This is a genomic window from Streptomyces sp. NPDC001890, from assembly GCF_042891445.1.
Classification (GTDB): Bacteria; Actinomycetota; Actinomycetes; order Streptomycetales; family Streptomycetaceae; genus Streptomyces.
The window spans coordinates 1-57,671 of sequence record NZ_JBIATE010000034.1 but is presented as its reverse complement, the minus strand read 5'-3'; the positions used below and the strand labels follow the sequence as shown (position 1 = coordinate 57,671).

Here is a 57,671-nt window from a genome sequence, read left to right as displayed (position 1 = left end):
CCAGCGGATGTCCGCGACGACGACGCAGGTCTCGTCGTGTTCCAGCGCCTGCTCCAGCGCGGTCAGGGCGGTCTCGGGGTCCATGGCCCCGGCCCCGATGCGCTCGAAGCGCTCTTCCGCGTCCCCCTCACCGAGGCCGGCGCCGGCCCAACGCCCCCAGGCTATGGACGTGGCGGGCAGGCCGAGGGAACGGCGTTGCTGGGCGAGTGCGTCGAGGAAGGCGTTGCCCGGGGCGTAATTGCCCTGGCCGGGGGCGCCGACCGTGCCGCTGAGGGAGGAGAAGAGTACGAAGGCGGACAGGTCCAGGTCGCGGGTGAGCTCGTGCAGGTTGCGGGCGCCTTGGACCTTGGCCCGCAGCGCGTACGCGATCCGGGCCGTGGTCAGCGAGTCGATGAGGCCGTCGTCGAGCGCCGCTGCCGCGTGCACGACGGCGGTGAGCGGGGTGTCGGCCGGAATGGACGCGAGGAGTTCGGCGACGGCGGCGCGGTCGTGGGCCTCGCAGGCGACGATACGCACCCGGCAGCCCATGGCTTCGAGTTCGGCGAGGAGGGCATCGGCGCCCGGCGCGTCCGCTCCTCGGCGGCTGGTGAGGATGAGTTGCTCGGCACCGCTGCGGGCCAGCCGGCGCGCGACGTGTCCGCCGAGGGCTCCGGTGCCGCCGGTGACCAGGACGGTCCCGCCCGGGATCCACTGCCGCTCGGTGGGTGAGCCGTCGAGCGGGGCGCGTACGAGCCGGCGGGCGAAGGCGCCGGTGGCCCGGATAGCGATCTGGTCCTCGTCCTCGGTGCGGGCCAGGATTCGGCGCAGCTGCGCGCCGCCGCGGCGGTCGAGTTCCTCGGGCAGGTCGACGAGTCCGCCCCAGCGCTGCGGGTATTCCGTACCGAGGACTCCGCCGAAGCCCCAGGCCATGGCCTGGACGGCACTGACGACGGGTTCGGAGGGCCGGGCCGCCACGGCACCACGGGTGGCGATCCACAGGGGTGCGTCGAGGCCCGTGTCGTCGAGTGCCTGGACGAGGGCGACGGAAGCGGCGATGCCTGCGGGGACCCCTGGGGCCTGGGGGTGGTCGCTCTCGTCGAGCGGCAGCAGGGAGAGTATGCGGTCGATCCCGGACCGCTGATCGGGGTCGGCGAGTACGTCGCGGAGCTGCTGCGCGATTTCCTCGCGGGCCTGTCCGGCCGGCAGTTGGAGGGTGACGGTCCGGTCGGCGCCGAGGGCGAGCAGGCATGCCTCGGCAAGCGGAGCGCTCGCCGCCTGTTCCGGCACGACGAGCAGCGAGACGCCGGGCAGCGCCGGTACGGCGGAGGCGGAGCCGGCGATGCGCTGCCAGGTCGTGCGGTACCGCCATGAGTCCACGGTGTCGGACGCGTGGCGGCGGCGCCGCCAGTCGGAGAGCGCGGGGAGGACCTCGCTGAAGGGCGCGTCCGGGCCGACGGCCAGTGCCTGCGCGAGTGCTTCCACGTCGCCTTGGGCCACGGCGTCCCAGAACGCGGAGTCCATGGCGGGACCGTCGGTGGCCGTGCGGGGACGGGAAGAGGAGTTGAGCCAGAAGCGCTGCCGCTGGAAGGCGTAGGTGGGCAGGTCGATGCGTTGGGCGCCGGTGTTCGCGTAGAACGCCGACCAGTCGACAGAGGCGCCTCGGACGTGGAGCTCGGCGAGGGCGGTGGTCAGCGCTTCGGGTTCGGCGCGGTCCTTGCGCAGGGCCGGTACGAAACCTGCCTGGTCGTCGGTGACGCAGGACTGACCCATCGCGGAGAGGACGCCGCCGGGACCGAGCTCCAGGTAAGTCGTGACGCCCTGAGCCTCCAACTGACGTACGCCGTCAAGGAAGCGGACGGCCTGGCGGACATGGTCCACCCAGTAGCCGGCCGTCAGCAGCTCCTCACCGGCCAGCTCCCCCGTGAGGTTGGAGACGATCGGGAGCTTCGGGGCCTGGAAGGTCAGGCCCTCCGCGACTGTCCTGAACTCGGCGAGCATGGGTTCCATGCGCGGCGAGTGGAAGGCGTGACTGACCCGCAGCCGCTTCGTCTTCGCGAAACCGGACGCGATCGCGAGTACGGCGTCCTCGTCACCGGAAATCACCACGGAGTCCGGACCGTTCAACGCGGCGATCGACACACCGTCGACCAGCAACGGCAGAACCTCCGCCTCCGTCGCCTGGACGGCCACCATGACCCCGCCCGTCGGGAGCGCCTGCATCAGGCGGCCCCGGGCGGCGACCAGCGCCGCCGCGTCCTCCAACGACCACACACCCGCCACGTGGGCGGCGGCCAGCTCACCGATCGAGTGCCCGAGCAGGTAGTCCGGGGTCACCCCCCAGTGCTCCAGCAGCCGGAACAGCGCGACCTCGATCGCGAACAACCCGGCCTGGGTGTACACGGTCTGGTCGATCAGCTCCGAGCCGTCGAACACCACATCCCTGACCGGCTCGTCCAAGTGCCGGTCCAGCTCCGCGCACACCGCGTCGAACGCGTCCGCGAACACCGGGAACGCCTCGTACAGCTCACGCCCCATCCCGGCCCGCTGCGAACCCTGACCCGAGAACAGGAAGGCGGAACGACCGCCCTGGACCGATCCGCGCACCACGCCCGGTGCCGAGCGGCCCTCGGCCAGCGCCTCCAGGGTGTGCAGGAAGCCCTCGCGGTCGCCCGCGACGGCGGCGGCGCCGTGGTCGAAGCGGGTCCGGGTGAGTGCCAGGGACCAGCCCAGGTCGGTGGGGGCGAGCGCGGGGTTGTCGCGTACCAGGTCGAGAAGGCGGCTTGCCTGGCCGGCCAGGGCCTGCGGGGTCTTGGCCGACAGGATCCACGGGACGGCCGGGAGGGTGCGTCGCGGGGTGACCGATTCCGGAGCCGCTGCCGGCTCGGGCTGTTCCAGGATGACGTGGGCGTTCGTACCGCTGACTCCGAAGGAGGAAACTCCCGCGCGGCGCGGGCGATCACCGGTGTCCGGCCAGTCGCGGGCCTCGGTCAGCAGTTCCACCGCGCCCGCCGACCAGTCCACCCGTGTGGAAGGCGTTTCGGCGTGCAGGGTGCGCGGCAGCACGCCGTGGCGCATGGCCAGGACCATCTTGATGATTCCGCCGACGCCTGCCGCTGCCTGTGCGTGGCCGATGTTCGACTTCAGGGAGCCCAGCAGCAGAGGCCGGTCCGCAGGACGGTCCTGGCCGTACGTGTCGATGACGGCCTGGGCCTCGATGGGGTCGCCGAGGGTGGTGCCGGTGCCGTGGGCCTCGACGGCGTCGACTTCGGCCGCGGGAACACGGGCGTTGGCGAGGGCCTGGCGGATGACGCGTTCCTGCGCGGGGCCGTTGGGTGCGGTGAGGCCGTTGGACGCGCCGTCCTGGTTGACGGCGGTGCCGCGAATCACGCCGAGTACGCGGTGGCCGTTGCGGCGGGCGTCGGAGAGCCGCTCGACCAGGAGCATGCCCACGCCCTCGGACCAGCCGGTGCCGTCCGCGCCGTCCGAGAAGGACTTGCAGCGGCCGTCGGACGACAGGCCGCCCTGGCGCTGGAAGTCGACGAAGGCGCTGGGGGTGGCCATGACGGTGGCGCCGCCCGCCAGGGCGAGCGTGCACTCGCCGGAGCGCAGGGACTGGACGGCGAAGTGGAGGGCGACCAGGGAGGAGGAGCAGGCGGTGTCGACGGTGACGGCGGGGCCTTCGAGGCCGAAGGTGTAGGCGACACGGCCGGAGGCGACGCTGCCGATGTTCCCGATGCCGAGCAGGCCGGCCACGCCGTCGGGGATGTCGGCGTCGGCCAGCTGGGCGGCGTAGTCGTGGTACATGAGACCGGCGAAGACACCGGTCCGGCTGCCGCGCAGGGAGGTCGGGTCGATGCCCGCCCGCTCGATGGCCTCCCAGGAGGTTTCCAGCAGGAGGCGCTGCTGGGGGTTCATGGCCAGCGCCTCGCGCGGCGAGATCTTGAACGGGTCCGGGTCGAAGTCGCCCGCGTCGTAGAGGAATCCGCCCGCGCTCATCCCGGGGGCCACGGGCTGGACGCCCTGGGGGTCGTACAGGTTCTCGGTGTCCCAGCCACGGTCGGTGGGAAAGCCTCCGCCCGCGTCAGTGCCGGTGGCGACGAGCTGCCACAGGTCGTCGGGGTCGGCAACACCGCCGGGGTACCGGCAGCTCATGCCGACGATCGCGATGGGCTCGCGGTCCTTCGCCTCGGCCCGGCGCAGTCGCTCGCCGGTCTCGTGCAGGTCAGCCGTGACTCGCTTCAAGTATGAGCGGAGCTTGTCTTCGTTCGCCATCAGAGCGTCACCTGTCCGGGTACCGACGAGCTGGGAGTTCATGGATCAACACCCGTGGGGCCGACGGGTGTTGAGGGAGTGGGGCGGGGACGGCGAAAGCGGGCGGAGAGCAGCCTGTCCGGCCACGCCGCCCGCCCGTCCCGGTGTCTTGTGTCGTTACGTGTGACGCAGCGTCCGTCGTTGCGTTTGCCGCTGTATTCGTCGCTGCGTCGTCGCTGCGTTGTTGCTAAGCCGTCGCTACGTCGTCGCTACGCCGTTGCTACGTCGCGCCGACCGCGACGGGGGCCAGTCGGCCGGAGATCGTCCTGAGCATCGCCGGCTGATGGTCGGTGAGGAAGAAGTGCCCGCCGGTGTAGGTGTGCATCTGGAAGTCGGCGGAGGTGTGGGTGGACCAGGCGCGTGCCTCGTCCAGAGTGACCTTGGGGTCGTTGTCACCGGTGAAGACGGTGATGGGGCAGGACAGGGCGGGCCCCGGCTCGTACACGTACGTCTCGGCGGCCCGGTAGTCGTTGCGGATGGCCGGCAGGGCCATCCGCAGGACCTCCTCGCTGCCCAGGACGCGGTCGTCGGTGCCGCTGAGTTCGCGCAGTTCGGTGAGGATTCCCTCGTCGTCGCGCAGGTGCACGGACTCGTCGCGGGAGCGCGACGGGGCGCGGCGGCCGGAGGCGAAGAGGTGGACGGGGGCGGCGTCGCGCTCCTCCATCAGACGGGCCATCTCGAAGCCGAGGGTGGCGCCGAGGCTGTGGCCGAAGAGGGCGATCGGCTGTCCGCCGGGCCGCGGGTCGAGAACCTCGACGATCTGGCGGGCGAGCTCACCGATGGTCTCCACGCACTTCTCCTGGCGGCGGTCCTGCCGTCCCGGATACTGGATCGCCACGACGTCCAGTTCGGAAGAAAGGGCTCGCGACACCGGGAAGAAGAAAGAAGCCGAACCGCCGGCGTGCGGCAGGCAGACGAGTCTGGTCTTCCGGCCGGGCATTTCGTGGAAATTGCGGATCCACAGCCCGCGGTCTATCTCCGGGACAGCCATATGAGAGATCGGTCCTTTCCGCTTTTCCCGCCACTTGATGACGACGGTAGGAGGCGAGGGCCGCTCCCCCAACCCCTCCAGTCCTTGGTATTCCCCCTATATTCGGGATTCCGGTAGGGGTCGGGGCCGTTCGCGGGGTCCGCTTTGCGGGTGTCAGGTGAGAGCGGGCTCGGGAAGGCGGGCGCCCTGACGGAACAGTTCGCCGCGCACGTTTTCGGTGCTCAGCGCGATGCCGTCACGGGCGACGAGCGCGGCGGCGATGCCGGCTGCCTGTCCGGTGGCGAAGGCCGTGCCCATGACCCGCAGGGATCCGCCCGCCATGCGGTCCCCGTCCACGTTCCGGCCCGCCGCGAACAGGTTGTCGGTGTCGGTGCTCCACAGGGCGCGGAGGGGGATCTCGAAGTATCCGTCGTCGTCGATGAAGAGCCACTGGGAGGGGACGCCGGGGGCCGGGTGGTACTCGATGGGCCAGGCGCCGACGGCGATGGCGTCGTCGAAGTGGGCGCCGCCGAGGACTTCGTCGACGCTCAGCCGGTAGCGGCCGGCGATGTGGCGGGACTCGCGGGTGCCGATCTCGGGCCCGGTGCTGACGATGTAGGCGTTCTCGCAGCCAGGGAGCGTGCGTATGACGTCGAGGTAGGCACGGGCCTGGACCCGGGCGCTGGCCTCGGCCCGGCTGACTTCGGCGGAGTCCCGGGCGTCGTAGCCCTCGTCGACGATGTACGCGATGACGTCGCCGGACAACGGCAGCCGGGCCACCAGTCCGTTGGCGGAGACCAGCGGGCCGATGCCGCGTTCGCGGGCCGCGTGGACTGCGGCGGAGACGCGGGCGCGGGTGACGTCCGCGTGCGGCGGGATTCCACCGAAGCGGACACCCAAGGAGCCGTTCTGAACCATGCCGTCATTGCCGTAGCGGACGGCGGAGCCGGCGAAGGAGGCGAGATCGGCCTCGCCGGTGGCGTCGACGAAGGCCTCGGCGGTGACCTCCGTGATGCCGCGGTGGTCGGCGATACGGACGGATGTGACGCGTCGGTCCTCGCGGCGGGCCTCGGCGACGTGGCTGTACAGACGCACGTCGACACCGGCCTCGGCGCACAGTCTGTCGAGGGCGCGTTTGACGGCCTCGGGGTCGAACACCACGCACACGCCGTTGAAGCGCTGCGGGTCGGTGACGGCGCCTTCGGCGCGCAGCGCCGCCAGGACCTCCTCGGCGATGCCGAAGACCACTTGGCGGGGCGGGTCCTCACGGGTGTAGATCCCGCAGTACGTGAGGACGTTGCGCAGGGTGGCCGCGCCGCCCAGGCACGGTCCGCGCTCCACGAGCAGGGTGCGGGCACCCGCTCTGGCAGCGGCGACCGCCGCTGCGACACCGGCGGACCCGCCGCCGGCCACGATCACGTCGTACTTCTCTGCCATGTCCTTGTCCCTGCCCTCTGAATCGGTCGGTGGTGGTGGTTCCTGTACGGGGTGCTGGGGTGCGGGGGTACGGGGGTACGGGGGTACGGGGGTGCGGGGGTGCGGGGGTACGGGGGTACGGGGGGTGCTGGGGTGCGCAGAAGGGCGCTGGAGGTGCGGGGGGTGCTGGGGGTGCTGGGGGTGCGGGAAGTCAGGCGGTCCGGCGCTTTGGTGAGGCCCCTTCCGGGATTCCGTCCTGGATTCCGTCCGGCATTCCGTCCGGGGCCGGGCGGGGGCCCGGTACGGCGCGCAGGCCGGTGCACGGGGCGTCGGTCCAGCCGCGGGCCCCGGTGACCACGCCGATCTGGAACCGGCTCCTGACGCCGGTGCGGGTGAGCAGGTCGGACATGGTGCGGCGGACGGTCCGGAGGGATACGCCGAGTCTGCGGGCGGCCATCTCGTCGGTGAGTCCCTCGCAGAGCAGCTCCAGCAGCGCGTGTTCCTGGTCGCTGAGCCCGTTCTCGCGCCGTTGCGGCTGTGCGCCGCCGGGCAGCGCCGCGGCCCATTCGCGTTCGAACAAGGCGTACAGGGCAGTCACCAGTACCGGGGAAGTCACGAGGTCGGCGGCGCCGGACGTGCCCGTCTCGTCGTCAAGGGTGCTCTGTACGACGGCGACGGAGCGGTCGACGACGGTCAGGGGTACGGGCACGGTCGCGGCAGTCCGGATCTCGGCGCCGAAGTCGGCGAGCCGACGGCCGTATGCGCTGCGGGTCGCGCTGTTGCGGGCGCCGGTGAGGTGCAGGGCGCGGATACGGACGCCACGGGCCAGGGCTCGTTCGGCGGTGTCGGGTTCGCCCTGCAGGACGTGCTGGAGTCCGGAGGTGCCGGGCAGTACGCAGGCGATCTCCCCGGCGGCCTGGCGGAACAGCCGGCCGAGGCCGAGCCGTATCTCCTCAGGGCCTCGGAGGCGGGTGACTCCGGCGTCGGCGGTCCCGGTGCGGCGGGGTTCGTTGGCTGCCAGCAGCGACATGACGGCGGCACGGCTCTCGTGCGCCTCGTGGGCGCGGCGGGCGAGGTCGGCCTCCTGACGGGCGAGGAGGGCGCCCAGTCCGAGCTCGGGTGCGACGACGGTCCAGACGGCGGGGCTGCCGGGCAGGCGGCGGACCAGGGAGAGTTCGGCGAGACGGCCGAGCGCCTCGTCGACGCTGTCCTCCTCCTGGCCGAGGCAGGCGGCTAGTTCGGCCGCCCGCCGGCCGTTCCGTTCCAGGAGCGCGCGGTACACGGGCTGCATTCGGGCGTCTATCCCCAAGGTTTCCACCAGAAGATCCCCTTCCAGCCTTTTCCGGCGTCCGGGATTCCGATCCGAACGGCATACGAATTAACGATAGTTACCCTCATGAGATCAGGAGAGGGTGCCCCCTACTCAAATCCCTGGCCCCCTATAGGGGGGAATCAGGGGTGCCTGGAACGGGGTACGCGAAGAAGAATCGAAATCGAGACGAGAGGTGTTCCCATGCCAAATATCATCGCTATCTCCGCCGATACGGCGAAGGGCCCCGTCCGACTCGAAGGAGGGCCTGTCGACCTTTCCGGGACCGTAAATCTGGCCGACTACAACAACGAGGTGATCTTCTCCGACGAGAAGATCAAGATCCGCTATGGCAACGGGTACGAGCACTACACGCCCCTCGACGCCGCAGTCGAAGCCGGCACCGGGATCGGGCCGGGCCCCAAGACCTTCCAGTGGGTCGGCCGCACCAAGATCGCCGAGTAGCCCACCACGCACGTCGGCCCCCTTCGGGCCTGCCCCGCCGGGACGGCGGGGCAGGCCCTTTGTCGTTCTCCCCTGTCGCTCTGCCGCTCTGCCGTCCAGCAGTTGTGTCGTTCGGCAGTCGCGTCGCTCAGCCGCGTCGCTCAGCAGTCGCGTCGCTCAGCAGTTGCGTCGTTCAGGAGGCGCTGAAGCGCTGGTCGATCAGCGCGAACAGCTCGTCGTCCGTCGCGGAGTCCAGCTCCTCACGCATGTCTACCGAGTCGGCCCCGTCGGCCCCGTCGGCTCCGTGGGGCCCATCGGGTACGTCGGAGTTCTCCGCCACGGCGGCGAGCGCCTCCCGGGCCTCGCGCCACTGCGATGCCAGGGCCTTCAGACGGTCCGCCACCTCGTCCATCGCCTCGCCGTCGGGGGCCAGTTCCCGAACCCGTTCGGGGGTGAGCGCGGCGAACACCGCCTCCAGCCGCTGCAGTTCCGCACCGGGATCGGCCGGAGCCGGAGTGGGGCCGGCACCGGCACCGGCACCGGACGGAGCCGCCAGGCCGAGGACGTGGGCGGCCAGGGCTTCGGCCGTCGGGTAGTTGAAGATCAGCGTCGGGGGCAGCCGCAGGCCCGTCGCGGCACCGAGCCGGTTCCTGAGCTCGACGGCCGTCAGGGAGTCGAAGCCCAGTTCGCTGAAGGTCTGCTGCGGTTTGATCCGGTACCCGGGCGCGTGGCCGAGCACCGCGGCGGCCTCCATGGTGACGACTTCCAGCATGGCGCCCCGGCGTTCCTCCGGGTCGAGCGCCTCCAGGTGGGTCCACAGCGACTCCTCCGACGCGGACCCGCCCGATTCGTTCGCGGCCCGTCGCGGTGCGACACGTACGAGCGACCGCATCAGGTGCGGGACGACGCCACTGTCCGAGGCCGCACGGCGCCATTCGGGCAGGTCGAGCAGGACAGGGACGACGGCGGGCTCACCGGACGCAACCGCGGTGTCGAACAGTTCCAGCCCCTCGGCCGAAGACATCGGCACCATTCCGGACCGCCTGAGCCGTCGTACGTCGGCCTCGCTCATCCTCCCGAACATGCCACCCTCGGCCCACGGCCCCCAGGCGAGGGAGGTGGCAGGCAGCCCTCGGGCCCGGCGGTACTGCGCCAGCGCGTCCAGATAGGTGTTCGCCGCCGCGTAGTTGGCCTGGCCAGGCTGCCCGACCACGCCGGAGACCGAGGAGAACAGGACGAAGAAGGAGAGATCCAGGTCAGCGGTCAGTTCGTGCAACTGCCAGGCCGCGTCGGCCTTCGGGCGGAACACACCCGAGAGGCGCTCCCCGGTCAGCGAGCCGAACACCCCGTCGTCGAGGACGCCCGCGGTGTGCACGACACCAGCGAGCCGGCCCGTGGCACGTATTCCGCCGACGAGCGTGGCAAGGGCCTGCCCGTCCGCCACATCGCACGCCTCGAAACGGGCCGAGGCGCCGAGGGCTTCCAGTTCGGCGACGAGTTCGGTGGCACCCGGTGCCTGCGCGCCGCGCCGGCTCACCAGGACGAGATCCCGCGCACCCCAGGATCCGGCGAGGTGCCGGGCCATCAGGCCGCCGAGCGTGCCGGAGGCACCGGTGACGAGGACCGTGCCCTCGACATCCGGGCGCCCGGCGGCAGCGTCATCCGTCCCGGTGGGGGCCGTCCGGATCAGGCGGGCGGCGTGGAGCTGTCGGCCGCGCACGGCGAGCTGCGGCTCTCCGACGGCGACGAGCGCGCCCGGATCCAGATCCTGATCGTTGCCGTGAGCATGGCCGTGGTCGTGGTCCAGGTGCGTATCGATGAGAACGATGCGGCCAGGGTGCTCGGACTGGGCGGAACGTACGAGGCCCCACACAGCGGCGGCACCGAGGTCCCGCACCTCCTCGCCCTCGATCGCAACAGCACCACGAGTGGCCACGACCACCCGCTCGTCCTCGGGGCGCTCCTCGGACAGCCACACCTGCAACCGTTCCAAGGCCCGCGTCACCCGGTGGTGTACGTCGGCCACGACGTCCACTCCATCGGCCGGGCCCGGCACCTCGATGACATCGGCCTCCGCGGCCGCGCCGGCGACCGGCCGAGCCGCGTCCAGCGGGCTCCAGCCGATCCGGTACAGGGACCGGGCACCCTCGCCGGAACCGTGGGTCCGTTCCACCAGCTGTTCACGCGTCACGGGCCGCAGCGCCAACGAGCCGATGGAGGCCACGGCAGCACCCGTACCGTCCGCGAGCACGATCGAGGCGCCCGAACCTTCCGGGTCCGCCGGATCAACGGTCCGAGTGATCCGCACCCGCAGCCGCTCGGCACCCACCGCGTGCAGCCGTACTTCGCTCCAGGCGAAGGGCAGCCCGGCACTGGTGCCCAGGCCCATGGGATGCAGGGCGGCGTCCATGAGCGCGGGATGAAGCCCGAAGCCGTCAGCGGCGCCGCGCAGCGCCTCCGGCAGTGCCACCTCGGCAAAGACCTCGTCGCCGCGCCGCCAGACGGCGCGCAGGCCGCGGAAGGCCGGCCCGTACTCCAGGCCGAGTCCGGCGAGCTCCTCGTAGACGGCATCGACCTCGACCGCGACGGCCTCGGTGGGAGGCCAGTCCGCGAGCGTCTCGGCGTCCGCTGCCGAGGCGTCTGCCAGCACACCCGAGGCATGCGAAACCCAGGTGCCACCGATGTCGGCGGCGGCACGCGAGTGGACGCGGACGACACGCCGCCCATCCTCCGCCGGGGCCTCCACCGCGATCTGCACGACTACGGCGCCCTGTTCGGGCAGGACCAGCGGAGCCTGCAGGGTCAGCTCCTCCAGCACTGCGGCACCCACCCGCTCGCCCGCATGAAGGGCCCACTCGACCAGGGCGGTACCCGGGACGAGCCGCGTGCCCATGACGACGTGATCGGCAAGCCAGGGGTGCGAGGTGACAGCAAGGCGCCCCGTGAAGAGGGCCGAGCCGGCACCGGCCATCTCGGTCATTGCACCGAGCAGCGGGTGTCCGGCCGATTCGAGGCCGAGATCGCCAGGGTCCCCCGCCGAACCGCCTGAGGACACCAGCCAGTAGTGCTGGTACTGGAAGGCGTAGGTGGGCAGGTCGGTGCGCCGGGCGCCTGTGTTCGCGTAGTAGGCCGTCCAGTCGACGGCCTTGCCTCGGACGTGGAGTTCGGCCACGGCTGCGACGAGCGCTTCGGTCTCGGTGCGGTTCTTGCGCAGGGCCGGTACGAAACCTGCCTGGTCGTCGGTGACGCAGGACTGGCCCATCGCGGAGAGGACACCGCCAGGGCCGAGTTCCAGGTACGTCGTGACGCCCTGGGTTTCGAGGTGGCGTACCCCGTCGAGGAATCGGACCGCCTGGCGGACATGGTCCACCCAGTAGCCGGCCGTCAGCAGCTCCTCACCGGCGAGTTCGCCGCTCAGGTTGGAAACGATCGGCAGCCTCGGTGCGTGGAAGGTCAGGCCCTCCGCGATGGTCTTGAACTCGGCGAGCATGGGCTCCATGCGCGGCGAGTGGAACGCGTGACTGACCCGGAGCCGCTTCGTCTTCCCGAAACCGGACGCGATCGCGAGTACGGCGTCCTCGTCACCGGAGATGACGACGGAGTCCGGGCCGTTCAGCGCGGCGATCGACACACCGTCGACCAGCAACGGCAGGATCTCCGCCTCGGTCGCCTGGACGGCCACCATGACCCCGCCCGTCGGGAGCGCCTGCATCAGACGCCCACGCGCCGCGACCAGCGCCGCCGCGTCCTCCAGCGACCACACACCCGCCACATGCGCGGCGGCCAGCTCACCGATCGAGTGCCCGAGCAGGTAGTCCGGGGTCACCCCCCAGTGCTCCAGCAGCCGGAACAGCGCCACCTCAACAGCGAACAACCCCGCCTGCGTGTACACGGTCTGGTCGATCAGCTCCGACCCACCGAACACCACATCCCCGACCGGCTCGTCCAGATGCCGGTCCAACTCAGCGCACACCGCGTCGAACGCGTCCGCGTACACCGGGAACGCCTCATACAGCTCACGCCCCATCCCGGCCCGCTGCGAACCCTGACCCGAGAACAAGAACGCCGAACGGCCACCCCGCACAGCACCACGCACCACACCCGGCACCGACCGGCCCTCGGCCACCGCCCGCAGCAGCGCCTCACGGTCCTCGCCGACCACCACCGCACGGTGCTCGAACGCCGTACGCGTCACAGCCAGCGAGAAACCCACATCCAGCACCGGAGCAGCGCCGCCCACCAGACCGAGCAACCGCTCCGCCTGACCCGCCAACGCCTCCTCCGACCTCGCCGACAGCACCCACGGCACCACCGGCAACACAGACTCATCAACCGGCATCTCCACCGATGCCGGCTCTTCCTGCGCCTGCTCCAGAATCACGTGCGCGTTCGTCCCGCTGATCCCGAACGACGACACACCCGCCCGACGCGGACGCTCGCCCACCTCCGGCCACTCCCGCGCCTCCGCCAGCAACTCCACCGCACCCGCCGACCAGTCCACCTTCGACGAAGGCGCATCGACGTGCAGCGTCTGCGGCAACACACCATGACGCATCGCCAGAACCATCTTGATCACACCCGCGACACCCGCCGCAGCCTGCGTATGACCAATGTTCGACTTCAACGACCCCAACCACAACGGCCGACCCTCCGGGCGACCCTGCCCATACGTGGCCAACAACGCCTGCGCCTCGATCGGATCACCCAGCTTCGTACCCGTACCGTGCGCCTCGACCGCATCGACCTGATCGCCCGAGAGCCGAGCACTGGCCAGGGCCTGGCGGATGACACGCTGCTGCGACGGACCGTTCGGAGCCGTCAGACCGTTCGACGCACCGTCCTGGTTCACGGCGGAACCGGCGACGACCGCCAGCACCTGGTGGCCGTTACGGCGGGCGTCGGAGAGCCGCTCGACCAGGAGCATGCCGACGCCCTCGGACCAGCCGGTGCCGTCCGCGTCGTCCGAGAACGGCTTGCACCGGCCGTCGGCGGCCAGGCCCCCCTGGCGGCTGAACTCTATGAACGAGCCGGGCCCCGCCATGACGGTCACACCGCCCGCCAGTGCCAGGTCGCACTCCCCCGCCCGTAGTGCCTGGGCCGCCAGGTGCAGGGCGACCAGCGACGACGAACAGGCCGTGTCCACCGTCACCGCCGGGCCCTCCAGGCCCAGGACATAGGAGACGCGGCCGGAGGCGACGCTGCCTGCCGTGCCGGTGCACACGTATCCCTCGGCCGCACCGAGGGCGGCACCGGTGTCACTGGCGTAGTCGTGGTTCATGAGGCCGACGTAGACGCCGGTCCGGGTACCGCGCAATGAGCGCGGAGGGATGCCCGCGCGCTCCAGGGTCTCCCAGGAGGTCTCCAGGACAAGGCGCTGCTGCGGGTCCATCGCGAGGGCCTCGCGCGGCTTGATGCCGAAGAAGTGGGCATCGAACTCGGCGGCGTCGTGCAGGAATCCGCTGTCGCGGACGTACATCGTGCCCGGGTGTTCCGGGTCGGGGTGGTAGAGGGCGGTCAGGTCCCAGCCCCGGTCCTCGGGGAAGGGCGTGATGCCGTGGCCGCCGTCGGCGACCATCTGCCAGAGGTCGTCCGGTGATGCGATGCCGCCGGGGAGCCGGCAGGCCATGGCGACGATCGCGATCGGCTCGTCAGCAGCATCGGACGCAGCGGAAGGTGCGGAAGTAGCGGAAGTTACGGAGGTGGCGGGAGCAACGGTGGTGTTGGTGCTGATCAGGAGTGCGTGGAGGTGGCGGGCGACGGCTTCCGGTGTGGGGTGGTCGAAGGCCAGGGTGGCCGGGAGGACGAGGCCGGTGGCGGCCGTGAGACGGCTGCGGAGCCGGACGGCCGCCTGGGAGGTGAAGCCGAGGTCCTTGAACGCCCGGTCCGGCTCGATCTCGTGTGCCGTGGGCAGTTGGGCGACCTCGGCGGCTTGGGTACGGACGAGTTCGAGGAGGCTCCGCAGCTGTTCATCCTCGCTGTGGCCCGCGAGCTCGTCGCGCAGTCGCCGTACGGTTGCGGGTTCGGGTGCTGCGGGCTGCGGCGCGGGCTCGGCCGTCGCGGTGGCATCGGGGTCCGCGACGAGGCAGTGTTCGTCGTCGAGCAGCAGTGCGGCGTCGAACGCGGCCGTGCGTGCGCGGCCCGTGAGGCCGGCTCCGGTCGTCAGGGCGAGAGCGGGCAGGCCGCGTGCGTGGCGCTGGGCTGCGAGGGCGCGCGCGAACGCCTCGGCGGCGGGACCCGTGCCCGGCGGGGCGATCAGCAGCAGGCGGGCGGGCCCGGCGATGTGCTGGAGCGGCAGGGTGGTGTCGACGGCCGCGCGCAGCCCGGCGGGAAGGGTGTGCACCACGAGGGAGAGGGCGTGCGGGATCAGGGTGGCGAAAGCGGCCGGGTCTGCGTGATCGACGGCGGCGGGGTCGACGGCGATGGCGGTGATCTCGGCTTCCGTGTCCGCCAGTTCGGCGCTCAGGGCCGTCGCCGCGTGCTCCTCGGTGGTGTACGGCAGCACGACGCGCCGTACACCGTGGGCGTTGACGAGGTGACGGACGAGGTGACGGACGAGGTCGGCCCTGGCCGGGTCCCCGGCACCGGTGACCAGGACCGTGCCCCGGGGGTCGAGTGGGCTGTCGGAGGATGCCCCGGACCCGATGTGGGCGATGTCGCGCAGCCCGGGGACGAGAATCCGGCCGTGGCGGACGGCGCCCTCACCGACGCCGCTGTCGACGGCGTCGAGGAGAACGAGCAGGTCCTGCTCCTCGGGTGCGAGCAGGTCCTGGCCCTCGGCGACGGGCGCTTCCAGGTCGATGCGGGTGCAGCGGCCGGGGTGGCTGTCGTCAAGGGTGCGCAGGGCACCGCGTGCCGCTGCCTGGGCCGGGTCCCGGAGCGGGTCGCCGGGACCGGTGGACACCGCGCCGTGGGTGACCACGACGAGTCGGGCGGCCTGGAGGGCGCCGCACGCGAGGAGTTCGTCGACCGCCCCGGTCAACTCGTCCACGACGGCGACCGGATCCGGGTGAGCCAAGGCGACCGGGTCGGTGTGCGCGAGGGGCAGGAGCAGGACCCGGTCGGGCGGCGCGGCACCGGCGGCCAGATCGGCGATGAGCGAGGCCGCATCGGGATGGGTACGTACGGTGGCCCCCGCGTTCCGCAGCGCGGACACCAGGCCGGGTACGGATGCCGGCCCGGGTACGGACGCCGGCTCGTCGCCACGCCCTCCGAGCACCGCCCAGCTCCCCTGCGCTGCGGTCCGGCTGCCGCCGGACGTGGCCGGGAGGGGGGACCACCGAGGGCGGTGGAGGATGTGGTCAGCGGTGGACGCGGCCAACAGGCGGGCGGGGTGGTCGAGCAGGGCGTGGCGGGTGATCTTGCCCGAGGCGGTACGGGGGATCCGGGCGACGGCGTGGAACTCGTGCGGGGCCTTGAAGTACGAGAGGTGGGTCCGGCAGGCGGCGAGGAGTTCGGCGGGGGCGGGCAGTCCTTCGGGGCCGGGCACGAGGAAGGCCACCGGTACTTCGCCGAGGACGGTGTCCGGCTTCCCGGTGACGGCGACGTCGGCGACGCCGGGCAGGGCGCGCAGGACGTCCTCGACCTCCGTGGGGTGGATGTTCTCCCCACCGCGGATGATGAGTTCCTTCAGTCGGCCGCTGATGGTGATGTGGCCCGACGGGGCGCGGCGGGCGAGGTCACCGGTCCGGTACCAGCCGTCGGTGAGTACTTCGGCGGTGGCCTCGGGCCGGTTGTGGTATCCGGCCATCACGTTGGGGCCCTTGACCCAGATCTCGCCCTCGGCACCCGGTGCGCTGTCCCGTCCGGAGTCGGGATCGACGAGCCGTACGTCGAGGCCGGGGACGGGCAGGCCGCAGGAGCCCTCGACACGGGGGCCGGTGGCGGTGTTCATGGTGATGGCGCCGCAGGCCTCGGTGCTGCCGTAGAGGTTGAGCAGCGGTACGCCGTACGCCGATTCGAAGGCCGTCTGGAGCGCGGCGGTCGTGATGGCGCCGGCGACCATGCAGGTGCGCAGTCCGGTGCCCCGGAGCGACTGTCCGTCGGCGGCGTCGACCAGATGCTGGTAGAGGGCGGGGACGCCGGCGAGGAAGGTGGCGGACTCCTCGCGCACGGCGGCCGCGACGTCCTCGGCCGAGAAGCCGTCGAGGATACGGGCGGTGGCGCCGACGGCGGTCACGCCGACGACGCACGCGATGTGGGAGAAGCTGTGGAAGAGCGGGAGCGGCCAGACGACCCGGGCGTCGGCGGACAGCCCCGCGATCGGCGCGTACGAAGCGGCGACCGACCACAGGGCGCTCCGCTGGGTGGAGAGCACGCCCTTGGGTTTGCCGGTGGTTCCGGAGGTGTACAGCTGCCAGGTGATGTCGTCCAGGCCGAGGGAGTCCCGGGCGGGGGTGACAGGTTCGGTGGTGGCGAGCGTCTCGTAGCAGACGGTGCCGGGTCCCACGGCGGGTTCCGGGAAGGCGGTGTCCGGAACGACGACCAGAACAGGCGCCCGGCCCCCAGCGCCCGCAGCTTCCCCAGCACCAGCACCAGCAGCGTCCCCAGCAGCGCCAGCACCAACGCCGGCACCACCAGCCCCACCAGCCCCACCGGCGCCCCCACCCCACCCCGCGCGCCGGACCTGGTCGACATGTGCCGGGTCGGTGATGACGGCGCGGGCGCCGCTGTCGGCGAGGATGTGGGCGAGCTCGGTGTCGGCGGAGTGCGGGTTGACGGGGACGCCCACGGCCGCGGCGCGGATCGCCGCGAGGTAGCTCTCGACGGTCTCGACACGGTTGCCGAGCAGGATCACGACACGGTCCCCGGGTTCCAGCCCGAGGGCCGCCAGATGTCCGGCGAGCCGACCGGTGCGCTGCTCCAGATCTGCGTACGTGACGGCCCTGCGCGCGTCGCGGAATGCCGTTTTCCCAGCGGACCGTTCGGCGTGCCCCCGCAGAATTTCAGGGAATGGGCGGATCAGCTCGGCACGCAGCATGTCACCATATCCGTCTCTCGATTCGGCGCCTCTTGGCCTCGGCCCGCTCGGCCCGCTCGGCCCACTTGGCCTGCTCGGCCCTCTTGCGCCTGCTTACGCCTTCTTGCGCCTTCTTGACCCAGCACGCCGAGCGGCGGACTCCGGTCCGGAGTGTTGCGGACAGTTTGATCCGCCGGGATACGGGGCTGAACCCCTGTCACCCCCTGTTTTGCCCCTGCGGATGCAGTCCGAGGACGTCGATCCGCAGATCCGTGGGGAATCCGGCTTCCGGTCCACCGACCCTGCGTGCGAACTCGGTGAGGGCAGCGAGTTGCCGTGGTCCGAAATCAAAGTCGAGGCCGTTGAGGTAATAGTCCTTCAGCGTCTCCGAAGTGAACGTCTCCCATTCTGCGGCCTGTTCGCAGATCAGGTCGATTTCCTGCAGGGAGAGGTCCCGCGCGATCCTGAGGTCCTCGTGGACGCGGTGGACGATTCCGGGTTCGCGGGCCAGGAATTCCCGCCGGACGGCCATGACCGCGAAGACGAAGGGCAGTCCCGTCCAGTCCCGCCACATTCCGCCGAGGTCGTGCACCTGCAGGCCGAGTCCCGGGGCCTCGTACAGGGCGGCGCGCAGCGCGACATCGCCGATGAGCACACCGGCCTGGGCGTCGCGCATCATCACGTCGAGATCGGGTTCGGTGACCTCGTACCGGGGGCGCACCCCGATCTGCTCGCCGAGCAGCAGCTGGGCGAGGCGGACGGAGGTGCGGCTGGCGGAGCCGAGGGCGACCTTCGCGCCGTCGAGCTCGTCGAGCGGCACCTTGCTGAAGATCAGGCAGGACTGCACGTCGCCATCGCTGCCGATCGCGATGTCCGGCAGGACGACCAGGTCCTCGGCGTGCTTGAGGTACTCGAAGACGCTGATCGGGCCGATGTCCAGCCGGCCCTCGGCCAGGGCGGCGCTGAGGATTTCGGGGCTCGCCCTGGTGACGTCGAGGTCGAGCAGGCTGCCGGTCTTCGCCAGGCCCCAGTACAGGGGCAGGCAGTTCAGGAACGAGATGTGGCCGACACGGGGGCGGTTCCGCTTGAACGTCGCGGCCCGCCCGATTTCGCCGAACTCACCGAACCCCATTCCAGCGAATTCTCGGTCCGCGCACTCCAGCGATCCGGAGAGCTGCGAAGGTTCTATTTCCGTCGTCTGTGCGCTCAAGGTTATCAACGCTTCCGATTGCTCGAATTCTGAATCCCTGACCGTGGCCGACAGGCTGCCGGAACTTGTTTTTGGCGAATTTATCGGCCGCCGCCAAAGAGCTGTGAGAGCAGCCACCGTAGCGTGCCTCCGAGAGCGAACTCCGGTTTCCTGAGTGGCACCAAGTGTCCTTGCAGCAAGTGTCCTTCAACGGTAGGGGTGACACCCCTACCGATAAGGGTTGCCCACGTTTCTGGGCGCTCGTAGCCTGCTCGAAAAGCACTTGGCATTCGCTCACGACATCTCGACAACGAATGGAGACTTATGTCTTCCCATACGGAGGTGGCAAGCATCGTCGATCCGGTCTTGCACCTGGACGATGCGGAGAAAGCCGAACTCACCGCCCTGGCCGAAGAGCTGTCCGGTACGGCTCCCCGTCTGATCGACGACCCCCGCTGGATCGCCGCCGCGCGCTCGCTGTCGAGCGAGCTGCCGGCCAGACTGCGGGCCCGGCTGCGGGAGTTCACCTGGGATCCGGGTACCGACGCGATGCTGCTGCTGCGCAACCTGCCGCAGCATGCGCCCGGCGAGACACCGGCCACGCCGTCCGTCGCCGGCTCGGTGCAGCGCACCGTCACGGTGCCGGCCGCGGCTCTCGCCCTCATCGGCATGGCTCTGGGCGAGGTGGTCGCCTTCGACAAGGAGAAGTCCGGCGCCCTGGTGCAGGACGTGGTGCCGGTGCCCGGGATGGAGAGCTTCCAGGGCAACGCGGGCTCCGCCAAGCTGAACATGCACACGGAGAACGCCTTCCACCCGCTGCGTCCGGACTTCGTCGGCCTGATGTGTGTGCGCAACGACCACGCGAACGTGGCGAAGCTGCGCATAGCGTCGGTCCGCCGCATCGTGCCGTTGCTCCCGGAGCCGGTCCGGGCGATCCTGCACGAGCCGCGTTTCACGATTGCCGCACCGGCGTCGTTCGCCATGCCGCCGGGCAGCGAGGAGCCGCGCGGTGTGCTGACCGGCAGCGTCGACGACCCGGACCTGACGGTCGACTTCAGCAGCACGACGGCGCTGGACGACACCGCGGCCGATGCTCTGCTCCTGCTGGAGAAGGCGGTCGACCACAGCTATCAGGAGCTTCTGCTTGCTCCGGGCGACCTCGCGCTGGTCGACAACCGGATGGCGTTGCACGGCCGGAACGCGTTCCAGCCGCGCTATGACGGCGCTGACCGCTGGCTCCAGCGGATTTTCGTACACATCGACCACCGGAGGTCGCGCGCGTCGCGGCCGGACGGCGGCCAGGTGCTGCAGAGCTCGACACCCGGCCCGCTGAACAATCCGGGACCGCTGAACACCAAGGAGAGGTAGCAGACCATGCCCATCGGGGCGGACCCCACCATCTACAGTCGGCCGGTCTCCCCCATGGAGGCCTGGTTCCTGGTCTATCCGGACTCGGTGCCCGGTGTCATGCATCTGTTCGTGCAGGGCACCGGGCTCATCAGCCGGCCCGAGCTGGCCGCCGCCGTCGAGCGGGCGGCGCGTTCCTGCCCCGGTACCCGTCTCACCCGTACGGGCATGACCTGGACGGACAGCGGTGAGGCACCGGCCGTGCGGGAGCTGCCCGAAGGCAGCCTGGACCCTGCCGCCGACGCACCGGACCTGCACCGCCCGCTGATGGGCGACGGCGGTCCCACCTGCGAGGTACTGCTGTCGGGGCACCCCGGGGGTACGCACATCGTCTTCCGTGCCTTCCATGGCGCGCTCGACGGCAAGGGCCTGATGTTCTGGGCCGAGGAGGTGTTCCGGGCGCTGCGCGGTGAGCCGCTGCTCGGGGCGCCGGACGCGGTGAGCGAGGCGCAGCTGCTCGACCGGCTCGACGCGGCGGGCGTGAAGTCCTCCCCCGGTATCCAGGCGGATCTGGACTGGCCGTCCGCGCTGGGCCCCCGGGCCGCCGGCGGCGAGAACCGGGGCTTCTTCTGGCGCCGCCGCACCATCGACGGATCGCACCCCGGTGCGGTCGCCAAGGTGGCGCTCGCCATCGCCCGGGCCCGCGGTGTGCGGACCGGGCGTTTCATGGTTCCGGTGGACCTGCGCCGTTACGCGCCCGAGCTGCGCTCGACAGGCAACCTCACCCACAACCCGCTGTTCGAGGTGGATGCCGACGCGGGGTGGGAGGAGGCACATGAGCGGATGCTGACGCTGCTGGCCGAGGGGCACGACCTGGCGGCCCGCGCCGACACCGTCATGACGTCCGTGCCACTGGACATCCTGCGCCGTCAGATCTCCGAGCTCGACGCGTACTCGGCCGCGCAGAACAAGTACTCCGCCCTCGCGACGCTCTCCAGCATGGGAAGGATCACCCCGGACGCGCTGAGCACCCCGGCCTTCCGGGCCACCGACGTCTTCGCGCTGCCGAACTCCGGTCCGGTCGGTCCGCCGGAGGTGGACCTGCTGGAGTTCGACGGCCGTACGGAGATCACCATCGGCTGGCACGACGGCCCCGGGACCGCCCAGCGGGCCCAGGCGCTTCTCGACGCGATCGAGGAAGAGCTGTCGCCCGCTCACCGCAGGGAGTGGGCGGGCAACGCCCCGGCCCTGCCGCCGGCCCGGACCGGGACGGTGGTGGAGCAGTTCGAGGCGCAGGCGGCCCGTACGCCGGACGCGATCGCGCTGAACGGGCCGGAGGGGCCGGTCAGTTACGCGGAGCTGAGCCGCAAGGCGGACGCGATCGCGGCGGAGCTGCGGGACCGGGGGCTGGGCCGCGGTTCGGTCGTGGGTCTGGCGGCGGGCCGGACCGTCGCGGCGATGGCGGGCATCTGGGGCGTGCTCAAGGCCGGGGCGGCGTATCTGCCGCTGGACCCGGCCCACCCCGACCAGCGCCTGTCCGGGCTGCTTCGGGACGCCCGCGCGAGCGTGTGCCTGGTCGACCGGGCGCTCGCCAAGCGTGACCTGGTGCCGGTGGGCTGCGAGGCGGCGGTCCTGGAGGATCTCGCCGGCCGCGGGGGCCGCCCGGCCACCGGCAGCGACGGCGGCGTACGGCCCGGCGATCTCGCGTACATCATCTACACGTCCGGCTCGACGGGCCGCCCCAAGGGTGTGGAGATCGAGCACGCCCAGCTGACGGTGTTCGCCGACTGGGCGATCCGTACCTACGGTGTGGACGACACCACCTGCTACCCGCTGTTCACCTCGCTGGCGTTCGACCTGTCCAACACGGCGCTGTTCCTGCCGCTGCTGGTCGGCGGTTCCATCGCCCTGGTCCCGGACGACCTCGACCACGTGGTGCTGCGGGAGATGCTGACCTCCTCGGGAGCCAACGCGCTCAAGCTCACCCCGACCCACCTGGACCTGATCAGCCGGCTGGGGCTGCGGCCCACTGGCTTCCGTACGGTCGTCGCGGGGGGCGAGCTGCTGCGCGGCTCGGTCGCCGCGCGGGCACAGGAGATCTTTGGCCCGCAGTGCCGCATCTTCAACGAATACGGTCCGACGGAGACGACGATCGGCTGCATGTCCCGGGAGTTCGACCCGGCGCGCGATGCCGAGCTGCCGTCGGTCCCGATCGGCCTGCCGACCCCCGGCACCCACATCCACCTGCTGGACGCGCGCGGCTGCTTCGTGGAACCGGGCGAGGTCGGCGAGATGTTCCTGGCCGGGGACCAGCTCGCCCGTGGCTACCGGGGCCGCCCCGATCTGAACGCGGAGCGCTTCCTGCGCCTCGCCGACGGCACCCGGGTCTACCGCAGCGGTGACCTGGCCCGGCTGCTGCCGTCCGGCGAGCTGGAGTCGGCGGGCCGCACCGACGAGCAGGTCAAGGTGCACGGCCACCGGGTGGAGCCGGCCGAGATCGCCCACACCCTGGAGGAACACCCCGCGGTGGCCAGCGCCTTCGTGGCGGGCCTGCCGCGCCCGGGGACGACCGACAAGGCGCTGTACGCGTGGGTGGTGCTCGACGACGCGGAGGTACCGACCGACGCGCTCGCCGCGTACGTCGCCGAGCGGCTGCCGCGCTACATGGTCCCCGGCACGACCCTGGTGATCCCGGAGCTGCCGCTGACGCCGAACGGCAAGGTCGACGTCTCCGCCCTGCCGACCCCGTTCGCGACATCCGGGGAGCCGTCGCAGGAATCGGAGCCGGCCGGGGAACGTTCGGGCATCGAGGCAGCGGTGGCGGAGATCTGGTCCGACACCCTGGGCCTGCCCGCGACCCGGCTGGGCCAGGAGCCGGACTTCCACGCCCTGGGCGGCGACTCGGTGACCCTCCTGACGATGCTGGCACGGGTGGCCTCGCAATTGGTGCCCCCGGCGCGGGAGAAGGAGTTCATGTCCCACCTGGCACGCTTCATCGCCCGCCCGACCCTCCGGCACGTCACGGAGGTCGCGGAGAGCCTGCGCTGACGTACGCCCCCGGCGTGGAAGAGCACGACCCGCGACGGCTCAGCGCCGTCCGCAGCCCCCGCAGGCACTGCGGGGGCTGCGGGGGCTGCGGGGGCTGAAAACCGTCGGCCTCATCCCCAAGATTTCGGGCGCACCCCGGCGAACTGGTCAGCAAGTACAGCCGGGCTGACAGTGGTTCGCGCATGCCGATAATCTCCCTTGTCATGTCATCCCAAGGGCGCAGTGCCGGAACCGTATTCTGTATCGTCTTGGCAATGCTCAGCATGGCCACGGCGATGATCTTGTCGGCGGTCGCACTGGACGCGTCCTCCAAGGTGCCCGATGAGCCGGTGGGCGAATACGGCAGCACGCTCACGCTTTTCGAGGACGCCGATTGCGAGACCAAGGCGGACACCCCTCCCGATCAGCTCTTCTTCAAGTGCTTCTTCGAGCACCAGTCGACGATGCAGAAGGATGCGGCGCTCTGGGAGAGGGAGATCGCGGCGCGGCGGACGGACATCGAGACGAAGGGCAACCTGGCCATCATCTTCGGCCTGCTCGGGGTGACCTTCGCGGTCTGCGCCGTGGCGTCCAAGAGGGGTAGCCGGACCGAGCCACAAACCACCGGCGCCTAGGAACCCCATTCCGCCCCAGGTGGGGCACCCACGCCTGCCCGACCCCCTCGCAGGCGTAGCCGTGCCCTCCAAGGCAACTGACGCTGTTTCACTGCTGATGCCTCTCAGGCGGGCCGGCCTTCATGCACCACCACAGGCATGACTGAGACGGACGGCGGGTGGCGGCTGGCCAGGCTCTCGGCGTGCCAGGCGTCGATGTCGGCCTGCCAGCACTCCCTGATGGCGCGGCCTTGGCCGGCGAGCCATACGAGGACCTGCTTGGCAGCGTCCAGAGCTTCCGTGTGTGTCAGGTCATGGCGAGGCGGTCCACGAGGAGTTCCACTCTCGGTCCGGTGTCCTCGGGTGGCAGGCGGCCTGCTCGGGTCAGGGTGGCCAGGCCGTGCAGGGCTGCCCAGAACGTCTCGGTGAACAGTCCTGGGGCGATGCCGTCGCCGGCGACCTCGCCCAGGCTCTCCAGCAGGGCGGCGAAGCCGTCCTTCAGCGGCTCGGGGGTGTCCTCCTGTGCGTAGGCCAGGCCGCCGTCGAGCTGGAACAAGGCGTCGTAGACCGCGGGGTTGCGTGCGGCGAAGTCGAGGTAGGCGTGGGCGAGGGCGGCGACCCGTTCGCGCGGGCCGTTCGCCCGGGAGGCCGCGGCCCGCACCGCCACGGCCAGCTCGGCGGCGCCTTCCAGGGCGACGGCGCCGATGATCTCGCGTTTGCCGCGGAAGTGGCTGTAGAGGACGGGCTGGCTGTATTCGATGCGCTCGGCGAGCCGGCGGGTGGTGACCGCGTCCCAGCCCTGCTGCTCGGCGAGCTCGCGGGCCGTCGCCACGATGAGGCGCTCGCGTTCCGCCCGTTCGCGCTGCTTGCGTTCCTGTACCGACATGACTTGATTCTAGCATCGCTAGACAATCGAGCGGCAGTAGTACTAGCGTTGCCTCATCAGCTAGCAGCGCTAGATGCCAGAGGGGTCATCATGCTCAACGCACTTGAGGTCGTCACCACCGTCGTCGTCGGCTTGATGGTGGGGGTGGAGTTCTCCGTCCTCTTCGTCATGAACCGGATCCTCGACGCCCTCCCGGAGGACAGCCGCCAGCTCGGCCACGCCCACGGCGGCCGGATGCTCGGCGCCCTGATGCCGTTCTGGTACATCGGCTCGCTCGTCCTCAGCGCGATCTGGGCCGTCGCCGGATGGCACCACCACGGCACCGGGCTCGTCGCCACCGCCGCCGGACTGCTGATCGTCAGCGTGGTCATGTCGATGCTGCTGCTCGTCCCGATCAACAACCGGAACAAGACGTGGACCCCCGAGAACCGGCCCGCCGACTGGAAGGAGCAGCTGAACCGCTGGGAGCGCTGGCACTACGTCCGCGTCGCCGTCATCATCGCCGCCTTCGTTCTGCTGGTCGCCGCCCTCGCCTGAGCCAACGCCTTTGAAGTCCGCCGGCATCCGCAGGCCGCGGGCGCCGGTGACACACACGCACCGAATCGTGTCGTACCCGCACATCCTCAAGCAGATCGACGTATGACACGGCAGCTGTAGCCACGTGTCCGGCCAGGCCCCACACGACTCGGCAAGCCCCACGGAACTCACCAAGCCGACGAAGACTCGCAAGGAGAACAACAATGTCGCTGAAGAAGATCAACACCGTCCTGGCCGCCGCCTTCATCCTCTTCATCCTCTGGTTCGGGACGGAGTTCATCCTGAGCCCGGAGACGACGGCGCCAGGTTTCGGCCTGCCGAGCTGGCCGTCCGGCGACGGCGGCGGCTTCCTGATCGTCAAGGGAACCCGCGACGTCGTCATGGCCCTGATCCTGGGCATCCTGCTGGTGACGGGCCACCGCCGGGCGCTGGGCTGGGCGCTGATGGTGGGGGCCCTCGCCGCGTACGGCGACATGACCAACGTGCTGGCCCACCACGGCTCCGTGGCCATCGCGCTCGGCGTCCACTGCCTGACCGCCACACTGATGGTGGTCAACGGCCTGCTGATCATGCGCGAGACCCGCAACGTCGCGGCCGCTCCGGCAACGCCCGCTCCGCAGCCCGTCTGACGCCACCTCGGCGCCGGCGGGATTGTCAGGGGCCGTCTACAGACCCTGGTCGTCCAGCCACTCCTGGATGCGCTTGGCGACGTCCTCCGAGTGGTCGCCCAGCATCGTGAAGTGGTCACCGGGTACGTCGACCACGTCGTGCTCGTAAGGCCACTGGGCGCGCCAGTCGGCGTCCTCGGGGATGGTGCCGAGCGGGTCGGCGGCACGGACCAGGAGCGTGGGTACGTCGAGCGGCTGGGCCTTCCAGTCGAAGAAGAACTGGAGGTACGCCGCCCAGGCCGTGGTGCGGTAGTCGTCCATGGGTGTGTACGCGCTGTCCCGTTCGACCATTCCGTCGAGCATCTGCGGGATCCAGTTGACGAGCACCTCGCTGTCGACGGGGTAGCTGTCCATGAGGACCACCGCGTCGGGGGCGCGGCCCTGTCTGGCCAGTTCCAGTGAGAGGACGTTGGCGACCATGGCGCCGCCGGAGTGGCCGGTGAGGACGAACGGGCGGTCGCCGACGGTCCGCAGGACCGTGTCCGCGTGGGTGCGCAGCAGTGTGTCGCGGCTCGCGGGCAGGTCCTGGCCGGCTCCGAACCCGGGGTGCGGGAGGGCGTAGACGTCCCGCACCCCGCGGAAGCCCGCCGCCAGGCGCGCGTACTCGTGGGCGCCGGACAGCATCGACATGGTGCAGCAGCTGATCAGTGCGGGGCGCTCCCGCTCCCCGCCGGTCCGGCCCAGCGGGACCGCGCGGTGCGGTGTCTCCAGGCTCGTGTGGTCCTCGTACGTCGGGCGGAAGGAGGCCAGGTTGATCAGGAGTTCCGTGTACTCCACGGGCTTGCCGATGTCCCGGCTGTGCCGGAAGAGCTGCCCGAGCAGGCCGTTGGCGCCGGGCTGCGGGGTCTCGTCCGCGGTCTCGTCGTCCGCGGCGCCGGCCTCGGCGCCGAGCAGTCGTTCGGCGAGGTGGCGGGCGAGCCGGACCGGGGTGGAGTGGTCGAACAGCAGGGTCGGCGACAGGGTGACGCCGAGGACCTGCTGAAGGTTGTTGCGCATCCTGAGCGCGGTCAGGGAGTCGAAGCCCTGCTCAAGGAAGTTGGTGTCCTTCTCGATGGCCTCGGCCGAGTCGTGGCCCAGGACGGCGGCGGCGTGCTGCGTCACGAGGCCGACGAGCAGCCAGTGCCGCTCGGCGGCGGGCGTGTCCCGCAGGCGCGCGGCGAACTCCTCGCTCGCCCGGGCCACCTCTTCCTCGTCGATCGTCCCGGCCGACCCGCCCGAGGGCGCGGGGGCCGAGAAGAAGGTGCCGGGTGCGGGCGGGGCCGGCCAGTAGTGGGTGCGCTGGAAGGCGTAGGTGGGGAGGGGGACGCGGGTTGCGCCGGTGCCGGCGAAGACGGTCTGCCAGTCGATGGTGGTGCCGTGGCAGTGGGCCTCGGCCAGAGAAGTCAGGAACCGGCCCTGGCCGCCTTCCTGGCGGCGCAGGGTGCCGAGGACCGCGGCATCGGCACCGACGTTCTCGACGGTGCCCTGGAGGCCGATCGCGAGGACGGGATGGGGGCTGACCTCGATGAAGATGCTGTGGCCGTCGGCGAGGGCGGCGCGGGTGGCCTGTTCGAACTCGACGGTCTCGCGCAGGTTGTTGTACCAGTAGCCCGAGCCCATCTCCGTACCGTCGAGGAGTCCACCGGTGAGGGAGGAGTAGAGGGGCGTGCCGCCGGACTGCGGGGCGATGCCCGCCAGAAGTCGGGCCAGTTCGGCCTCGATCTCCTCGACGTGGGCGGAGTGGGAGGCGTAGTCGACGTCGATCCTGCGGGCGCGGATCTCGTCGGCCTGGCAGTCGGTGACCAGTTCGTCCAGGGCCTCCGGGTCGCCGGAAACGACCACGGACGAAGGCCCGTTGACGGCGGCGATGGAGATCCGCCCGTCCCAGGCGGTGATCTTTTCGCGGACCCGGGTTGCGGGCTGGGCGACCGACACCATGCCGCCACGGCCCGCGAGCGCGATGATCGCCCGGCTGCGCAGGGCGACGACCTTGGCCGCGTCGCCCAGAGTCAGGATTCCGGCGACGGCCGCAGCGGCGATCTCACCCTGGGAGTGGCCGATCACGGCTGCCGGCTCGACACCGTACGAGCGCCAGACCTCTGCGAGGGAGACCATGACGGCCCACAGCACCGGCTGCACCACATCGACGTGGTCGAGGCCCGGTGCGCCGTCCGCGCCGCGTACGACGTCCAGCAGCGACCAGTCGGCGTACGGCTCCAGCGCCGCCGCGCACTCCGCCATCCGCGCCGCGAACACCGGGGAGGAATCGAGCAGTTCCACTGCCATGCCGGTCCATTGGGCGCCCTGGCCCGGGAACACGAACACGGGGCGGGAGCCCCGGCCGGCCACGCCGGACATGGCCGTGGCCGCAGGTACGCCCTCGGCGAGGGACTCCAGGGCGGCGAGGAAGTCCGCGCGTTCACCGGCCACCACGGCCGCCCGGTGGTTGAACGCCGTCCGGGTCAGGGCGAGGGAGTAGCCGATGTCCGCGAGGGGTGTGTTCGTGTCCTCGCGTACGCGGTCGAGCAGGCGCCCGGCCTGGGCACGCAGGGCCTTCTCCGTCTTGGCCGACAGCACCCAGGGGACGACGGTGGGCCCGGCCACGGAGGCTGCCTTCCCCGGCTCCCGCCCCGGCGTCGCGGGCGTCTCCTTCTCCGGTGCCTCCTTTGGCCCCTCCTCCGGCGCCTCCTCCACGATGAGGTGGACGTTCGTACCGCTCATGCCGAACGAAGAGACGCCCGCCCGGCGTGCCCGGCCGGTCTCGGGCCAGGGCTGCTGCTCGTCGAGCAGCCGGACCGCGCCCGCCGACCACTTGACGTGCGTCGAGGGCTCCTCGGCGTGCAGGGTGCGCGGCAGGATCCCGTTGCGGATGGCCATGACCATCTTGATGACACCCGCGACACCGGCGGTGGCCTGCGGGTGGCCCATGTTCGACTTCAGGGAGCCGAGCCACAGCGGGCGGTCCTCGGGGCGGTTCTGGCCGTACGTGGCCAGCAGGGCCTGGGCCTCGATCGGGTCGCCCAGTGTCGTGCCGGTGCCGTGGGCCTCGACGACGTCCACGTCGGCCGTGGTCAGGCGGGCGTCGGCGAGGGCCTGGCGGATGACCCGGCGCTGGGCCGGGCCGCTGGGGGCCGTGAGGCCGTTGCTCGCACCGTCCTGGTTGACGGCGGAGCCGCGGATGACGGCCAGTACCTCGTGTCCGTTGCGGCGGGCCTCCGAGAGCCGCTCCAGGAGCAGCATGCCGGATCCCTCGGCCCAGCCGGTGCCGTCGGCGGAGTCGGCGAAGGCCTTGCAGCGGCCGTCGGCGGCCAGCCCGCCCTGCTTGCTGAACTCGGAGAAGACACCGGGAGTCGCGATGACGGCGGCGCCGCCCGCGACGGCGAGCGTGCATTCGCCCTTGCGCAGCGACTGGACGGCCAGGTGGAGCGCCACGGACGACGACGAGCACGCCGTGTCCACGGTGACGGCGGGTCCCTCCAGGCCGAAGGCGTAGGAGATGCGGCCGGACAGCACACCACCGGCGGTGCCGGTGAGCAGGTACGACTCGCTGCCCTGCGCGTCGCCGTACATGGTGGCGCTGTACCCGGAGGCCGAGCAGCCGACGAAGACGCCGGTGGGTGTCCCCTTCAGCGCGGTCGGGTCGAAGCCGCCGCGTTCGAGGGCCTCCCAGGTGGCTTCGAGGAGCAGGCGCTGCTGCGGGTCCATGGCGAGGGCCTCGCGCGGGCTGATCCCGAACGGGGCCGGGTCGAAGCACGGGGCGTCGTGGACGAAGCCGCCCTCCAACGAGAGCGGTGCGTCGGCCGGTTCGTCGGGGCCGCGCAGCCACGCCGGGTCCCAGCCCCGGTCGGTGGGGACGGCCGAGACGGCGTCCCGGCCGTCGAGCACGAGCTGCCACAGCGCCTCCGGGGAGTCGGCGCCGCCGGGCAGCCGGCAGCTCATCCCGACGATGGCGATGGGCTCGGTCGACGCGTCGGCCAACCGCTGGTTCTGCAGTTTCAGCCGCTCGTTGTCCACGAGGGCGGAGCGGAGCGCCTCGACGATCTGGTCGGCACCGGAATCCATCAGCTGTTCCCCCTGTACGTTCGAGCCTTCATGCGCTCTTCGTCTCCATTGCCATGCGGATCAGCTCCTGGACGTCCATGGCCTTGATCTCGTCGCTGCGGTCCGTGCGGTCACTGCTGTCGGTACGGTCACCGTCGACGTGGTCGTCAGCGGCCTGCTGCTGCTCGGCGGCCTCGTCCGGCAGCAGTTCGTGGCGGATGCGCTCGGCGAGCGTCTCGGGCGACGGCTCGTCGAAGACGATCGTCGATTCGAGGTCCAGCCCGGTCGCTTCGTTGAGGCGGTTGCGCAGTTCGATGCCCATCACGGAGTCGAATCCGAGGTCGCGGAAGGCCCGGTCCGGTTCGATCGCGTGGGCGGACGCGTAGCCGAGCACCTGCGCGGCCTCGGCCCGCACCAGCTCCTGAAGGATCCGCCGCTGTTCGTCGGCGGGTGCGGCGACCAGTCGTGCGTGCAGGGCCGCGGAGGCTTCCTGGGCCCCTTCCGCGGACTGGTCGTCGGTGTCGGCCGCGGTCCGGCCGCCGGGCCGCGGGTCGTACAGCTCGCTCAGCAGCCGGCTGGCGCGCAGAGCGGTGAACGAGGGGGCGAACTTCTCCCAGGCCACATCGGCCACGGTGACGCATGCCTCGCCCAGGGCGAGTGCCCGGTCCATGGCCGCGATGGCGGTGTCCGGATCCATCAGGGTCAGGCCCCGGCGCTCCAGCTGTTCCACGGCCTCGCCCTGGGCTAGGCCGCCGCCGGCCCAGGGGCCCCAGGCGAGGGAGGTGGCGGCCAGGCCACGGGCCCGGCGTTCCTCGGCGAGGCCGTCCAGGTAGGCGTTGGCCGCGGCGTAGCCGCCCTGCCAGCCGCTGCCCCAGGTGGCCGAGATGGAGGAGAAGAGGACGAACGCGTCCAGGTCGGCGTCCGCGAAGACGGCGTCGAGGTTGGCCGCGCCGGTCACCTTGGCGTCCAGGACGCCGGCCAGCTCCTCCGGGGTGATGGCGGCGAGGGCGGTGGCCTGTCCGACTCCCGCGGTGTGGACCACGGAGCGGACGGGTGTGCCTTCGGCCGCCAGCGAGCGGGCCAGTTCGGTGAGCGCGGTCCGGTCGGTCGCGTCGCAGGCGACGACCGTGGCGCGAGACCCCAACTCCTCGATCTGCGCACACAGTTCGGCGGCCCCGGGGGCATCCGCGCCGCGCCGGCTGGTGAGGACGACGCGGTCGGCGCCACCAGCGGCGGCCCAGCGGGCCACCCTGGCCCCGAGTCCGCCGGTACCGCCGGTGATCAGTACGGTGCCGCGTACGGTCCAGCCGGAGTCCGGCCCGGTCCGGCCGCGCACGACGCGGCGCACGAACGTCCCCTCGGCCCGGATCGCGGCCTGGTCCTCGCCGTCGGAGCCCGCGAGGAGGGCGGCCGCCCGGTCCCAGGCCGTGGTGTCGAGGGTCTCGGGCAGGTCGATCAGACCGCCCCAGCTCTTCGGGTGCTCCAGGGCGACCACCCGGCCCAGGCCCCAGACCTGGGTCTGGGCGGGGCTGCGCAGCGGGTCGGCCGGCCCTGTGGAGACGGCGCCCCGGGTGAGGGCCCACAGCGGTGCCTGGACACCTGCCTCGCCGAGCCGCTGGACGAGGGCGAGCGTTCCGGCCAGGCCGGGGGCCACGCCCCGGATGAGGGCCGTGCCATCGGGGGTCGTGTCATCAGTGCCCGTGCCGTGGAGAGTCGTGGCGTCGTGAGCCCCCTCGTCGAGCCCCAGCAGGGAGAGGACGCCGACGGCGTCGGTGTACGCGGAGAGGTCCGTGGCGCCGGGCTCCAGCCGGACCACTTCGGCGCCCGCCGACTTCAGGCCCTGTTCCGCCCACGCGGCGAGCTCGTCGGTGGCGAGCGACGCGGGGACGGCCAGCAGCCAGCGGCCGGAGAGCGCGGTGCCGGGAGTGGGAGTGGAAGCGGGGGCGGGGGTGGCGAAGGGGTGCCACGTCGCCTCGTAACGCCAGTTGTCCACGATGTCCTGCCGGCGCCGTCGTTGGCGCCAGGTGGACAGGGCGGGCAGGGCGTCCTTGAGCGGTACGTCACCGGTCAGGCCGATTCCGGCCAGGAGGGCCGAGAGGTCGCCCGAGTCGATGGCTTCCCACAACGCCGTGTCGACCGCGTGCTCGGCGGGTGCGGTGGCGGCCGGGGCGGGGAGCACCGGCTGCTCGGGGGCCTGCGGCCAGTATCGCCGGCGGTCGAAGGCGTAGGTGGGCAGGTCCACGCGCCGGGCACCGGTTCCGGCGTAGAAGCGGCTCCAGTCCAGGGGCGCGCCGTGCACATGGGCGGCGGCGATCGCACCGATGACACTGCGCGGCTCGTCCAGAGCCTTGCGCAGGGCCGGGATCAGCGTCTTCTTGCGGGGGTCGACCAGGCAGTCCTGGCCTATCGCGGCGAGCGCGCCGCCGGGGCCGAGTTCCAGGTAGGTGGTGACGCCCTGGGTTTCGAGGTGGCGGATGCCGTCGAGGAAGCGGACGGCCTGGCGGACGTGGTCCACCCAGTAATCGGCGCTCAGCAACTCCTCACCGGCGAGTTCCCCGGTGAGGTTGGAGACGATCGGGATCCGCGGTGCGTGGAAGGTCAGGTTCTCCGCGACTGTCCTGAACTCGGCGAGTATGGGTTCCATGCGCGGCGAGTGGAACGCGTGGCTGACGCGGAGCCGCTTCGTCTTCGCGAAGCCGGACGCGATCGCGAGTACGGCGTCCTCGCCGCCCGAAATGACCACGGCCTTCGGGCCGTTGATCGCGGCGATCGAGACGTCATCGGTGAGGAGCGGCAGGATCTCCGCCTCGGTGGCCTGGACGGCGACCATGGCCCCGCCCGTGGGCAATGCCTGCATGAGGCGGCCACGGGCGGCGACGAGGGCGGCCGCGTCCTCCAGGGACCAGACACCGGCCACATGCGCGGCGGCCAGCTCACCGATCGAGTGCCCGAGCAGGTAGTCCGGGGTCACCCCCCAGTGCTCCAGCAGCCGGAAGAGGGAGACCTCGATCGCGAACAGCCCGGCCTGGGTGTACACGGTCTGGTCGATCAGCTCCGAGCCGTCGAAGACGATGTCCTTGACCGGCTCGTCCAAGTGCTTGTCGAGTTCGGCGCAGACCGCGTCGAACGCGTCCGCGAACACCGGGTACGCCTCGTACAGTTCACGCCCCATCCCGGCCCGCTGCGAACCCTGACCCGAGAACAGGAACGCCGAACGGCCGGTGGCCGTCTGGCCCTTCACCACGCCCGCGGCCGTCGCTCCGGCGGCCAGGACCTCCAGGCCGCGCAGGAGTTCGGCGCGGTCGGCCGCCACCACGGCGGCCCGGCGCTCCAGTTGGGCCCGGTGCGCGACCAGAGAGTGGCCGATGTCGACGAGCGAGGAGCCGCCGTCCTCCCTGATGTGGGCGAGGAGCCGCTCGGCCTGACCTGCCAGGGCCTGGTCCGACCTGGCCGACAGCACCAGCGGGACCAGCGGCGGCAGCGTCGCGGACATCGGGGCCGCATCGGCGGACTGCTCCGGGTCGGCGGTGTGCTCCGGGTCGGCGGTGTGCTCCGGCTCGGCCGGTGCCTGCGCGAGGATCACGTGCGCGTTGGTGCCGCTGATACCGAAGGAGGAGACGGCGGAACGGCGCGGGCGGTCGCCCGTCTCGGGCCAGTCCCGGTTGCCGGTGAGCAGCTCGACCGCGCCGGCCTCCCAGTCCACCTGGGAGGAGGGTCGGTCGACGTGGAGGGTCTTCGGGAGCACGCCGTGGCGCATGGCCAGGACCATCTTGATGACGCCCGCGACACCCGCCGCCGCCTGGGTGTGGCCGATGTTCGACTTGATCGAGCCGAGCAGCAGGGGCTGCCCGCCCTCGGTGCGCTCACGGCCGTACGTGGCGAGCAGCGCCTGCGCCTCGATGGGGTCGCCCAGTGTCGTCCCCGTACCGTGCGCCTCGACCGCGTCGACCTCGCCGCCGGACAGGCCGGCGTTGGCGAGGGCCTGGCGGATGACGCGCTGCTGGGAGGGGCCGTTGGGGGCGGTCAGGCCGTTGGAGGCGCCGTCCTGGTTGACGGCGGAGCCGGCCACGACGGCGAGGACCTGGTGGCCGCTGCGGCGGGCGGTGGAGAGCCGCTCGACGAGCAGGACGCCGACGCCCTCGCCCCAGCCGGTGCCGTCGGCGGAGTCCGCGAAGGCCTTCACCCGTCCGTCGGCGGCGAGGACGCCCTGCTGGCTGAACTCCAGGAACACGCCCGGGGTGGACATGACGGTCACGCCGCCCGCGACGGCGAGTTCGCATTCGCCGGTCCGCAGCGCCTGGACGGCCCAGTGGAGCGCGACGAGCGAGGAGGAACAGGCGGTGTCGACGGAGACCGCGGGGCCCTCGAAACCGAGGGTGTAGGCGATGCGTCCGGAGAGCACGCTCGCGGAGCTGCCCGTGGCCACGTAGCCCTGGACGCCCTCGGTGGAGCCGATCAGCAGGTTGGCGTAGTCCTGGCCGTTGGTGCCGACGAACACGCCGGTGCGGCTGCCCTTGAGCGAGGTCGGGTCGATACCGGCCCGTTCGAAGGCGTCCCAGGCGGTCTCCAGCAGGAGCCGCTGCTGCGGGTCCATGGCGAGGGCCTCGCGCGGCGAGATCCCGAAGAAGGCGGGGTCGAACTCGCTGATGGCGTCGATGAATCCGCCTTTGCGGACGTGCGAGGCGCCGGGCTTGTTCGGGTCGGCGTCGTAGTACTGCTCCAGGCTCCAGCCGCGGTCGCCCGGGAGCGGCGAGATCGCGTCGGTGCCCGCGGCGAGCAGGTCCCACAGCTGCTCGGGCGAGCTCACCCCGGCCGGGAAGCGGCAGCCCATGCCCACGATCACCACGGGATCGTCGGCGTCGGCCGGGAGGGCCGGGGCGGCGACGGCCCCGGCGGCCGGGGCGCCCGCCGTGGGGGCCAGCTCCGTGTGCAGGAAGGCGGCCAGATCGTTGGGGGTCGGGTAGTCGAAGACCAGGGTGGCGGGCAGGCGGAGCCCGGTGGTGGCGGCGAGCAGGTTACGGAGCTCGACGGCGGTCAGGGAGTCGAAGCCGAGCTCCCGGAACGCCTTGCCGGGCTGCACGTTGTCGTCGGACTTGTGACCGAGCACCGCGGCGGCCTGGCCGCGCACCAGGTCCAGCAGCATCCGGGTGCCGTCGGCGGGCGAGAGCTCGGCCAGCCGGGCGGCGAGGACTCCGGTGCTGCCGGTGTCCACGGAGGCGGCGGAGGCGGCCTGGGCGGTGAACGTGGCGGCGGCCCGGCGTACGTCGTCGATGTCGCCGATGAGCGCGGCCCGGCCGGTGGCCAGGCGGCCCGGCGCCAGCACGGCCCAGTCGACGTCGGCGATGGCGGCACACGCGCCGCCGGCCGCGACGGACTTGGCCATGACGGCGACCGCGACCTCGGGGTCCATGGCGGGCATGCCGCCGCGCTCCATGCGCTGGGCGATGAGCGGGTCGGTGGCGAGGCCACCGCCGCCCCAGGCGCCCCAGGCGATGGAGGTGGCCGGAAGGCCAAGGGAGACGCGGTGGTGGGCGAGGGCGTCGAGCAGTGCGTTGGCGGAGGCGTAGTTGGCCTGGCCCGCGTTGCCGAACGTCCCGGCCAGCGAGGAGAACAGGACGAACGCGTCGAGGTCGAGATCCTGGGTCAGCTCGTGCAGATGGGCCGCGGCGGTCGCCTTGGCGTCGAGCACCTGCGCGAAGCGTTCCGGGCTCATCGAGGGCAGGACGCCGTCGTCGAGCACGCCCGCCGTGTGGACGACGGCGGTCAGCGGGTGCTCGGCGGGAACCTGTGCGAGTACGGATGCCAGCGCGTCGCGGTCGGCGACGTCACAGGTCGCGACGGTGACCGAGGCACCCAGCTCGGCGAGTTCGTCGCGGAGTTCGGGCGCGCCGGGGGCGTCGAGGCCGCGTCGGCTGGTCAGTACGAGGTGCTGGGCGCCGTTACGGGCCAGCCAGCGGGCGACGTGCCCGCCGAGGGCGCCGGTGCCGCCGGTGATCAGGACGGTGCCGCGCGGCGCCCACTCGTCCGCCTCGGCGGCGAGCGGTGCGCGGGTCAGGCGGCGGGCCAGCACGCCTGCGGTGCGTACGGCGAACTCGTCCTCGGTGCCGTCGCTTCCGGCGAGGAGCCCCACCAGACGGTCCGCGGCACGCTCGTCCACGACGACGGGCAGGTCGACCAGACCGCCCCAGGTGGCGGGCTGCTCGATGGCCACGACCTGGCCGAGCCCCCAGACCGCGGCGCGGGCGGGGTCGAGCAGGGTGTCGGCGCCGCTGGTGGCCACCGCGCCGTGCGTGGCGCACCACAGGGGGGCGTCGACTCCGGCGTCGTTCAGTGCCTGGACGAGGGTGAGCTCGGCGGCCAGCCCGGCGGGCACTGCCCGGTGGTCACCGTGTGTGCCGTCGGCCAGGGAGAGCAGGGAGAGCACACCGGACAGGTTCCAGTCGCCCGCGAGCAGTCCGGCGAGTTCCTCGCGGTCGGGAGCACCGCCGGAGACGGTGATACGAGTGGTCCGGGCGCCGTGCCGGGCCAGGCCATCGGCGACGGTCTCGACGAGCAGGGTGTCGTCGGCGGAGAGGTTCGCGGGTACGGCGAGCAGCCAGCGGCCCGTCAGCGCGGCGTCGAGTGCGCTCGCGAGGGGCTTCCAGGTGACCCGGTAGTGCCAGGAGTCGGAGGCCGAGCGCTCACGGCGATGGCGGCGCCAGGCGGCCAGGACGGGCAGCACGGTTTCGAGCGAGGCCGCGGTGGGCTCGTCGACACGACCGAGGGTCTCGGCGAGCGCGTCCAGGTCCTGGTGCTCGATGGCCTCCCAGAAGGCGGCGTCGTCCGGGTCGATGGCCTCGACCAGTGTCGCGGCGGGCGAGTCCGGCCAGTAGTGGGCGCGCTGGAAGGCGTAGGTGGGGAGGGGGACGCGGGTGGCGCCGGTGCCGGCGAAGACGGCCGTCCAGTCGACGATCGTGCCGTGGACGTGGGCCTCGGTGAGCGAGGCCAGGAACCGGTCGAGCCCACCCTCGTCGCGCCGGAGCGTGCCGAGGGTCACGGCGCCGGCTTCGGCATCCTCGATGGTGCCCTGGAGGCCGAGGGAGAGGACGGGGTGGGGGCTGACCTCGATGAAGACCGTGTGCCCGTCGCCGAGAGCCGTGCGGGTCGCCTGTTCGAACTCGACGGTCTCGCGGAGGTTGTTGTACCAGTAGCCCGAGCCCATCTCCGTACCGTTGAGCAGTCCGCCCGTGAGGGACGAGTACAGGGCCACATCGCCCGCGCCCGGCGCGATGCCCGCCAGGAGCTTCGCGAGCTCGGCCTCGATCTCCTCCACATGGGCGGAGTGCGAGGCGTAGTCCACGTCCACCTTGCGGGCGCGGATCTCGCCCGCCTGGCAGTCGGTGACCAGCTCGTCCAGAGCCTGCGGGTCACCGGAGACGACCACGGAGGAGGGTCCGTTGACGGCGGCGATGGAGATCCGCCCGTCCCAGGCAGTGATCTTCTCCCGCACCCAGGCGGCAGGCTGGGCGATGGACACCATGCCGCCACGGCCCGCGAGCGCGATGATCGCCCGACTGCGCAGCGCCACCACCTTCGCCGCGTCGTCCAGGGTGAGGATTCCGGCGACGGCGGCCGCCGCGATCTCGCCCTGGGAGTGGCCGATGACGGCGGCCGGCTCGACGCCGTACGAGCGCCACACCTCGGCGAGGGAGACCATGACGGCCCACAGGACGGGCTGGACCACATCGACGCGGTCGAAGCCGGGTGCGCCCTCGGCGCCGCGTACGACGTCGATCAGCGACCACTCCACGTACGGCTCCAACGCCGCCGCGCATTCGGTCATGCGTGCTGCGAACGCGGTTGAGGTGTCGAGGAGTTCCACGGCCATGCCGGCCCACTGCGCACCCTGCCCCGGGAACACGAACACCGGACGCACCTCCGCGTCCGCCGCGACCCCCCGCACCACACCAGGAGCCGGACCACCCGCAGCAATCGCCTCCAGCGCGGCAACGAACTCCGCACGCCCACCGGCCACCACACCAGCCCGGCACTCGAAACGAGACCGGGTCAACGCCAACGAATACCCCAGGTCCACCACCGAAAGCCCGGCATCATCACGAACCCGCGCCAGCAGACGCCCCGCCTGATCCGCCAGAGCCTGCCCCGACTTCGCCGACAACACCCACGGAACCGCCGACAACCCCACCCCCACCGGACCCGCAGCATCCGAAGCCTCAGGGCTCTCCGAAGCCTCCAGGACCTCCGGGGCCTGCTCCAGGATCACGTGGGCGTTCGTGCCGCTGACGCCGAACGCCGAGACGCCGGCCCGGCGCGGGGCGCCGGTCTCGGGCCAGTCGCGGCGCTCGTCCAGGAGCCGTACGTCGCCCTCGGACCAGTCCACGTGGGTCGACGGCTTGTCGATGTGCAGGGTCTGCGGCAGGACACCGTGCTGCAGGGCCAGGACCATCTTCATGACCCCGGCGACACCGGCGGCGGCCTGCGTGTGGCCGATGTTCGACTTCAGCGAGCCGAGCCAGAGCGGCCGGTCCTCGGGCCGGTCCTGGCCGTAGGTGGCCAGCAGGGCCTGGGCCTCGATGGGGTCGCCCAGGGTCGTGCCGGTGCCGTGGGCCTCGACGACGTCGACCTGGTCGGCGGAGACCTTCGCGTTGTCGAGGGCCTTGAGGATGACGCGCTTCTGCGACGGCCCGTTGGGGGCGGTGAGGCCGTTGGAGGCGCCGTCCTGGTTGACCGCGGAGCCGCGTACGACGGCGAGGACCTGGTGGCCGTTGCGCTGGGCGTCCGAGAGCCGCTCCACGAGGAGCATGCCGACGCCCTCGGAGAAGCCGGTGCCGTCGGCGGCATCCGCGAACGCCTTGCAGCGGCCGTTCGTGGCGAGGCCGCGCTGGCGGCTGAAGTCGATGAACATGCCCGGGGTCGCCATCAGGGTCACCCCGCCGGCCAGGGCCATGGAGCATTCGCCGTTGCGCAGCGCCTGGGCGGCCAGGTGCAGAGCGACCAGCGACGACGAGCAGGCCGTGTCGACGGTCACCGCCGGGCCCTCCAGGCCCATCGTGTACGAGATGCGGCCCGAGACGACGGCCGCCGCGCTGCCGGTGCCGAGGTAGCCCTCCAGGCCGGCCTGGTTGCCGACGAGGAGGAGCGGGTAGTCCTGGCCGTTCGTTCCGGCGAACACGCCGACCTGGCTGCCGCGTACGGTCTCGGGGTCGATGCCCGCGTGCTCGAAGGCCTCCCAGGAGGTCTCCAGGAGGAGTCGCTGCTGCGGGTCCATCGCGAGGGCCTCGCGGGGCGAGATCCCGAAGAACCCCGGATCGAACTCGGCGACTCCGTCGAGGAATCCTCCGTCGGCGACGTAGGAGGTTCCCGTCTGGTCGGAGTCGGTGTCGATGATCGATCCGAGGTCCCATCCCCGGTCGGTCGGGAAGGGCGCCATGGCGTCGGTGCCGTCGAACACGAGCCGCCACAGGTCCGCGGGGGTGCGTACACCTCCGGGGAACCGGCAGCTCATGCCGACGATCGCGATCGGCTCCGTGTCACGGGCCTCCCGCTCGCGCAGGCGCTCCTGCGCCGCGTCGAGATCGGTGCTGACCCGCTTGAGGAAGTAGCGGAGCTTCTCTTCGTTCGCCACCCTGACGTCCTTTCCTTGGCGTGACCTTGCCGCGCTGGGCAGCGGTTACGAAATGCCGAACTTCTTGCCGAGCAGCTGGAACATCTCGTCGTCCGAGGCGGAGTCGATCTCCGCCGCTGCCGAGGCCGGCACATCCCCGCGCGGTTCCTCCTGCCAGCTGGCGACGAGCGCCTGCATCCGCAGGAGGACACGGGTACGACCGACGTTGTCGGCACCGACTGTCGCCATCGCGGCCTCGATCCGGTCGAGTTCCTCAAGGGCGGCGGTCGCCGCGGCCTCACCGTCCTGGAGTAGCTGTTCGCGCATGAACGCGGCCAGAGTCTTGGACGTGGGGTAGTCGAATGCCGTGGTGACCGGCAGTTTCAGACCGGTGCGCAGGGACAGCCTGTTGCGCAGTTCCACGGCGGTGACGGAGTCGAATCCCATCTCGCGGAACGCCTTCTTGACCGGTACGGCCTCATTGCCGGAGAAGCCGAGGACCGCGGACACGCATTCGCGGATCAGCTCGACGAGGGCGTTCTCCTGCTCCTGCTCGGTCAGGCCGGCCAGGCGCTGGACGAGTTCGGAGGGCTCGGCGCCGCTGCCCGCCTCGGCCATGGCGCGGGCGATGTCCCGGACCTCGGGGACGTCCTCCAGCAGGGGGCTGCTGCGGATCGCGGTGAACGCGGTGTAGAAGCGTTCCCAGTCGATGTCGGCGATGAGCAGGCTGCTCTCGTTCTGCTCCACCGCCTGCTGGAGGGCGCCGGTGGCGAGGTCGGGCTGCATCTCGCGCAGGCCGTGGCGGTTGAGCATGTCGCCGAAGTCGCCCTCGGCCATGCCGCCGCCGCCCCAGGCGCCCCAGGCGACGGAGGTGGCGGGCAGCCCCTGGCCGCGCCGGTGCAGGGCGAGTGCGTCGAGTACGGCGTTGCCGGGGGCGTAGTTGCCCTGGCCGGGGGTTCCGACGGTGCCGCCGAAGGAGGAGAACAGGACGAACGCCTTGAGGTCCAGGTCCCTGGTCAGCTCGTGGAGGTTGAACGCCGCGCGGGCCTTGGCGTGCAGGGCCCGGTCGATCTGGTCCAGGCTCAGCGAGTCGATGACGCTGTCGTCGAGGACCGCTGCGGTGTGCACGACCGCGGTGAGCGGCTGGTGTGCGGGCAGGGAGCCGAGCAGGGCGGCCAGGGCGTCGCGGTCGCCGGTGTCGCAGGCGGCGATGGTCACCTGGGCGCCGAGGCCGGTGAGTTCGGCGTACAGGGCGTCGGCGCCGGGGGCGTCGGTGCCGCGGCGGCTGACGAGCAGCAGGTGCTCGGCGCCGCTGCCGGCCAGCCAGCGGGCGACCTGGCCGCCGAGGGCGCCGGTGCCTCCAGTGATCAGGACGGTGCCCTGGGTGCGCCAGGAGCTGTCGCCGGTGGCCGCCTTGAGGGGGAGGCGGCGCAGCCGGCGGACGAAGGTGCCGGCCGGGCGGACGGCGAGCTGGTCCTCCGGGCCCGAGTCGCCCAGGGCCCCGGCGAAGAGCGCGGTGGTGCGCTCGTCGAAGGTGGCCGGCAGGTCGATCAGGCCGCCCCAGCGGTCGGGGTGTTCGAGTGCGGCGACACGGCCGAGCCCCCAGACGGCGGCCTGGTACGGGGCGTCGAGCGGGTCGGCGATGTTGACGGAGACGGCGCCTCGGGTGGCGGTCCACAGCGGGGCGCGTACCCCGGCCCGGCCCAGTGCCTGGAGCAGGGTGACGGAGGCGGCGTAGCCGCGCGGGACGGCGGGGCCGTCGGGGTGCGGGGTGCCGTCGAGGGCCAGCAGGGACAGGACGCCGGTGGGGGGCGAGAGGTGTTCCGGCGCGAGCGTCGCTTCGATGCGGTCGGCCAGCAGCTCGGGGTCGGTGGTCGCGGTCTCGTCGACGGTGAGGACGACCGGTTCGGCGCCCTGGGCCGTGAGGGCGTTCAGGACGTCGGCGGTGTACGGGTCGTCGGCGAGGCTCGCGGGCAGGGGGACCAGCCAGGTGCCGGCGAGGCGGCCGGCCGAGGGCTGGGAGTGGACGCGCCAGGAGACCTCGTAGCGCCAGTCGTCCGTGGCGGACTTGTCGCGCAGCCGCTTCCGCCAGGAGGACAGCAGCGGAACCATCGTGCCGAGGGTCTGCTCGGCGTCGTCGCCGTCCACCCGGAGCGTCTCGGCGAGGCCCTGGAGGTCGGCCCGTTCGACGGCTTCCCAGAAGGCGCTGTCGGTGGCGTCGGCCTCGTTCGTGGCGGCTGCCGCGAGCAGCGGGGCGATCTCGTCGGCGATCCAGTAGCGGGTGCCCTGGAAGGCGTAGGTGGGCAGAGCCACGCGGCGGGCGCCGGTGTTCGCGAAGACCGCCTCCCAGTCGACGGACGCGCCGTGGACGTGGGCCTCGGCGAGCGAGGTCAGGAACCGGTCGAGCCCGCCCTCGTCGCGGCGGAGCGTGCCGAGGGTCGCCGCTTCGGCGTCCGCGTCGTCGATGGTGCCCTGGAGCCCGATCGCGAGGACGGAGTGGGGGCTGACCTCGATGAAGACGGAGTGTCCGTCGGCCAGGGCGGCGCGGGTGGCCTGTTCGAACTCGACGGTCTCGCGGAGGTTGTTGTACCAGTAGCCCGAGCCCATCTCCGTACCGTCGAGGAGGGCGCCCGTGAGGGACGAGTACAGGGCCACATCGCCCGCGCCCGGCGCGATGCCCGCCAGGAGCTTCGCGAGCTCGGCCTCGATCTCCTCGACGTGGGCGGAGTGCGAGGCGTAGTCCACGTCCACCTTGCGGGCGCGGATCTTGTCGGTGCGGCAGTCGGCCAGCAGCTCGTCCAGGGCCTCGGGGTCGCCGGAGACTACGACGGAGGAGGGGCCGTTGACGGCGGCGATGGAGATCCGCCCGTCCCAGGCAGTGATCTTCTCCCGCACCCGGGCGGCAGGCTGGGCGACGGAGACCATGCCGCCACGACCCGCGAGCGCGATGATCGCCCGGCTGCGCAGCGCCACCACCTTCGCCGCATCGCCCAGCGACAGGATTCCGGCCACGGCCGCAGCGGCGATCTCACCCTGCGAGTGACCGATCACGGCGGCCGGCTCGACACCGTACGAACGCCACACCTCCGCCAGCGACACCATCACGGCCCACAGCACCGGCTGGACCACATCCACCCGGTCGAAGCCGGGCGCGCCCGAGGTGCCGCGCACGACGTCGATCAGCGACCAGTCGACGTGCGGCTCCAGCGCGGCGGCGCACTCCGCCATCCGCGCCGCGAACACCGGCGAGGTCTCCAGCAGCCCCACTGCCATGCCCGCCCACTGGGCACCCTGGCCCGGGAACACGAACACCGGCTTTGTGGCGCGTGCGGCGGATCCGGTGGCCACGTCGGAGCCGGGTTCGCCCGCGGCGACGGTCTCCAGCGCGTTGACGAACTCCTCCCGCGTACCGGCCACGATCGCGGCGCGGTGCTCGAAGCGGGAGCGGGTCAGGGCGAGGGAGTAGCCGATGTCCGTGGTGTACGTCTCCGTGTCCGCGTCCTCGCGGATCTGCGCCAGCAGGTTCGCCGCCTGGTCGCGCAGTGCCGCGCGGGACTTGGCGGACAGGATCCAGGGGACGGCGGGGAGGCGGGTGGGCGGCGTCCGGACCGGGTCGGCCGCCTGCTCGGGGGCCAGTGGGGCCTGCTCGATGATGACGTGGGAGTTGGTGCCGCTGACGCCGAACGAGGAGACACCGGCGCGGCGCGGGGCACCGGTCTCGGGCCACGGAGTGGGCTCGGAGACCAGGGCGAGCTCGCCCGCGTTCCAGTCGACGTGCTCCGAGGGCGTGTCGATGTGGAGCGTGGGCGGCAGCACGCCGTGGCGCATCGCCATGACGGTCTTGATCAGACCGGCGGCGCCCGCGGCGGCCTGGGTGTGGCCGATGTTCGACTTCACCGAGCCGAGCATCAGGGGCCGGCCCTCGGGGCGGCTCTTGCCGTACGCGGCGAGCAGCGCCTGGGCCTCGATCGGGTCGCCCAGTGTCGTGCCCGTGCCGTGTGCCTCGACGAGGTCGATCTGGGCGGGCGAGAGGCCCGCGTCGTCGAGGGCGGCGCGGATGACGCGGGCCTGGGCGGGGCCGTTGGGGGCGGTGAGGCCGTTGGAGGCGCCGTCCTGGTTGATGCCGGAGCCCCGGATGACGGCCAGCACCTGGCGTCCGGCGGCCTGGGCGTCGGAGAGCCGCTCGACGAGGAACATGCCGATGCCCTCGCCCCAGCCGGTGCCGTCGGCCTCGGCGGAGAACGCCTTGCAGCGGCCGCTGGTGGACAGGCCGCGCTGACGGCTGAACTCGGTGAACGCCCCGGCGTTGGCCATGATCGTCACACCGCCGACGAGAGCCATGGAGCACTCGTTCTTCCGCAGCGACTGGGCGGCCATGTGCAGGGCGACCAGCGAGGACGAGCAGGCGGTGTCGACGGTGACGGCGGGGCCGTTGAGGCCGAAGGTGTACGCGACCCGGCCCGAGGCCACGCTGATGGTGGTGCCGATGCCCAGGTAGAGCTCGGTGCCCTCCGGCGGGTTCTCGATGGAGGCACCGTAGCCCTGGAAGCTGGTCCCGATGAACACACCGGTCTTGGTGGAGCGGAGCGACGCCATGTCGATCCCGGCCCGCTCGACGACCTCCCAGGCGGTCTCCAGGACGATGCGCTGCTGCGGGTCCATCGCGAGGGCCTCACGGGGCGAGATCCCGAAGAACTCGGCGTCGAACTTGGGGACGTCGTAGACGAATCCGCCTTCGAGCGAATACGACTGGTCGGGCTCGTTGGGGTCCTTGAAGAAGAGGCCCTCGAAGTCCCAGCCACGGTCCTCGGGGAAGGCGGACAGGGCGTCGGTGCCCGAGTGGACGACCTGCCACAGGTCCTCGGGGGAACGGACGTTGCCCGGGAAGCGGCAGCTCATGGCCGTGATGGCGATGGGCTCGTGCTCCTTGGCCTCGGCGGCCTGGAGCTTGCCGCGGGTCTCCTGGAGGTCCGCCGTAACCCGCTTGAGGAAGTAGCGGAGCTTCTGCTCGTCGGTCTTCGATTCGTCAGTCATGGTGGGGTCGCTCCTCGAAGCGGATCTGGGTCGGTGAGGTCCGGCGGTGTCGGCGGAGGCTGCAACTGCAGCTGCGACGGAGGCGGAGGCTGCGGCTGCGGCTGCGGCTGGTCATGAGATGCCGAACTCCCGGCCGAGGAGGTCGAAGATCTCGTCGTCGCTGGCCTCGTCGAGACCGCCCGCGGTGTCCTCACCCGCGGTGGTGTGCGCGGGGGCCCACTGGGCGAGCAGGCCCTTGAGCCGGTCGGTGATCTGGGTACGGGCGTCCTCGTCGCCGATGCCCGCCAGCACTGCCGCGAGCCGGTCGACCTCGGCGAGGACGGGGGTGGCGGCGTTGCCGGCGGCGTCGGGGACGACCTCGCCGCGCACGTAGGCGGCGAGTTCCACGGGGGTCGGGTAGTCGAAGACGAGCGTGGCGGGCAGCCGCAGCCCGGTCACGGTGTTGAGCCGGTTGCGCAGGTCGATGGCGATGAGGGAGTCGAAGCCGAGCTTCTTGAACGCCCCCTGCGGGTCGATGGCGTCCGGAGTGGCGTGGCCGAGCACGGCGGCGGCGTGGGTGCGGATCAGGTCGAGGACGACCCGGTCGCGCTCCTCCTCGGAGAGGCCCGCCAGCCGCTGCGCGAGCGGGACGACGGGGGCGCCGCCCGTGTCGCCCGCCCGCTTGACCTGGGCCCGGACGAGCTTGCGCATGATCGGCGGGAGACCGCCGGAGGCGGCGCGGGCCCGCAGGGCCGCGAAGTCCAGCCGGATGGGCAGGACCAGCGCGCCGGCCTGCGCGGTGGCCCGGTCGAAGAGGTCGAGGCCCTGCTCGTTGCTGAGGCCGGTGACACCGGCGCCGCTCATACGGCGTACGTCGGCGTCGCCGAGGTGCCCGGTCATGCTGCTGGCCTGGGCCCAGAAGCCCCAGGCGAGCGCGGTGGCGGGCAGGCCGTGGGCGCGGCGGTGCTGGGCGAGCGCGTCGAGGAAGGCGTTGCCCGCCGCGTAGTTGCCCTGTCCGGAGCTGCCGAGGGTTCCGGCGGCGGAGGAGAAGAGCACGAACGCGGCGAGGTCCCGGTCCTCGGTGAGCTCGTGGAGGTGGACGGCCGCGTCGATCTTGGGCCGCTGTACGGCGGCCAGCCGCTCGGGGGTGAGGGAGGTGATGACACCGTCGTCGAGGGTGCCCGCCGTGTGGACGACCGCGGTCAGCGGGTGTGCGGCGGGGATCGAGTCGAGTACCTGGGCGAGCGCGTCGCGGTCCGCGACGTCGCAGGCCACGGCCGTCGCCTCGGCGCCCAGGTCGGCCAGCTCCGCCACGAGTTCGGCGGCACCGGGGGCGTCGCCGCCGCGCCGGCTGAGCAGCAGGAGCCGTCGTACGCCCTTCTCGGCCGCCAGGTGGCGGGCGATGTGGCCGCCGAGGACTCCGTTGCCGCCGGTGATCAGCACGATGCCCTCGGGGTCGAGAGCGAGGTCGGCGTCCTCGTCGGGGGCCGGGGCCCGGTCCAGGCGCGGGGCGAGCACCTTGCCGTCGCGCAGGGCGAGTTGGGTCTCGGCGAGGGACAGTGCGTCGGGCAGCGCGGTCCAGGAGGCGTCATCGCCGTCGGTGTCGACGAGGGTGAAGCGGTCCGGGTGCTCGGACTGGGCGGACCTGACCAGACCCCACACGGGGGCGGCGGCCAGGTCGGTGACGTCCTCGCCGGGCACCGCGGCCAGGGCCCCGGTGGTGGTGAGGACGAGCCGGGTGTCCGCGAAGCGCTCGTCGCCGATCCACTGCTGGAGCAGTTCGAGGGCGGCGAGGCCGGTGGCGTGTGCGGCCTCGGCGAGCGGGACGGCGGCGGAGCGCGCGCCGGCGGTGGAGCGGATGCCGGCGGTGGAGCGGATGTCGGCGACCACGAAGTCCGGCACCTGGGTTCCGGCGTCCACGGCGTCGGCGAGCGCGGCCAGGTCGGCGTACTCGCCGGGGCGGCTGCCCGCGACGGTGAACGGTGCCGGGTCGGCGCCGAGGAAGGCCCAGGTGCCGGCCGGTGCGGGCACGGTGGCCGGTACGGGGGTCCAGTCGAGGGTGAACAGGGCGTCGTTGCCGCTGTCCTGGCTCGCGGCCTTGAGCTGCTCGGGCTCGACGGGCCGCATGGCGAGCTCGCCGATGGTGATGACCGGGGCGCCGGTGGCGTCGGCGATCTGGAAGCCGATGCCGTTGGCGCCGACGGGCAGCAGCCGGGCCCTCAGCACCGAGGCGCCGGTGGCGTGCACGGTCACCCCGCGCCACGCGAAGGGCAGTCGCGGCTTGCCCGCGTCCTCCCCCTGGCCGGTGCCGGGCTTGAAGTCGCCGACACCCATGGACTGGAGGGCGGCGTCGAGGAGACCGGGGTGCAGACCGTAGTCGGCGGCCTCGGCACGGCCGTCCTGCGGGAGCGCGAGATCGGCGTAGATGTCCTCGCCGAGCTGCCAGGCGCGGACGATGCCCTGGAACATCGGGCCGTAGTCGAAGCCGGTCAGGAGCGCCTGCTCGTAGAAGCCCTCCATCGGCAGTTCGGTGGCACCGGCGGGCGGCCAGGCAGCGAAGTCGTACGCGGGTGCGGCACCGGCCTCGGCAGTGGCCAGTACACCGGTGGCGTGCCGGAGCCAGGGCGTCTCGAATCCGGTGTCGGCGGCCGCTTCGGCGGGCCGGGAGTGGACGGTGAGGGTGCGGCGGCCGGTCTCGTCCGGGGCACCGACGGTGACCTGGAGCTGACGGGCGCCGCCCTCGGGCAGCACCAGCGGTGCCTCGATGGTGAGTTCCTCGACGGTGTCGCACCCGGTCCGGTGGGCGGCGTGGGTCGCCATCTCGACGAATCCGGTGCCCGGCACGATGACGGTGCCCATCACGACGTGCTCGGCCATCCACGGGTGGCTCCCGGTGGAGAAGCGGCCCGTGAACACGTACCCGTCGGAGTCGGCGAGCGGAACGGCGGCGCCGAGCATGGGGTGCTCGGTGACGCCGAGACCGACGGAGGCCAGGTCCCCGGCGCCGTCGCCCGGCATGGGCAGCCAGTACCGCTCGTGCTGGAAGGCGTAGGTGGGGAGGGCGACGCGGGTGGCGCCGGTCCCGAAGACGGTCGTCCAGTCGACGTCGACACCGTGGCAGTGCGCCTCGGAGAGCGAGGTCAGCAGCCGCTGCGCCTCGTCCTCGTCCCGGCGCAGCGTGCCGAGAGCGGCCGCGTCACTGCCGTCGTCCTCGATGGTGCCCTGGAGGCCGATCGTGAGGACCGGGTGCGGGCTGACCTCGATGAAGACGGTGTGACCGTCCGCGAGGGCGGTGCGGCTGGCCTGTTCGAACTCCACGGTTTCGCGGAGGTTGTTGTACCAGTACCCGGCACCCATCTCCGTACCGTCGAGCAGCCCGCCCGTGAGGGAGGAGTAGAGAGACGTGTCGCCGGACTGCGGGGTGATGCCCGCGAGCAGCTCGGCCAGCTCGCCTTCGATCTCCTCCACGTGGGCGGAGTGCGAGGCGTAGTCCACTTCGATCTCGCGGGCGCGGATGTCATTGGACTGGCAGTCGGTGACCAGCTCGTCCAGAGCCTCCGGGTCACCCGAAACCACCACGGACGAAGGGCCGTTGACGGCGGCGATGGAGATCCGCCCGTCCCAGGCCGCGATCTTCTCCCGCACCCAAGCAGCAGGCTGAGCGACCGACACCATGCCACCACGGCCCGCCAGCGCAATGATCGCCCGGCTGCGCAGCGCGACCACCTTCGCCGCGTCCTGAAGGGACAGAATCCCTGCGACGGCGGCCGCCGCGATCTCACCCTGCGAGTGACCGATCACCGCAGCAGGGCGAACCCCGAACGAGCGCCACACCTCCGCCAGCGACACCATCACGGCCCACAGCACCGGCTGGACCACATCCACCCGGTCCAGCCCCGGCGCACCGCCGACACCACGCACCACATCGAGCAACGACCACTCCACGTACGGCTCCAACGCCGCCGCGCACTCCGCCATCCGCGCCGCGAACACCGGCGAGGACTCCAGCAACCCCACCGCCATTCCGAACCACTGCGCACCCTGACCCGGGAACACGAACACCGGACGGTCCGACGGCCGGGTCCGGGCGGAGACCGTGCCCGGTGCGGCCAGGTCGGCCGCGAAGGATTCCAGGCCGCGCAGCAGTTCGGCGCGGTCGCGCGTCACCAGGGCGGCTCGGTGGTCGAAGTGGGCGCGGGTGGCGGTCAGCGACCAGGCGATGTCCGCGAGGGCGGGCTCGGGGTGGTCGGTGAGGTGCTGGAGCAGGCTCTCCGCCTGGGCCCGGAGGGCCTGTTCACTCTTCGCGGAGAGGACGAACGGGGTGGCGGGGGTGTTGAGCAGCGGGCCCTCGGCCAGGTCGGGGGTGTCGTCCTCGGCCGGCTCGGGCTCGGGCTCGGGCGCCTGCTCCAGGATGATGTGGGCGTTGGTGCCCGAGACGCCGAAGGAGGACACGGCGCCTCGGCGCGGCTGCCCCGTCTCCGGCCAGTCCTGCTCCGTGGTGAGGAGCTCGACGGCGCCGGCGGTCCAGTCGACGTGCGTGGACGGCTCGTCGATGTGGAGGCTCTTGGGCAGGATCCCGTTCCGGATCGCCATGACCATCTTGATGATGCCGGAGACTCCGGCAGCGGCCTGGGTGTGGCCGATGTTCGACTTGACGGAGCCAAGGCGCAGCGCGCGGCCTTCGGCGCGGTCCTGGCCGTAGGTGGCCAGCAGGGCCTGGGCCTCGATCGGGTCGCCCAGCTTGGTGCCGGTGCCGTGGGCCTCGACGGCGTCGACGTCGGCGGTGGTCAGGCGGGCGTTGGCGAGGGCCTGGCGGATGACGCGCTGCTGGGAGGGGCCGTTGGGGGCGGTGATGCCGTTGGAGGCGCCGTCCTGGTTGATGGCGGAGCCGCGGACGACGGCGAGGACCTCGTGGCCGTTGCGGCGGGCGTCGGACAGTCGTTCGACGAGGAGGACGCCGACGCCTTCGGACCAGCCGGTGCCGTCGGCCGTCTCGGAGAAGGCCTTGCAGCGGCCGTCGGAGGCGAAGCCGCCCTGTCCGCTGAGGCCGGCGAAGGCGGCCGGGGTGGCCATCACCATCACGCCGCCGGCGAGGGCCATGGAGCATTCGCCCTGGCGCAGTGCCTGGGTGGCGAGGTGCAGGGCGACGAGGGAGGAGGAGCAGGCGGTGTCGACGGTGACAGCGGGGCCTTCGAAGCCGAAGGCGTACGAGACGCGGCCGGAGACGACGCTGGCGGTGGTGCCGGTGAGGAGGTAGCCCTCGTTGCCCTCGGAGGCGTTGAGCAGCGCGGAGTAGTCCTGACCGCTGGAGCCGGCGAAGACGCCGACGCTGGTGCCCTTGACGGTGGCCGGGTCGATTCCGGCCCGTTCGAAGGCCTCCCAGGAGGTTTCCAGGAGCAGTCGCTGCTGCGGGTCCATGGTGGTGGCCTCGCGCGGCGAGATGCCGAAGAAGGCCGGGTCGAAGCCTGCCGGGTCGGTGACGAAGCCGCCGCGCAGCTCGAAGGGGCCGCCGTCCGGGCCGGTTTCGACGCCGGGCAGGCCGTTGATCCTCCAGCCGCGGTCGGACGGTACGGGGCCCATGGCGTCGACACCGTCGCGGACCAGTTGCCACAGGTCCTCGGGCGAGCGGACGTCGCCGGGCAGGCGGCAGCTCATGCCGATGATGGCGATCGGGTCGTCGTCCCCGGCGGTGGCGGCGGCGAACTCGGCGACGGCGGCCGGGCTGCCGAGGAGTTCGGCGCACAGGTGGTCGGCGAGGACGGCGGGGGTCGGGTAGTCGAAGACGAGGGTGGCGGGCAGGCGCAGTTCGGTGGCCAGGCTCAGCCGGTTGCGCATCTCGACGGCGGTGAGCGAGTCGAAGCCGAGGTCGCTGAAGGCCCGCTGGGCCTGGATGTCGTTCGCGGAGCGGTAGCCGAGTACGGCGGCCGCGGCGTCGCGTACGACGTCCAGGACGAAGGCCGTACGGTCCGGCTCGGGCAGTTCGACGAGCTGCCGGACGAGCGAGGAGACCACGGTGGTGCCGGCGGTGGCGGCGGCCGGGCGGGCGGTGGCCCTGATCAGGCCGCGCAGGATCGGCGGCACCGCCTCGGGGCTCTCGGCCCGCGACGGCAGGTTGATGTGTGCGGGGATGACCATCGCTTCGGGGCGGGCGGTCGCCGCGTCGAACAGGGCGAGGCCGTCCTCGGAGGCGATGGCGGTGACGCCGGAGCTGTTGATGCGCTGGAGGTGGGACTCGTCGAGGTTGGCGGCGAGTCCGCTGCGTTCGGCCCACAGGCCCCAGGCGAGGGAGACGGCGGGCAGTCCGCGCTGCCGGCGCCACTGGGCGAGCTGGTCGAGGAAGAGGTTGGCGGCGGCGTAGTTGCCCTGGCCGGGGCCGCCGAAGGTGGCGGCGAGGGAGGAGAACAGCACGAAGGACGTGAGGTTCAGGTCCTGGGTGAGTTCGTGCAGGTGGACGGCGGCGTCGGCCTTGGGGGTGAGGACGCCGTCGACGCGCTCGGGGGTCAGGGCGGTGAGGATGCCGTCGTCGGACAGGCCGGCGGCGTGCAGGACGGCCGTGAGCGGGTGCGCGGCCGGTACGGTGCCGAGGGCCCGCGCCAGGCTTTCGCGGTCGCCGGCGTCGCAGGCGGCGAAGGTGACGTCGGCGCCCAGCTCCTCAAGTCGGGCGGTCAGCTCGGCGGCGCCCGGCGCGTCGGCACCGCGGCGGCTGAGCAGCAGCAGGTGGCGGGCGTCGTGGGTGCGTACGAGGTGCTCGGCGAGAAGGGTGCCGATGGCGCCGGTGGCGCCGGTGATCAGTACGGTGCCCTCGGGGTCGAGCAGCGGGCGCGGGGTGTCCGGGCCGTCGACGCGGGGGGCGCGGGCGAGGCGAGGCGCGTACAGCTCGCCCTCGCGTACGGCGAGTTGGGGTTCCCCGGCGGCGAGGGCCTGGGGCAGCGCCCGGCGCGAGGGCTGGGTCCCGTCGAGGTCGACAAGGACGAAGCGGCCCGGGTTCTCGTTCTGCGCGGAGCGGATCAGGCCCCAGGCGGCGGACTGGGCGAGGTCGTCGAGGTCCTCGTCGGCGGTGGCGGCGACGGCCCCGCGGGTCACGAGGACCAGCCGGGACTGTTCGAACCGCTCGTCGGCCAGGAGTGCCTGGGCGAGTTCCAGTGCGCGGTGCGCGGCGGCGTGGGCGCCGGTGGCGAGCGGGGTGCCGGGGCGGGTGTGCAGCGGCGCGACGATGGTGCCGGGCAGCGGCATCCCCTCGTCGACGGCCGTGCCGAGGGCGTCGAGGCTGTCGAAGCGGGCGCCGGCGGGGAGCTTGAGGGTGTTGTCGCCGAGCAGCACCCAGTCGTCGGTGTCGTGGGCGGCGGTGGCGGGCACCCCGGTCCAGTCGACACGGAACAGGGACTGGTTGCCGCTGCCGCCCCGGCCGTTGCCGAGCTGTTCGGCGGAGACGGGCCGGAACATGAGTTCCCCGACGGTGGCGACGGGTGCGCCGGTCTCGTCGGCGAGCCGGACGGTGACGCCGTCGCTGCCCGCGGTACGGGCGAGCCGGACGCGTACCGAGGAGGCACCGGCGGCGTGCAGGGTGACGCCGTTCCAGGAGAACGGGAGCCTGCCGCGGCCCGCGCCCATGCCGCCGTCGAAGTCGTTGAGGGCGTTGAGGTGCATGGCCATGTCGAGCAGGGCCGGGTGCAGGCCGAAGGAGCGGGCCTCGGCGGCGACGTCCTCGGGGAGGCGGACCTCGGCGAAGAGTTCCTCGCCCCGGCGCCAGGCGGCGTGCAGGCCCTGGAAGGCGTGCCCGTAGTCGTAGCTCTGCGCGGAGAGGTTCTCGTAGAAGCCGTCGAGCGGCAGGGCGGTGGCGCCGGGCGGCGGCCAGGCGGTGAGGTCGCCGTCGGCCGTCTTGTCGGGGCCGGTCGGGGCGAGGGTGCCGCTGGCGTGGCGGGTCCACGGCTCGTCGCTGTCGGCGGTGGCCGGGCGGGAGTGCATGGTCACGGTGCGCAGGCCCTGGGCGTCGGCGGGGCCGACGGAGACCTGGAGGGCCACGCCGCCCAGCTCGGGCAGGACGAGGGGGGCTTCCAGGTTGAGTTCGCGGACCTGGCCGCAGCCGACCTCGTCGCCCGCGGTGATCGCGAGCTCGACGAAGGCGGTGCCGGGGAGCAGCGTCGTACCGAGGACGACGTGGTCGGCGAGCCATGGGTGGGTCTGCGGGGACAGGCAGCCGGTGAAGAGCATGCCGTCGCCGTCGGCGAGGCTGACGGCGGCGCCGAGCAGCGGGTGGCCGGCGGAGCGCTGGCCGATGGCGGAGATGTCGCCGGTCCAGCCGGTGGGCAGCTTGGGCCAGTAGCGCTCGTGCTGGAAGGCGTACGTGGGCAGGGTGACGGTGCGGGCACCGCTGCCGGCGTAGAAGGCGGCCCAGTCGACGTGGGCACCGCGTACGTGGAGTTCGGCGACGGCGCCGGTCAGCGCGTCGGTCTCCGGGCGGTCCTTGCGCAGGGCGGGCACGAAGGCGGCGGTGGCGGTCTCGACGGTGTCGTTGCCGAGGGCGGTGAGGGTGCCGCCGGCGCCGAGTTCGAGGTAGGTGGTGACGCCGAGGCCGTCGAGGGTGCGCAGCCCGTCGGCGAAGCGGACGGCCTCGCGGACGTGGCGGACCCAGTACTCCGGGGTGCGCAGCTCGTCGGCGGGGACGACGTCGCCGGTGAGGTTGGAGACGATCGGCAGCCGTGGTTCGTCGAACGTGAGGGTTCCGGCGACCTTGGCGAAGTCGTCGAGCATGCCGTCCATGTGCGGGGAGTGGAAGGCGTGGCTGACGCGGAGGCGCTTGGTCTTCCCGAAGCGGGCGGCGACGGCGAGCACGGCGTCCTCGTCGCCGGAGACGACGACGGAGTCGGGGCCGTTGACAGCGGCGAGGGAGACGCTTTCGGTGAGAAGCGGCAGGACATCCGCCTCCGTCGCCTGGACGGCGACCATGGCGCCGCCTGCCGGGAGGGCCTGCATGAGGCGGCCCCGGGCGGCGACGAGTGCGGCGGCGTCCTCCAGCGACCAGACACCGGCGACGTGTGCGGCGGCCAGTTCGCCGATGGAGTGGCCGAGCAGGTAGTCGGGGGTGACGCCCCAGTGCTCCAGCAGCCGGAACAGCGCGACTTCGAGGGCGAAGAGACCGGCCTGGGTGTACACGGTCTGGTCCAGCAGCTCGGAGCCGCCGAAGACGATGTCCTTGACGGGCTCGTCGAGGTGCTTGTCGAGTTCGGCGCAGACCGCGTCGAAGGCGTCGGCGAACACCGGCTGGGCGGCGTACAGTTCGCGGCCCATGGCGGCGCGCTGCGAGCCCTGGCCGGAGAACAGGAAGGCCAGCCCGCCGTTTTCGAGGGCGGTGCCGGTGAGTACGCCCGGGGCGGCGGTGCCGTCGGCGACGGAGCGGAGCCCGGCGAGGAGTTCCTCGCGGTCCTTGCCGAGTACGGCGACACGGTGGTCGAGGGCGGAGCGGGTGACGGCGGTCGACCAGCCGATGTCCAGTGCCCCGGCGGTGGGGTCGGCGGCGAGCCGGTCGAGGAGCCGGGCGGCCTGGGCGGCCACGGCCGCCTCGGTGCGGCCGGAGAGCAGCCAGGCGAGGCCGGTGGGCGCGGTGGTTTCCCCGGTGGTGGGCGTCTGCTCCGGGGCCGGCGCCTCCTCGATGGCGGGCGCTTCCTCGATGATGGTGTGGGCGTTGGTGCCGCTGATGCCGAACGAGGAGACGCCGAAGCGGCGCGGCTCGTCCGTCCCGGGCCATTCCCGGTCCTCGGTGAGCAGTTCGACGTTGCCCGCGGTCCAGTCGACGTGCGAGGAGGGCTCGTCCACGTGCAGCGTGCGCGGCAGGACCCCGTGCCGCAGGGCCATGACCATCTTGATGATGCCCGCGACACCGGCGGCGGCCTGGGTGTGGCCGAGGTTGGACTTCAGCGAGCCGAGCCAGAGCGGCCGGTCCTCCGGGCGGTCCTGGCCGTACGTGTTGATCAGCGCCTGGGCCTCGATCGGGTCGCCCAGCTTCGTGCCGGTGCCGTGCGCCTCGACGGCGTCGACCTGTGCGGCGGACAGCCCGGCGCTGGCCAGGGCCTGGCGGATGACGCGCTGCTGGGACGGCCCGTTCGGGGCGGTCAGGCCGTTGGACGCGCCGTCCTGGTTGACGGCGGAGCCGCGGATGACGGCGAGGACCTCGTGACCGTTGCGGCGGGCGTCGGACAGCCGCTCCAGCAGGACCAGGCCGACGCCCTCGGACCAGCCGGTGCCGTCGGCGGAATCGGCGAACGCCTTGCAGCGGCCGTCGGAGGCGAGTCCGCGCTGGCGGCTGAACTCGATGAACATGCCGGGCGCGGACATCACCGTCACACCACCGGCGACGGCGAGGGTGCACTCGCGCTGGCGCAGCGACTGGGCGGCCAGGTGGATGGAGACGAGCGCCGAGGAGCAGGCGGTGTCGACCGAGACGGCCGGGCCTTCGAGTCCGAAGGTGTAGGCGATGCGGCCGGAGACCACGCTGCCGGAGGTGCCGGTGAGGTAGTAGCCCTCGATGCCCTCGGTGAACTGGAGCATCGTGGAGTAGTCCTCGCCGGACGCACCGGCAAACACACCGACCTGGCGGCCGCGCATCGAGGACGGGGCCATGCCCGCACGCTCGAACAGCTCCCAGGTGCTCTCCAGCAGGAGCCGCTGCTGCGGGTCCATCGCCAGCGCCTCACGCGGGCTGATGTCGAACAGCGCCGGGTCGAAGTCGCCGACCCCGCCGAGGAAGCCGCCTGAACTCGCGTACGACGAACCGCGCTTGTCGGGGTCCGCGTCGTACAGCTTCTCCAGGTCCCAGCCCCGGTCCTCGGGGAACGCGGATATCGCGTCCTTCCCCTCGGACACCAGCTGCCACAGATCCTCCGGCGATCCCACTCCCCCGGGGAACCGGCAGCTCATCGAAACGATGGCGACCGGCTCGTGCTCACCCGCCTCCAGCTCGCGCACGCGCTGCCGGGTCTGGTGGAGATCGGCGGTCATCCGCTTCAGGTAATCAAGGACCTTCTTGTCATCCGCCATGGCCCGCCAACCCCTCCAAGAATTCCGCACACTCGACGAACACGCTTTTCAGACCTCTCCGAACTCGTTGTCGATAAAGGCCAGTACTTCTTCGGCACTCGCCGCATCCAGCTGGTCCACCACGCTGTCGCCCCCCTCGACGGGTGCCTGCGCCCCGTCCAGCCGGGCCACCAGGGCCCGCAGGCGCGAGGTGACCCGCCGGCGGGCTCCCTCGTCGCCGTCGAGAACGGACAGGCCCGACTCCAGCCGGTCCAGCTCCGACAGCACCGCCGTTTCCGGCGTCTCCTGCGCGCCCCCCAGCTCGCCGCGCAGGAATTCCGCCAGCGCGGTGGGCGTCGGGTGGTCGAAAACCAGGGTGACGGGCAGTCTTAGACCCGTCCTCGCGCTCAGCTGGTTCCGCAGGTTGACGGCGGTGAGCGACTCGAATCCGAGGTCCCGGAACGGCCGTTTGGCGCCGATCGGCTCCGCCGTTTCGTAGCCCAGCACCACGGCCGCCTCGGTCCGTACCAGTTCCAGCAGCTTCCGTGCCGCCTCCGCGTCCGACAGCCCGGCGAGCGAGGCCGTGAAGGCGGCGGAGCCGCCCTCCGCCTCTCCGGCGGCGGACTCCGTGGCGTACTTCCGTACCTCCGGGATGTCCCCGAGCCAGGCCGCCGGGCGAGCGGCGAGGAAAGCGTTCAGGAAGGAGGTCCAGTCCACGTCCGCGACCAGCACGGCCGCCGTGTCGCGGGCCCCGGCGCCGGCCGCGACGCGGCCGAGCGCGGTCAGGGCCGCCTCGGTCGGCAGCACCGGCAGCCCGCGACCGCGCATGCGGTCGGCGAACCCGGGGTCGCCGTGCGCCGTGCCGCCCTCGGCCCAGGGGCCCCACGCGATCGACGTGCCCGCCAGGCCCAGTGCCTGGCGGTGGACCGCCAGGGCGTCGAGGTGGGCGTTGGCCGCGGCGTAGCCGCCCTGCCCGATGCCGCCGACGGTGCCGGCGAACGCGGAGAACAGGACGAACGCGTCCAGGTCACGGTCCTCGGTGAGCTCGTGCAGGTGAACGGCGCCGGTCACCTTGGCCCGCAGTGCCGCCGCGACCCCGTCCGGGGTCAGGCCGTCGATGAGGCCGTCGGCGGCGGCATCGGCGGTGTGCAGCACCGCGGTGACCGGCGTACCGGCGAGGTCGAGACCGTCGAACAGGCCACGCAGGGCGTCCCGGTCGGCGACGTCACAGGCCGCGATGGTGACCTGTACGCCGGTGGCGGTGAGTTCCTCGCGGAGTTCGGGCGCGCCGGGGGCTTCGAGGCCGCTTCGGCTGGTCAGTACGAGGTGTTCGGCGCCGTTACGGGCCAGCCAGCGGGCGACGTGCCCGCCGAGGGCGCCGGTGCCACCGGTGACGAGCACGGTCCCGGTGGGCTGCCAGCCGCCGGTGGTGGTGGCGGCAGTCTCCAGGCGGGTGCGGACAAGTCGTCGTACGAACACCCCCTGCTCGCGCAGTGCGAGCTGGTCCTCCGCCTTGTCGCCCGCGGCCAGGATCCCGCACAGGCGGGCCATGACCCGCTCGTCGAGCTCGGCCGGGAGGTCGACGAGACCGCCCCAGCGCTGCGGCAGTTCGAGCCCGGCGACCCGGCCCAGGCCCCAGACGGCCGCCTGCGCCGGACTGACGAGCCGATCGGCCGCACCGACGGAGACGGCACCCCGGGTCAGGCACCACAGGGGCGCCTGGACACCCGCGTCGCCCAGGGCCTGGAGGAGCACGACCGTACCCAGCAGACCCAGCGGCTCCGTGGCCGCGGCGGCCTCGTCGGTCTCCGCGAGCGCCAGCAGCGAGACGACTCCGTCGATTCCCTCGGGTCCCTCGGGTTCCAGACCGGCGAGAGTGGCGGCGAGCGCCGAACGCTCGGCCACCGCGACCCGGCTGACGTCGGCACCGTGCTCGGTGAGCGCGGTCGCGAGGGCGTCGACCAGCTTGTCGTCGACGGAGAAGCTCTCCGGCACGGCCAGCAGCCAGCGCCCCGGGAGCAGCGGAGTGCCGCCGCCGCTGCCGGACTCGGCCGGCTTCCAGGTGGTGCGGTAGGTCCAGTTGTCCAGCGCGGACTGCTCGCGCTGCTGCCGCCGCCAGCTGAACAGGGTCGGCAGGGCCGCCCGCAACGGCTCGGCGTCGGCACCGCCCAGCGCCTGCGACAGCGCGTCCAGGTCCTCGTGCTCGACCGCCTCCCAGAAACGGGCGTCGATGGCGGCCGTACCCGCCCCGACCGATTCGGCGGACAACTCGGGCCAGTAGTGGGTGCGTTGGAAGGCGTAGGTGGGGAGGGGGGTGCGGGTGGCGTTGGTGTCGGTGAAGAGGGTTGTCCAGTTGATGGTGGTGCCG

Annotated in this window: 17 protein-coding genes and 1 pseudogene (1 of these 18 running past the window's edge); 6 read left to right on the top strand and 12 right to left on the bottom strand. The window is 72.2% G+C overall.

Translation table 11 applies throughout. The features are described 5' to 3' along the window. The 4 genes from ACFYY1_RS38555 to ACFYY1_RS38540 form a co-directional block, all read right to left on the bottom strand. Positions 1-4,221: part of a type I polyketide synthase coding region (locus ACFYY1_RS38555; protein WP_388594198.1), annotated on the bottom strand (this coding region is incomplete at its 3' end). 8,297 nt of the annotated region lie to the left of the window's left edge; the window shows 4,221 of its 12,518 annotated nt. A gap of 289 nt (positions 4,222-4,510) precedes the next feature. Then, positions 4,511-5,281, bottom strand: coding sequence for a thioesterase II family protein (locus tag ACFYY1_RS38550; RefSeq protein WP_388594194.1), 771 nt, complete (start codon positions 5,279-5,281; stop codon positions 4,511-4,513). 153 nt (positions 5,282-5,434) lie between these two features. Beyond that, on the bottom strand, positions 5,435-6,697 hold the full coding sequence (locus tag ACFYY1_RS38545; protein ID WP_388594192.1) for an FAD-dependent oxidoreductase: 1,263 nt from the start codon (positions 6,695-6,697) through the stop codon (positions 5,435-5,437). 190 nt (positions 6,698-6,887) lie between these two features. After that, positions 6,888-7,967: a helix-turn-helix domain-containing protein gene (locus ACFYY1_RS38540; RefSeq protein ID WP_388594190.1), complete on the bottom strand. Its 1,080-nt coding sequence runs from the start codon at positions 7,965-7,967 to the stop codon at positions 6,888-6,890. A 222-nt stretch (positions 7,968-8,189) separates the two neighbouring features. Between ACFYY1_RS38540 and ACFYY1_RS38535 the strand changes: the two genes are divergently transcribed. Continuing rightward, positions 8,190-8,450 carry a DUF5988 family protein gene (locus ACFYY1_RS38535; RefSeq protein WP_388594188.1) on the top strand — a complete coding sequence of 87 codons (261 nt, stop codon included), beginning with the start codon at positions 8,190-8,192 and terminating at the stop codon, positions 8,448-8,450. 172 nt (positions 8,451-8,622) lie between these two features. Here the strand turns inward: ACFYY1_RS38535 and ACFYY1_RS38530 are convergent, their stop codons facing one another. Next, a complete protein-coding gene (locus ACFYY1_RS38530; protein WP_388594186.1) occupies positions 8,623-17,406 on the bottom strand; it encodes an SDR family NAD(P)-dependent oxidoreductase in 8,784 nt (2,927 codons plus the stop codon). A 196-nt stretch (positions 17,407-17,602) separates the two neighbouring features. After that, positions 17,603-18,517: a menaquinone biosynthetic enzyme MqnA/MqnD family protein gene (locus tag ACFYY1_RS38525; RefSeq protein ID WP_388594185.1), complete on the bottom strand. Its 915-nt coding sequence runs from the start codon at positions 18,515-18,517 to the stop codon at positions 17,603-17,605. Between the two features lie 399 nt (positions 18,518-18,916). On the opposite strand from ACFYY1_RS38525, the gene ACFYY1_RS38520 reads away from it, so the two are divergent. From ACFYY1_RS38520 to ACFYY1_RS38510, 3 genes are all read left to right on the top strand, one after another. Then, positions 18,917-19,942, top strand: coding sequence for a TauD/TfdA family dioxygenase (locus tag ACFYY1_RS38520; RefSeq protein ID WP_388594183.1), 1,026 nt, complete (start codon positions 18,917-18,919; stop codon positions 19,940-19,942). A 6-nt stretch (positions 19,943-19,948) separates the two neighbouring features. Beyond that, positions 19,949-22,969, top strand: a complete 3,021-nt coding sequence (locus tag ACFYY1_RS38515; protein ID WP_388594181.1) for an amino acid adenylation domain-containing protein — start codon at positions 19,949-19,951, stop codon at positions 22,967-22,969. A gap of 254 nt (positions 22,970-23,223) precedes the next feature. Then, positions 23,224-23,583 carry a hypothetical protein gene (locus ACFYY1_RS38510; RefSeq protein WP_388594179.1) on the top strand — a complete coding sequence of 120 codons (360 nt, stop codon included), beginning with the start codon at positions 23,224-23,226 and terminating at the stop codon, positions 23,581-23,583. Positions 23,584-23,869: 286 nt separating this feature from the next. On the opposite strand, the gene ACFYY1_RS38505 is transcribed toward ACFYY1_RS38510, so the two are convergent. Continuing rightward, positions 23,870-24,448 carry a TetR/AcrR family transcriptional regulator gene (locus ACFYY1_RS38505; protein WP_388594177.1) on the bottom strand — a complete coding sequence of 193 codons (579 nt, stop codon included), beginning with the start codon at positions 24,446-24,448 and terminating at the stop codon, positions 23,870-23,872. 90 nt (positions 24,449-24,538) lie between these two features. Between ACFYY1_RS38505 and ACFYY1_RS38500 the strand changes: the two genes are divergently transcribed. Continuing rightward, positions 24,539-24,985: an anthrone oxygenase family protein gene (locus ACFYY1_RS38500; protein WP_388594176.1), complete on the top strand. Its 447-nt coding sequence runs from the start codon at positions 24,539-24,541 to the stop codon at positions 24,983-24,985. A gap of 203 nt (positions 24,986-25,188) precedes the next feature. Beyond that, a complete protein-coding gene (locus ACFYY1_RS38495; protein WP_388594175.1) occupies positions 25,189-25,614 on the top strand; it encodes a DUF4267 domain-containing protein in 426 nt (141 codons plus the stop codon). A gap of 36 nt (positions 25,615-25,650) precedes the next feature. Here ACFYY1_RS38495 and ACFYY1_RS38490 read toward each other — a convergent pair whose 3' ends face one another. From ACFYY1_RS38490 to ACFYY1_RS38470, 5 genes and pseudogenes are all read right to left on the bottom strand, one after another. Further along, positions 25,651-29,697, bottom strand: a complete 4,047-nt coding sequence (locus ACFYY1_RS38490; protein ID WP_388594196.1) for a type I polyketide synthase — start codon at positions 29,695-29,697, stop codon at positions 25,651-25,653. Between the two features lie 25 nt (positions 29,698-29,722). Then, the gene (locus tag ACFYY1_RS38485; RefSeq protein ID WP_388594173.1) at positions 29,723-39,298 is read right to left on the bottom strand and encodes a type I polyketide synthase; all 9,576 of its coding nucleotides are present in this window, start codon (positions 39,296-39,298) and stop codon (positions 29,723-29,725) included. 45 nt (positions 39,299-39,343) lie between these two features. Beyond that, a pseudogene (locus ACFYY1_RS38480) lies at positions 39,344-44,287 on the bottom strand (type I polyketide synthase); the annotation flags it as partial. A 135-nt stretch (positions 44,288-44,422) separates the two neighbouring features. Then, positions 44,423-55,324, bottom strand: coding sequence for an SDR family NAD(P)-dependent oxidoreductase (locus ACFYY1_RS38475; RefSeq protein WP_388594171.1), 10,902 nt, complete (start codon positions 55,322-55,324; stop codon positions 44,423-44,425). Positions 55,325-55,372: 48 nt separating this feature from the next. Further along, positions 55,373-57,671, bottom strand: a 2,299-nt coding sequence (locus ACFYY1_RS38470; protein ID WP_388594170.1) for an SDR family NAD(P)-dependent oxidoreductase, incomplete at its 5' end; no start/stop codon positions are given.

What these genes read in the sequence shown, in the direction of transcription:
- ACFYY1_RS38505 (WP_388594177.1), bottom strand. Translation starts at nt 24,448, where the DNA reads ATGTCGGTACAGGAACGCAAGCAGCGCGAACGGGCGGAACGCGAGCGC.
- ACFYY1_RS38510 (WP_388594179.1), top strand. Translation starts at nt 23,224, where the DNA reads ATGCTCAGCATGGCCACGGCGATGATCTTGTCGGCGGTCGCACTGGAC.
- ACFYY1_RS38475 (WP_388594171.1), bottom strand. Translation starts at nt 55,324, where the DNA reads ATGGCGGATGACAAGAAGGTCCTTGATTACCTGAAGCGGATGACCGCC.
- ACFYY1_RS38545 (WP_388594192.1), bottom strand. Translation starts at nt 6,697, where the DNA reads ATGGCAGAGAAGTACGACGTGATCGTGGCCGGCGGCGGGTCCGCCGGT.
- ACFYY1_RS38550 (WP_388594194.1), bottom strand. Translation starts at nt 5,281, where the DNA reads ATGGCTGTCCCGGAGATAGACCGCGGGCTGTGGATCCGCAATTTCCAC.
- ACFYY1_RS38535 (WP_388594188.1), top strand. Translation starts at nt 8,190, where the DNA reads ATGCCAAATATCATCGCTATCTCCGCCGATACGGCGAAGGGCCCCGTC.
- ACFYY1_RS38495 (WP_388594175.1), top strand. Translation starts at nt 25,189, where the DNA reads ATGTCGCTGAAGAAGATCAACACCGTCCTGGCCGCCGCCTTCATCCTC.
- ACFYY1_RS38500 (WP_388594176.1), top strand. Translation starts at nt 24,539, where the DNA reads ATGCTCAACGCACTTGAGGTCGTCACCACCGTCGTCGTCGGCTTGATG.
- ACFYY1_RS38515 (WP_388594181.1), top strand. Translation starts at nt 19,949, where the DNA reads ATGCCCATCGGGGCGGACCCCACCATCTACAGTCGGCCGGTCTCCCCC.
- ACFYY1_RS38530 (WP_388594186.1), bottom strand. Translation starts at nt 17,406, where the DNA reads ATGCTGCGTGCCGAGCTGATCCGCCCATTCCCTGAAATTCTGCGGGGG.
- ACFYY1_RS38540 (WP_388594190.1), bottom strand. Translation starts at nt 7,967, where the DNA reads ATGCAGCCCGTGTACCGCGCGCTCCTGGAACGGAACGGCCGGCGGGCG.
- ACFYY1_RS38525 (WP_388594185.1), bottom strand. Translation starts at nt 18,517, where the DNA reads ATGGGGTTCGGTGAGTTCGGCGAAATCGGGCGGGCCGCGACGTTCAAG.